Genomic DNA, 57671 nt, shown 5'->3' with positions numbered 1-57671 from the left:
GGTCCAGGATGTGGCGTTGCAGTTCGTCGGGGAAGCGCAGCACCTGGTCCCGCTCCGTGACGGGATCGCCACTGCGGTAGCTCGTCAGCGCCGGGTCCGGCAGACCGATGTACACCGTGTCGATCCGCACGTCCGCCAAGAGCTCGGCCAGCTCGAACGACCCGGCCTCCGACAGGGTGTTGATCGTCAGGTAGACGCTGTGTGCGCTGGACACTCCGAGTTCTCGGGCCTTGCGCCGCAGCGTGCGACTCCAGGACACGCCGGGCTCTTCGCCCTCAAAGGCAGAGCAGATCAGCCCGCTGTGCCCGGAGACGAGCGCTGCGCCGGCCCGCCTGCCTGGCTGCGGCATCGCTTCGGCGAGGTTGATGGCGTAGGTCATCCAGGAGGTGCTGTCTGGCCTCACGGTGTCTCCCCCTTGGTGATCTTCACGGGGCGTCATCGCTCCTCGGTTGCGTGGGCGGCCCGACTCGCGCCGGGGAATGGCCGTACGGGTGCCGTTTCGTTGAAGCGGGGCCGGCCGGCCGCCTCCAACTCGGTTCGCTCAGCCCGGACTTCAGGCACTGGTAGTTGACGGCCACCTGCTGTGGACCGGTGAATCCGGCAAAGACGATCGAGTCCGGGCAGCGCCGGAGGCAATCAGGAGGGCGACCCGGGCGAGGTCATCCGGGGCGGAACCGAACCGATCCCGCAGGGGCTGCAGGCCTCGCTCGACGACGTCCAGGACCGGCGCGGTGATGCGGGAGCGGACGTCGCCAGGGCCGAAGGCCGTGCCCGGAAGGTACTTGCCGGCGAGCAGACCCCGGCCCAGAGGTTCCGTGATCATGGTGACGACGTTGTGGCGACGGGCGAAGCTGAAGATGTCCTCGTCCTCTTCGCTGCCGGCGGCCCTATGTTCAAGTGGTGGCTGGCTGAGGGGATTGAAGGGGGTGGTGATGACCTTGGGGTCGAACTGTTGGACGAGGAACGCGAACCGAGCCGCGCTTACCTGGTGGCGGTCACCTGCGGTCTCTGCACCTGCCGCCAGCCGGTTCGGCGCCCTCATCCCGAGTGCCTTGACCCTGCCGAGGTGGCGCAGGGCTTCCAGCGTCTCGCGCGCCTCCTGGAGGTACTGATCGCGAGGGCCGAAGTCGGTGTGGTGCAGCGTCAGGACATCCAGCGATTCCACGCCGAGGTTCTCAAAGCTCTGCTCCGCCTGCCCGTGCAGGATCAGGGAGCCGTACGCATTGACGCTGGTGCCCCTGAAGGCCCCGACCGTGCTGGTGATGCTGACGCTTTCGCGGGGCACCTGAGCAAGCAGGCGGCCCAACAGCCACTGGGAGTGCTCGAGACCATAGACGTCCGCGGTATCGAAGACAGTTGCTCCCTCTTCGCGGGCGCGCAGGAGGGCGTCGACCGCGCAGTCGTCGTTCACGGATGCCCATCCTGTGGCGTAGCCCAGGTTGGTTGCCGGTCCCCCGATGGGCCGGCAACCGACGCCGAGAGGGTGCTCGTCCCATCCGGCGACCAGGCGTCGCCGGGGCAGGCGTGAAGCGGACACGGCGGGGCTCGCTCTCATCGCGAAGGACAGGACTTCAGCTCAGCTTGCCGTGGTGGAGCAGAGCGCTGAGGCAGTGGTCCCGGAACTCTGAAGAGAAGTGGGGCGGAGTGCGGCTCTCATCAGCCCCGCTCTCACCGTCGCACCCCTCTGAACGAGAACTCCAGCTGCCCACCGGCTCATATCGGGGGTCATTCCCACGAGGAGACGACCCATCTACCAGTATTTGGACCAGAAATGACCAGATTTGGGGCTGCTCACTACGGAAGGGAAGGCTGAACTGAATGACCCTCGATATGAGCCCCCGCGTACCTGGCCCCGCTGATGGTTGCAGGGCAGGCTTGTGACCGGCTCCCCAGCGGTCAAGACGTGCCGGCAGTGCTACGGGTCCATACCGGCAGGCAGTTCGTGCTTGCCCTCGACCACGAGGAAGACCTCTTGGACAGCCTCACCCAGTTCTGCGCAGACCAGGGCATCCGGGCCGGGTACATCCCGACGTTCGTCGGTGGTCTCCGCTCGGCCCGGCTGGTGGGTTCTTGCGAACCTCTGGCCGATGCCAAGGACCGGCGATGCTATTCACAGTTCTTCCGCATCGTCACCTACGGAAGGGTTGTCGTGATCGCTCTCGTTTCGTCGGTTCTCGGCACTCTGTCCGGAGGCGAAGCCTGGGCAGTCGGCTTGGCAGGCCGACGGCTTGTGCCTCAGCTGCTTCGCTGCCAGGACGAGGTCAACCAGGTGGTGGTTGTACTCCGTAAGCACCTCCCAGCTCTACCGCGGGCGGCGGATGGGCCGCGACGGCTTGCGGTCCTCGGCAGTTCCGTCCCGACCGACTGCATGGGCTCGCGGGCGCATCTGATCCTGCTGGCTGGGACCTCACACCACCTCTCAGTCGGTGCCCGGTGTGAAGCCCACGATCGACCACCCAATGAACGGGGCGGACGCCTCCGTACGGCAGTACACCCCCGTGAGCGCCGTGCGCCGGTGTCCGCCCTCGGGCTCCGAGTCCCGTTCCGGAGACAGCGGTGCCATCCCCCGTCACTGCTGTCTCCGGAATATCGGAGCGAGACGCAGGGCCCTAGCGCTGCTGTCTCCCGGCTGCCGTGGCGAGGGCGTCGCTGCGGCAGCCGGTCCCTCTCCACCGCTCTTCTGTCCATCCCTCCCCAGCGATGTTTCTCCCGAGGCCTTGTCATGTGTCAGCACAAACCCATCTGCCCTCTGCCGAAGCCACGGACCGGGAGGCCGCCATCGTGGTCGCGGCCCACCCGGATCAGGGATGGTCGCAGTTGTGCAACGGTGTCCTGCTCTTCGAGGTTATGTCGATCTCTGCGGTCGGCAGTGTCTCTGAGCTGCTGGGTTGCGACACGGACAGGTCTATGCCGGACGACGGGATCGTCGCCAACCAATCAGCGGATGCTGGCCGTAATCGTCTTCGCGACTTGGGTGGGCGAGAGATGAGTGGTGTCGATGACTTCGGCCTCTCGTCGCATCCAGGTAAGTGCACTCTGGTAGCGCGGGATGTGGTCCAGGCGCCATTGCTGGACGCCGGTTTCGACGGTGTCGCTCTCGATGCGCCGGGCCAGCGTCTCCGGATCCAGCGCGACGGCTTCGCCTTCGGTGTTGACCTTGAGCGACTTCTCCCAATGCTCGCGCAGGGTCTTCTGGTGCAGCCGGGCGTAAATGGCCGTCATCTGCGGCAACATGTGATCAAGCAGTTGCTGGACGATGTGCTGCGGGACGTTGGCGTTGATGAGTCGGGTGCCGAGCGTGTGGCAAAACTGGTGGAAGGTCACCCGCGCGGGGCCGCCGTGCTCGTCGATGAGGCGGATGCGCTCCAGCCAGGTCTCCATCTGTTCGCGGCACCAGCTGTCCGAGACGGCCTTGCTGTCGTTGAGGTTCGCCACCCAGCCGGGGAACAGGAAGCGGCTTCCGGCAGGGAAGCGGGCTTGGACGCGCTTCTGTTGTGCGGCGATCTCGTCGGCCAAGGCTTGGCTGATGGGGAAGAACGCGATGCGCCCGTGGATCTTGTGGTTGACCCAGGTCAGGTAGGGGGGGCGCCGGTGTCGTCGTGTGTGACGCAGTCGAACCGCAGGCGCCGGGCGTCCTTCATGCGCAGGCCGCAGGAGATCAGCAGCGGGACCATGAGGCGGAGATCGTCGGTGGCGATCAAGGCCAGGCTGGCGGGGTTCTCCATCTGCCGCATCAGGTGTTCAGAGATCCAGCGGGGTGACTCGGCCGACGGCCCCGCCCGTACCAGTGACGTGCTCGGCCAGCTTCTGCGGGCCGTACGCCCGGGCGCTCATCCCGTCTCGGCCGAGGAGCTCGGTGCGTGGTGGCGGTCAGCGACCGCCGGGCAGGTCCGCGCCCTGCTGCCCGGCGGCGGCCACCTCGTTGTCGTCACCTCCCGCGACCCGCTGGCGGATCTGGCCAGCGACGGCGCTGTGCTGCACCGTCTCGGCCCGCTCGATCCCGCCGCCGCACGGCAGTACTTCACCGTCTGCCTCGGCGCCCACCGGATCTCTCGCGAGCCCCAGGCCGCCGACCACATCGCCCAGATGTCCGCAGGGATGCCGCTCGCGATGGCCCTCGCCGTGCAAGAACTCGCAGCTCACCCCGCCCGGTCACTGCTCGACATGAGCGCCGCGCTCTCCACACACCTCGCCCCCATCCGGACCGGACGGTCCGCGCTCATCCACCAGGAGGCCGCCATCACCGCCGCCCTCGACCACGCGTACTGGGCACTCCGGCGCGACACCGCCGCGGTGTGCGACCTGGCCCGGCCGGCCGCTCACGACGCGCTGGCCGCGCTGCACGACGCGCATCTCATCGAGGCCGTCAGCGACCTCGATGACCCACTGCGGGGACGGGTCTACCGGTATCACGACGCTGCCCGAGCCCACGCCCGACAGCGTGCCGAGGCAGAGGCGACCGCTGGGGAGGAAACCGAGACCCGGCGCCGGGGGCTGGACTTCTTCCTCGCTGCGGCCACCGCCGCCGAGCGTCTGCTCACCCCGACGCACCTACGCCTCGCACGTGACTACTCCTACCCGCCCGGCGTGCCGATGGCTTTCACCGACCAGGCGGCTGCCCTCGCCTGGCTGGAGTCCCAGCGGCACAACCTGCTCGCCGCGATCCGTACCGCGGACGCCGCCGGCATCGACACTGTGGTGTGGCAGCTCGCCCACGCGATCTGGCCCCTGCTGCGCTCAACGCACGATTACGAGCTGTGGAACGAGAGCCACCAGCTCGGATTCGCCGCCGCGGTGCGCTGCGGCAACCGGGCCGCTGTGCGGGAGATGCTCGGAACGTGGGCGGTCGGCCTACGTGGCGCCGCACGCCACGACGACGCCGAGCGGGCCTTCACCCAGGTGCTGGAGATGGCCCGAGAAGACAACGACGAGCGCAGCGAGGCCCAGGCCCTGCACGAGATCGGGTCTGTTTACCTTGCCACCGAACGGCTGGTGGAGGCACAGGGGTTCCTGCTCCGGGCACGCGAGCGCCGGGTGGTACTCGGCGCCGCGGCACACGACGAACGCGAGCAGCTCGCCTACCGGCGTGGCGTCGCGCTGACCGACATCTGTCTGGGACAAGTCCTCATCGGGCTCGGCCGGCCGGAAGAAGCCGTCAGCGCACTGACCTCGGCCCGTGACGTCCTGCTCGCGATTGAGGACCGCTTCGACGCCGGCCGTGCGCTGGCCTGGCGCGGCCGGGCCCACGCGGAGAACGGCGACCTCGCCCGAGGCGAGGCGCAGGGCCGTCAAGCTGTTGACGAGTTCGCCACGATCAGCACGCCGCGCTGGAACGCACACAGCCTGGAGCTACTGGGGCAGACCCTTCTGAGCGGCGGCCACCTCGAGCGGGCCCGCACCCTCTTCCGGCGGGCCATCGACATCTACGCCCCTATCAGCCGCCGCGACGAACAGCGCGTGCGCCGACTCCTGGAAGCATCCCGGTGAATGCCCGCCACCGCGATGATGCCCGGCAGACAGCCCTCCGGCCGTACAGTCGGAATGGGAAGTTCCGCACCGAGGACACATTGTGCCAAGTTGCCTGCGCGAAGCGCTCGTTGACGTCTTCCGGGGAAGTGTGATGCGGGACTTCTGGGAGACCCACCACTGGCCGGCAGGCGAGCGGCGCGCGCACTGGCACCTCCTGTTCGAGGACCAGCCTGCCGTGCACGACTTCGCCCGCGCCCACACCGAAGTCCTTCACCGTTACCCGGAGCTGAACCCGGTCCCGGTCCAGTGGCTGCACGCCACGGTGCAGTCCATCGGACCGCTCACCCCGGCCGCAGCGGCCGCGGTCGCCGCGGCCGCCCGGCCCGCGCTGGCCGCCATCGAGCCGTTCGCCATCGAGATCGGCCCGGCGCAGGCCATCCACAACGGAGTTGTCCCGGCGATCTACCCCGAAAACCGGATCACAGACCTGTACTGGACACTGCGGCGCGTGACGGAACACGTCGTCGGAACCCAGACGATGCCCAAGGCCCCCGAGGTGTTCTGGCCTCACCTGAGCCTGGCGTACAGCGGCGCCCGGTGGGACCACGACGAACTGTCCCGGGCCCTGGTGAGGCTCCGCCCGCCGCGGCCCCGGATGACAGTGACACGGGCCGTCCTCGTCGACCAGAAGCAGACCTGGCGCGACAAGTACACCTGGACCGTGATCGCCGAAGTACCGCTCGGCAGGCCCACACCAGCACCGTGACCGCACAGGGCTGGCGAGTTCGTTCCGCGACTCCAAGGCAATACCTGGCATGACGGCGCGCGGGGCACGCACGCCTGTCCGCTTGTGCTCCCTGACCTTGCCCGGCCGGCCGCCGTATCCGATCGCTCTACCGGGGCGAGGAGGGACGGCCGCACGTTGGCCGATGCTCCGGGCCGGGCTGCCTGGTCCCTCGCTACCCCCTCTCCCCGGCCCATACACGCCGCGACAGCCGGGACTGCCGTTCCGCGGACGGCCCACCGGGACAGAAGTGCCGAGCGCGCCTGTCTCTACTCGTTGACATACACCCTTTACTGAGGAACAAATCGTTGATTACGTCTGGTTTGTGGCCCCATCAGATCGAAGCAGTAAACGACACCGTGTCGGCGCTGGCCAATGCCGAGCGCACCACCACCATCATGGCCTGCGGCACGGGCAAGAGCCGGGTCGGCGCTGCTGTCGCGGGACACCTGGCGGAGCATGCCGGCGCCAGGCGCGTCTTGCTCGTCGTTCCTTTCCTGGACCTGATCACGCAGATGATCGGCGAATGGCGGCACGTGCTCGGCGCCGAAGTGCTCGGCCGGGTCGTCGCAGTCTGCTCCGACCAGAATGTGCTGCGCAAGCACGAGCCCGACCTTCGCAGGAACGGCGCTCTCATCACATCCGACCCGGCTCAGCTGGCTGCCTTGACCGCAGACCAGAGCCGGATCACTGTCGCCTGCACCTACCAGAGCCTGCCGACGCTCGCCGCCGCCCACGACGAGCATCGCCTGCCGATGTGGGACCTGATCGTCATCGACGAGGCACATCGCAGCGTAGGACGCGCCAGCAAAGCGTGGGCGATCATCCACAGCAACACACGCATCCCCGCCTTCCGTCGGCTGTACATGACCGCGACACCGAAGATCGTCGCCAGCGGTAGCAATGCTGAAGACGCCGCCATCAGCATGGACGATGAAAGAATCTTCGGCACGGTAGCCCACCGGCTTCCCTTCTCGAAAGCCATCGAGCTGGGACTGCTGGCCGACTACCAGGTAATCGTGCCCGTTCTGACCGACAAGGACCTCCAGAGCGCTGCCCAGCAGCAGAACTACTACCAAAGCGGCCGTGCTGCCCTGTCGTCCCGGATGCTCGCCATTCAAGTAGCCGTCCTGCGCGCAGCCCACCAGTACGGCATCCGCAGGATGATCACCTTTCACACCCGCGTGGGCGACGCCCGCTGGGTCGCCAATACCCTGCCACACGCCGTCGAACTCCTGCAGCCGCACGAGCGCCCGGTGCGCTTGCTGGCCGACTACGTGAGCGGGACCCAGCCACTGGACCAGCGCAGAAAGACCGTGGACCGGCTGCGTAGTGACGGCGACGGGCTGGTCGTGATCGCCAACGCGAAAATCATCGGTGAAGGCTTCGACGCTCCGGGGGTCGACGCAGTGGCCTTCTTCGACCCCCGCAGCTCCGCCATCGACACGATCCAGGCCATCGGGCGGGCACTGCGTCGTGGCCGGAATGCCGGGCCCAAGACGGCATCCATCATCGTGCCTGTCTTCCTCAGTCCAGGTGAAGATCCCGAGTCCGCACTGGAGACTTCGGCTTATGCTCCGGTCTGGCAGGTAATCCGGGCCCTGTCCGCTCATGACGACGGCCTCGCCCTCCGTTTGTACGAACTGCAGAAGCAGTCCGCAAGCGCACCAAGCAGTCAGATGGAGAGAGTCCTACCCGACTGGCTGCGCGTCACAGGCGCACCTGTGCCCCACGGCTTCGCCAGCGCCATCACCGTTCAGACGGTGCGCGCCACACCCTTATCCTGGAAAGATTATTACGGCGCCGCTCAGGCATACCGCGAGAAACACGGTGATCTGAGAGTACACCAATCATGGCGCACACCTGACGGGATCAATCTGGGAATATGGATAAACGGCATGCGCCAAAAGCGCAAGGAAGGGAAACTCGCACCGGAACGAATCACCGCACTGAACGAGCTCGATATGATCTGGAGCAATTCAGAAACGGCTCGCCAGCAAATGCTGAAACACTTGCGTGCATTTCATGCCCAAAATGGCCATATGCGCGTCCCTCAAAGCTATACCACCGATGGAGAGCCGCCTTACCCATTGGGTACGGCAGTCAATAATCTGCGCTCGAAGCACCGGCTGGGAAAAGTGGAGCCGGAGGTCATTGCCGAGCTCGACGCCTTGGGATTCTCCTGGAGTCCCACAAAAGATGTCTGGGAACAGTTCCTTGCCGACCTCAAGACATACGCCAGCCGGCACTCCGACCTGCTGGTTCCCCACAACTACATGACGCCCGGCCCCGATGCCCGCCCACTGGGAAAACAAGTAGTAAAATATCGAATCCGCCACAAAAAGGAAAATCTTTCCGAGGAAAAGATCAAGATTCTCGAAAGTCTCGGTTTCGTGTGGAGTGTGGCCGAAAGGAAATGGGAGGACAATTTTCGACTCCTCTTAAAGTACAAGAAACAGCATGGGGATGTAAATCCGCCGGCCAGTGTAACGATTGGCGGCTGGCTGCAGGAACAGCGGCGCATGCATCAGGCCGGAAAGCTGCCCGAGGAGTGGCTTAGCGCTCTTCTCCATGCCGGTGTGACGATGCCGCCCGCTCCCGCACTAAAAGAAAGCTGAGCGCTAACCTCAATGCCGGTAACTTAGGGCGCTTTTGCCCGCTTCACGCGTTTGGGTTTGGTGGCTTGGGTGATGGTGATGGCCGGGACGTGTGGCCGATCGGTAACGCGGTGGGCGGCGCGTTTGAGCGGCCAGCTGGCGACTTTGCGTTTGATGACGCGGGGGTTGGCCCGGCGGCGTCGTGGTGGCAGGAGGCGTTCGAGGAGTTCAGCGTGGGTGGCTTTGACCGCGCGGGTGAGTCTGCCGGGGGGAAAACGCCGCCTGGTCGGTGACCTGGCGGCGCACGACGCGCAGTGAGCGGATGAAGGAGATCCGGTCGGGATCGTGGCCGGCTTGCCGTGCGGCCTGGTGCATGAGGTTTCGGATGGCGTGGTGGACGAGCAGGAAGCCGTAGAGTTCCTGCTCGGTCCCGTCAGGGTGCTGTGAACGCAGCACCAGGTGGGAACCGCCGAGGTGGGTCTTGATTTCGTCGAGGGTGGACTCGAACTCCCAGCGTTGTGCGTAGAGTTCGGCCAGTTCCGCGGCTGGCGCCTGATCTGGGTCGAGGATCGTGGTGAGGAGCCGGTAGACGCCCTCATGGCCGGCGATGGTGTACTCCACCGCGCGTGCCGGGGCCCCGCGACGGAGGTGGTGGATGTCGCTGCGGTCGAAGATCTCTGTGAGGTAGGAACCGTCCGGGTACTGCTCGACCACGGGCAGTACGAGGTCCTTGCGGACTCGCCACAGCAGATCGGCCCCGGTCGCCGCGGCTGCGGACCACAGGTCCACGCTGTAGAAGCCACGGTCGGCCAGCAGCATCATCCCCGGCCGAAGAGACGGCAGGACCGCCCGGGCCAGAGCCCGCTCGCCAGTGCGCAGAGGGCCGATCGCCATGTCGAAAACGGCGTGGGTGCCGCACTCCACCAGCCCGACCATCCGGATCTGCGGGTAGCCGACGTTTTGCTCACCCCGCCCGGAACGCGGCGGACGGCCGAATGCTTCCACGTTCGCCGTCGTGTCGGGCAGATCGAACGTGGTGCCGTCGGTCGCGGTCAGACACCAGTTGCGGTAGAAGGCGCCCTGAGTACCCGGTGCGGCAACCGGCTGGCACACCCGCGCGAACAACTCCCGCAGCGGCGCCACCCCCAGCCGGGACCTGGCCTTCCAGATCGCCGCCGAACTCGGCACCACCCACGACGCCCGCCACCGCCGTTCAACCCGCAGACCCATGGTCAGCAGCCGGGCGACCTCCTCGTAGCTCTGCCCCGAGAACAGGCACATCGCCAGCACGAAATAGACCACCAGCCGGGCAGGCAACAGCCGGTTCCGCTGCTGTACCCGGCCCGTCTCCGCCAACACCTCGTCCACAAGCTCCGCAGAAAACACCTGCGTCAGCACCCCGACCGCGACCCGGTCCGACAGACGCTCACCAGATGACTTCAGCTGACCCGCTCTCGGCATACCACCAACAACGACCAGAATGCACCTAAGTTACCGGCATTGAGGCTAGAAGGTCAGAGCCACATAGGGGCTCAGCACGTAGTGGATGGCGGTAAGGGCGTATCCGTGGCGCGCGAGGGAATCGTCCCAGAGCCAGCCGTCGCGGTCATACTCGCAGCGAAGGCGCTTCCAGCAGGCGGAGACAGGATCATTCTGGGTGTCGACGGTGTGCCCCAAATTTTCTATGTGAGCCTCCCACCGCCGGACGATACCGAGGTCGCTCTCACCAGGCCGTCGGTGAATCAGATCATCCACAGCGCTCCGGGGTACGGCCCCGGGCTCGATTCGCCGCTCTCTGGCTGTGATGTAGAGGGCGGTGGCGAGTGCGCAGATCCCGTCCTCCTGTGAACGGTCGCTGTCGTGCTCGCTGAAGTAGTCGGCGCGGGTGCCGATCAGGTCACGGGTGCGGTCCCATGCTCGTGACCACTCGGCGGGACCGCCCTCGCCCTGCCATGTCCGTGATCTTTCATGGATCGTCGTCATGCGGTCATCTTCCCTTGGAAGCGGTGAAGGTGAAAGGGAGCGGCGTGGATGTCGGACTCGCCGACCGCCGGTGTGGGTTCGAAGGCCGTCCGCCGATTCTTTACCCCTCGGGGGGACCCGAGGTGAGACCGGGCAGGCCCCCGGATGACGCGGGCCGCCGCTTCCTGCTTCAGGAGGATAGGTACCCGGCCCGGGTCCCGTGGGTGGTGACGGCGAACACGAACTCGGCGCTTTCGGGCACGCGCACGCGGGCCACTTGATGCCGATCCACTCGCCGTTACTCAGCTCCAGACCATTCCCGCAGGAACGAGGACACCCCTCCCGGCCTTGTCTGGCGACAGACTCTGATGTGTACCGCGCGCACCTTGGACGGGAGGCCGGCGTCCTTGATCGGACTCGGCGCCGATCGCGCTCAAACGTCGGCATGGCCGTGACTCAGATCAGCGTTCCGGCCAGCGAAAGGCCCGCCTGGTCCCGTCGCAGCGAGAGCAGACGGAACCCTGTGGCTTCGCGGCGCAGTACCCGCACACGCGTAGAGCGCCGGGAGTTTGCCGCATGGGCGTCCTGCTGCCCCATCGGTAGGGTTACGTATTCGCGGCGCCCCGAAGGGCTTCGCTCTCACCACGACGAGGAGCATGTGATGAGTCAGCAAGACACGTTCGATGCGGCAGTATTACGGACGGATGCTCCGCATTCCGCGCGGGTGTGGAACTACTGGATCGGCGGCAAGGACTACTACGAGGTCGACCGCCGTCTCGGCGACGACGTCATAGCCGTGTACCCGCAGGCACAGGAACTGGCGCGCGCTTCCCGAGGCTTCCAGACGCGCGCGGTGCGCCACCTGGCGGCGGAAGCCGGAATCGGTCAGTTCCTCGACATCGGTACGGGGCTGCCGGTCGCCGGCAGCACCCACGAAGTGGCACAGGCCAGTAATCCGGCCGCGCGCATCGCGTACGTGGACAACGATCCGTTGGTTCTGGCACACGCACGGGCGCTGCTGACGAGCACCCCGCAGGGACGAACGCAGTATATCGCCCAGAATTTCATGGATACGGAGCAGGTGCTCCGTGAGGCTCGCGAGACGCTCGATCTGTCGCAGCCGGTGGCGGTGATGGTGCTGTCCACGCTGGGACACGTCGAACCGGCAGCAGGCGTCGACCTGCTGCGCCGGTACATGGCGCCGCTGGTGTCCGGAAGCTATCTGGTGCTCTGCGACACGATCTCGACACCGGCCACGGTGGCGGCGCAGGAGGCGTACGCGGCAGGAGACACCCCGGCGTACTGGGTGCGGCACCGGGACGAGATCACGGCGAGCGCGGAGGGCATGGAGATGGTCGAGCCCGGGTTCGGGCCGGTCTCTCTGTGGCGGCCGGAAGCAAGCGGTGCGACGGCGGTGGACCAGTGGGGGTTCGTCGCCCGCAAACCGTAGACGGCAGACTCCCCCGCGGAGCGACGCGGCGAGCAGCCGTTGCGTGGCATCGCCGGTGCCGGTCGTCTCCGCGGGGCGCGTGCAGCGCCTGGATGGATGTGCTCTCGGCAATGCAGGCCCCGCCCGTAGGTGAGGAGCCTACGGGGGAAGGGGCTTTGGCGGGCCTTCACACAAGGCGGGAAACCGCCAGCTGCCGTAGCGTGTCTGAGTCGCGCACCCCACATCCATCGTTGTGAACCGGGGTGCGAGAGGATCGGAGTGTCTTGTTCGCTCACTGGTCTATGAGGTGGTCGTGATCGACGATGCACACATCTTGGAGCTCTTCCGATTCGCTGACGGCGTGCAGAGCGTGACCCTCCGGGTCGCGTGTGATGTACCGATCGTGACAGGGGAAGAGAGGTACTACGCGGCCGAGATCGTGTTGGAGAGCGGCTTCGTCAACGGCACTGTCGGACTGCACGTTTCAGACGGGGATCTGGATGCATGGGGCCGTTGTCTCGATGCTTTTGAGGCCGAGGAGGGAGCCGAGTGGCCACCCGGCGGCCGTAGTGCGTGGTTGTCTGTGCTTCCCGAGGATCCGGTGGAGGTGACTGTGCACGACTCGCCATCGACGCAGATTGCAGTGCAGGTACCCGTGGACGTGGCGTCCGGGTGGCTGGAGGAGAACCGGCTCCGGCTTGAGCACGTGCGTAAGGCGGTCGCGCAAAAGACGACCTGATGATCTGACGCGATGACCTGGTCTTGCGATGTCTGGCGTGATCACGGCGTCGAAGCCGTCCTGGACAGCCCCGTTCACGGGGCTGGGCCCGCGTCTCTTCGGCAAGCTGGTGCCTGCGCCGCGCCGCGAGGGCGCGGATGGGACGCCGGGAGCATCAGCAAGGTGGCGGCGGCCGTCGAGGTGCTGCCGCCCAGAGCCGACCGGGGTGCTTGATGGCGTAGGCGGAGCCCGCCTGCAGACGAATATGCCTCCTTCGGTGTCAGACCATGGCCATGGCGGGTGGGCCCTGCGCGCGAGCTGGGCGTTTCATCCATGCAGCTTCGCCCGCAAAGGGAAGGGTGACGGCACCCGGACGGGCTCCGCCTGCCATGGTGCGGGGCCGGACGCGACCAACGGGCGCGGCGTGGCCGTGGCTGGTCCGAGCGGGGACGGGGCAGCGTTCGGTGAAGCGGGCGGGTGCCGTTCTCGGTCAGGCTGGTGTGGCGGATCAGATGAGAGGATGCGCGCTCAGCGAATCGGGAAGAACGTTGTCGGGGGTGTCGAGCCAGATCCGCTGCCCTTGAGACGTGACAGACAGGCCTGCCCGGTCGCGGGCCGGGCGGCCGAGGTCGTCCCAGGTGCGGTAGGCGGCCAGGGCCTCGTCCCACAGCCTGCGGGGCCCGTACTGCGCAACGGGATACTCCTGCCGGTCGGGCATGTAGTCGGCCGAGGCCCAGGAATTCTGGTCGTCCGCGAGGATCCAGAAGGTGATCTCGCCACTGTCGTCGTCTGCGGTGATGGGCAGGTGCCAGGCGTCCGGCAGCGCGAGGCCGGCGAAGAACAGGGCATCGGCGTCCTGCGCGATCGCGAGGGGCGAGAGGCTGGTCGTGGTCTCGGTGGCGTCCTTGCGATGGTGCAGGAAGTCGTTCAGGTAGCCACGCGCGGGGCGGGAGTTGCGGGACCGCATGAACGCCGGGTAGCCGGTGAACGTGCCGTGCCCGCGGCCGTCTCGAATGTCGACGACGGCGAAGGAGTACGGGAAGAACGATCCTCCCCAGGGCGCGACGATCCGGCCGTGTCGGGCCTGTTCCACCCAGGCGTAGGGAATCTCCGTGACCGCGTAGGTGGCGATGACCCGCTGGTGGGGGGCGCCGGGTGGCCAGCCCCGGGTGCCGTCGCCGTGCACGATCAGTGGCGAGAGGCCTGCCGCTGCGGCGTTCTTGGCCGCCTGCTCGGCGAGCACCGTGTCGATCTCGACGGAGACGACGTGGGAAGAGCCGAGGCGGTGGGCGAGCCAGGAGGCGTTCAGGCCCGTGCCGGCGCCCAGTTCAAGAATCCGGTCGGTCTCGCGTGCGTCCAGCAGGGACAGCATCTCCAGCATGACGGACGGCTGCGAACTCGATGACGTCGGCAGACGGTACTCGTCGTGGGCTGTGGAGCGGCCGTCGTTGACCTGGGTGGTGATCGAAACGTCGCTGTAGACCGCCTCCAGCCATCTGGCCGGGGAAGTGGTGCGCGAGATGGCCTCGTCCCCGACCTCGATGTCCTCGGGAATGAAAAGGTCCCGTCGTACGTCGGCGACGGCGTCCCCCCAAGGCGCAATGGGCACGCCCTTCTTCCGCAGAGCATCCAGCAACGACGCGGGCGAGCTCACAGCCGGGTCACTTCTTCTTGGGCGGGCCCGCGGACTACCCCGATGGTGAAGGCGACCGTTAGCGCTGGATCAGCCCCCGCGCGCGCAGGGTTACGCCGCCGCACCGGTGACGCAGACGGATGACGCTGCACCCTTCTCTGCCACGGCGGCATTGACGTGCGCTTATACCGTCCGGGGGCCGGCCGGCTGACGCATATGACGCTCCAGCACGCCATGTCTCTACTTCCTTCCTCCTCTTCTACTCAGAGAGATGGGGCGCGAGAGCGTCATGTGCGTCATCGAGTTGCTGGTCGGAGGGAAACGTCCCAGGTCGTTGCCGGTGCGGGCCGGGTGCCGTGTGCGTCATGGGCAGCGCCAGCACGGCGTCATCTTGACCTCTGACAGGCAATCTTGTTCGTTTGCCAAGTGATCTTGACGACCAGTAGGTTTCTGCCACTTGATCTTGACCGGTGGGTCTCGTCTGGTGGGGGGAGACCGTGGCTGGTGCCGCGCTGGCGTACGGCGATGCCGTGCTGTCGGCCTTTGAGCTGGACTTCGTCGAGTCCGGGCAGCGTCATCGGCTGCCGTTGGGCCAGGGCTGGAACCGTCGGTTCGAGGCGGCCGATCCGGTCCGGGAGTTCCGCTGGGCCAAGGGCGGGGAGAGTTTCGCCGGTCTGTACTACTCGACCACGGCGGGCGCCCACGTGGGCTACGAGTCGTGGCTGGAGCGGGATCGGCTGATCCTGCTGGATCGCGATCCCGACGTGGTCGGGATCGCGTCGCAGCCGTTCTGGCTGCACTGGCACGACGGGAAGCGGCGACGTCGGCACGCGCCCGACTTCTTCGTGCGGCTGGGAGACGGCCGGGGCCGGGTCGTTGACGTGCGGGCCGGTGACCGGATCGACCGGGCGGCCGCCGAGTCGTTCGAGGAGACGGAGCGGGCCTGCCAGGCGGTGGGCTGGGAGTTCACCCGCGTCGGCGAGCCGGATCCGGTGCTGATGGCGAACATGCGGTGGCTGTCGCGCTACCGCCGGCGCCGCTGCGCGCGAGCGGACGTCGCCGAGCGGTTGCTGCGGGTGTTCGAGGAGCCGGCCCCGCTGCGTCCCGGGGCGGAGGGGGTCGGCGACCCGCTGCTGGTGCTGCCGGTGCTGTTCCACCTGCTGTGGTCTGGCGTGCTGAGTGCCGATCTTGAGGGCGGGCTGCTGTCGTCCGACAGCCTCGTCGTGACGACGAGGGGAGAACGATGAGCGGGCTGCAGCGGCCGGTTGGAATCCAGGTCGGCGCATGGGTGCGCTTCGCCGCGCAGGTCCGTGCCGTGGTGGGCGTGACGGCCAGGACGGTGACGCTGACGGACACGGAGGCCGGCCAGCGCGTCGTGGCGGTGGAGGACCTGACGGGCGAAGCGGACTTCGCCGTCATCGACATCCCGGTCCGGATGCCGCTTCCGGCCTCGTCACGGCTGGAGACGTTCCCGGCCAAAGCGGTCGAGAAGGCGCTGTGGTGGGAGGGGCACATCCTCGAAGTGCTGCACGGGCGGCCCCCGGAGGCCGGTCCGGACACCACACCGCGGCCGGAGTACGGTCTGGATCGATCGCTGACGGCCCGCCAGCGGGCCAAGGCCGCTGAGCTGACGGCGGCCGGGACCAAGGTGTCGGCCAGCGCGGTCGCCAACCTGCGGCGCCGCTACCAGGCCGAGGGCGTGCTGGGCCTGGTCGATCACCGCCAGGCCGCGAAGCGGCCTGAGTTCGGCTCGGTGGACGAGCGGGTGGTGACGGCGATGCGCACGGCCATCGGCGAAGCCGTCGACGCCTCCACCCGGACGGGGTCGTTCATCCTCTGGCGGACCGGGGAGATCCTGCGCGAGACCTCAGGGACCGAGGATCTCGAAGTGCCCTCCGAGCGCACCCTCTACCGGCTGCTGGCGAAGCTGACCGACGGCACCCATACCTTCAGCGCGGCGAGCACCCGCCGTTCCAAGGCCCACGGGGCGAAGGCCCCGTTCGGCGAGCTCCCGGCGTTCGCCCCGGGCGAGGTCATGCAGATCGACTCGACCCCGCTGGATGTGATGGTCCTGCTGGATGACGGTGTCCCGGGCCGGGTCGAGCTCACGGCCATGATCGACGTGGCCACGAGGACGCTCACCGCGGCGGTGCTGCGGCCGACCACGAAGTCGGTCGACGCGAGCGTGCTGCTGGCCCGGACGGTCACCCCGGAGTTGATGCGGCCCGGCTGGGCGGACGTGCTGAGGATGTCGCGCTCGGTGCTGCCGCACCGCCGGCTGCTGAGCCTGGACGAGCGCCTGGAGCACGCGGCGGCTCGCCCGGTGATCGTCCCGGAGATGATCGTCTGCGACCACGGCAAGGCGTTCATCTCCCGGAACTTCAAATCGTCCTGCCGGTTCCTGGAGATCGACTTCCAGCCCGCGCACAAGGGCTCCGGCTTCGAGAAGGGACACATCGAGTCGATGCTGGGCTCGGTGGCGACGCTGTTCGTCCAGTTCCTGCCCGGCTACACGGGCCGCAGCGCGGACCACCGCAGCCGTCACCCGGAGCCCGAGCGGATCTGGTCGCTGCTGGAACTGCAGGAACTCCTGGACGAGTGGATCGTCGCGCACTGGCAGAACCGGCCGCACGACGGCCTGCGCGACCCCGCCCACCCGGGCCGGCTGTTCACGCCGAACCAGAAGTACGCGGTGCTGGTCGAGGCATGCGGCTACGTCCCCGTCGCGCTCACCGGCGACGACTACGTCGAGTTGCTGCCCTCGGACTGGCGGGCGGTCAACGACTACGGGATCCGGGTCAAGAACCGCATCTACGACAGCCCCGACCTGACCCCGCTGCGGCGCCAGGACTCCGGGATCCGCGCCAAGCGCGGGCTCTGGGAGGTCCACCGCGACCCCTACGACGTCTCCCAGATCTGGGTACGCGACCACCGCACCGACGGGCGCCGGTGGATCCAGGCGACCTGGAAGCAGCTCCACCGGGCACCGGTGCCGTTCGGTGATCTGGCCTGGGACCACGTCAGCCACCAGATGCCCGGCTCCACGGAGGCGGAGATCGCTGACGCCGTCGCCTCCCTGCTGACCCGGGCCCACGCCGGACCGGCGGGCGAACCGAAGCCGAAGGCGACCAGACGCGACCGCCGGGTCGCCGCCCGGACCAAGGCGGCCGGGCCGTCGACCCCGCTGCCCGCTCAGGCCACTGACGAGCCCGCCCCCGCACCCGAGCCGGAGGCCGAGGAGAAGCTCGCCGACGTGATCCCGCTCGGCCTGTTCGACCCGCTCGAAGATCCCTGGAGACGCCGATGACGCTGCCGGACACCGACGACGCCGGGCAGCACCTGACCACGAAGGACGGCTGGCGCCGGTTCGTGGCCGGCGGTCCGAAGCCACCCCACATACCGGCGCCGTCGCCGAAGTCGTACGCCAAGCTGCCCAAGGCAACCCGCCTGAAGCTGGACGACCTGCGCATCGACCACCACGCCCGCCTGATGGTCGTAGCCACCTCCACGGTCCGCCACACCGTCACCACGGGCCGCCGCCTGGTCATGCTGAACCGGCACGCCATCAGCGCCCGTCGGGGCCTGATCGTCTCCGGCCCGGCCGGCACCGGGAAGACCATCGCGCTCACCCAGCTCGGCCTGGCGCACGAGCTCAACGACCGCCAGGTCCACCCCGACGCCCACGGCCGCATCCCGGTCCTCTACATCACCGTCCCGCCCGCGGCGACCGCCCGCATGATCGCCGCGGAGTTCGCGCGCTTCCTGGGCCTGCCGGTCCACCGCCGACTAAACACCACCGACATCATCGAGGCCGTCGTCGGCGTCTGCACCACCGCCCGCACCGGCCTCGTGATCGTTGACGAGGTCCACAACATCTCCCTGAGCACCCGCCAGGGCGCCGAGGTCTCCGACACCCTGAAGTACTTCTCCGAGCGCATCCCCGCCACGTTCATCTACGCCGGCATCGACATCGAGCACAGCTCGATCCTCTCGGGCACCCGCGGAGCCCAGATCGCCGGCCGCTTCACCCTCATCCCGACCCACCCCTTCCCCTACAACGAGGAGTGGAAGGGCCTGGTCAAGACGATGGAGGACACCCTGCTGCTGCACCACCACAAGCCGGGAACCCTCGCCGAACTGGACCGCTACCTCCACGACCGCACCGGCGGCATGATCGGCGCCCTCTCCCACCAGATCCGCGGAGCCGCGATCGACGCCATCCTCACCGGCACCGAGAAGATCACCCGAGCGGAACTCGAAGCCATTCCTCTCGACGTCACGGCTACCACGCAGGCCCCTCGGCCAAGGCAGGCCAGAACGTGAGCCGAGTCCCGCTGGCCCTGCGGATCGTGGAACTGCCGATCCAGGTCTTCCCCCGGCCCTGCGAAGGCGCCCAGTCCTTCATCGACCGTCTGGCCACGGCGAACTACCTCAAGCCGGGCTACCTGCACGCCTGCCTCTGCGACCCACCCCGTTACCGCGGCACCCTCAGCTGGTCCCGCCTCGCCGCCGCAACCGGACGCGACCCCCTTGAACTTCGAGAAGTCCTGGAACGCACGCCACCACCGCCACCGGACCTCCTGCTCTGCGAGTACTGCGGCCGCCTGCCCCGACCGAACGTCGAGGCCGGCCCGGCTCCCTGGTGGTGCTCGGCCCGATGCCGACGCAGAGACGACCTCCTGAAGAGCGCACCCTCCAGCAACGGCATCCTCCCGGACCAGAAACAAGTCCTGCCCTGCCCCGGCTGCGGAGCCCAGTTCATCCGGCCCGCGGTCAGCCCACGCAGTGCCTGTTCACCCCGATGCCATGGCAGAAACGTTCGCGCGCAACAAGCAGAGCTGGCCCTCTACGAGAACCCGGACGCAGTCGAGGACGAATCCGCTTGACCCGGGCGATCATGCCTTCTCCCGGGCGAGTCCGGGAGTCTCAGGACCTTCGCGTGGTCCAGCAAGGCTTTCAGTCCTCGCCGACCTGCAGGAGCACGACAACGAATCCGGCTCCCCGGCCGGCGACTACACCGTCGAAGGTGTGCCTGGTGACCGGATTCCATGCGCGTCCGCTCTCCCAGAGACCGTCGATGTTGGAGAACCACTCCGACCCCGGGCCCAGAATCGAGATCGCCTTCGTCACAGCCCGTCTTGCGTGGGCGAGGTCGCGCCGCGGATGCCCCGGGAACACCAGGCTGTCGGTGGAGAGGTTGACCATCAACCCGGCTGCGGTGTCGCGCGTGACCGGACGAAGGGCCGCCTCGATCTCCTTGAGAGTGGTCGGTCCAGTGGCGCCCACGACCGCCTCATGAGCCCAGTCAGCTTCGGCGGTCGTCGCGAGCTCGCGGACATGGTGCGCAAGATCAGCTCCCGAACTCCAGCACCAGCGCGAGTACACACTCTCCTCGCTAGCCAGGGAAAGGAGGAGCGCTTCGAGGAGATCTGCATCATCCATGGCTGCATCCTCGCAGGAGCCGCTTGGCATGAAGACGTCGGCCTACCTGCGCGGAGGTCTCCGAACTGTCCACGGATAGAGAGACAGGGCAAGTCAAACTCACCTGGCAAACGGTCAAGATCACTTGTCAGAGGTCAATCGCTGCGCGGGCGAGGCCGTCCTCCGGTAACCCGTCGGCCGTCGAAACGGGCCCGGTCCAGCGCGCAGCGGCCGGGAAGGCAGGCTGAAGTCCCAGAAGGTGCCTTCGGTTCGCGCGGGCCGGTCTCCCGACGGTGTCCGGGACGTGCTGAGGGCCCGCGCGTCTCGGGGTGGCGGCGGGTTCGGTGACGGTGTGGGGGCTGGCTCGCGGCCGTACGGAGGCGTGAGGTCAGGCGGGTGGTCTGGAGTCCGGACGAAGGGTGATGAGGAAGCCGCGGGTGGCGCTGGTGCGGGGCAGCTTGCGGATGTCGATGCCGCGTTGACGCAGGGCGGGTGCGAGGGAGGTCAGGCGGGCGGAGAGCAGGGCGGTGGTCTTGGGCCAGGCCTCGGGGATGGGCCCGGGTGGTCGCAGCACTTCGTCGATCTGGCCGGTGGTGGCCCGCCACTCGGTGGTGCCGGTGGTGGCGGACCAGCGGGTGAGGGCGGTGGCGACCGGGTCGGCGTCGATGACGTCGTCGGTGACCGCGTCCTGGGAGCCGGTGTAGGTGGACAGGGTGTCCCAGCCGGTGACCGCGTCGAGTGCCCACAGCAGTTCGGCCCAGTCGGCCATCCGCGGCTTCTGGTCGAGCTGGTCGGCCGCGTCGGGCAGGCGCGCCCACACCGCGGCCGCTAGGTCGAGCAGGCCGCCGAGGATGCGGCCGTGGGCGGCGCGGTAGCGGCGCCACAGCTCGTGCTCGCTGCGCCGGGCCTTGGGGTCGATGGCCTCCAGGGTGAAGGGGAGCAGGCGTTCGGCGAGGTCGGGCTGGAGGGCGCCAACGTCGATGCCGGTCAGCAGGACCGGGCGCTGGTAGGCCCAGGAGGTGACGTCGTCGTCGGTGTAGACCTCGCGCTTGGCGACGGAGGCCCCGGTGACCGCCCGGCACAGGAAGTCCGACAGCCACTGAGGGATGCCGGCGAGGTTGTCCAGGCCCATGGTCCACCCGGCGGACGCGGCCACCGCGCCGTCGTCCTCGCTGCGCGGGACGTTGCGGACCTCGGCGCGGATCCCGTCGAGTACGCGCAGCAGCTGCCGGGCGGAGGTGGTCTTGGCGGTGCCGCGCTCCCCGTTGAAGTACGCGATCGGGCGGGGCATGTCCGGGCGCAGTCCGGCCAGCAGCCAGGCGACCGCCATCCGCCAGGACGGCTCCGCCAGCGCGGACAGCTCGCGCAGCAGTCCGAGTCCGGCCTGCCAGCCGCCCGGATCGCGTTCGGGCATCGGGAGTTCACCGGTCAGCCGGGTGCGCCGCCACAGCGGGCCCTCGCCGATGGGCGGGGTGGTCACCGACCAGGTGCCCGGCTCGATCAGCACGCTGAGTCCGTCGGAGCGGCCCAGGTCGAGCCAGGTCGCCTGGTCGTCGGCCGGGTCGGGGGCGATCCGCAGGCAGACCGGCTGTTCCTCGGAGTCCAGGGCGAGGGCGTCCATGGAGGCGATCGCGTCGGTCAGGCAGCCCTGGGACGGGGAGCGGCCGGTGCGCAGGACGTAGGCGCGGTTGAGGAGTTGGCGCAGGGAGCCGGTTCCGCCGAAGCCGCCCTTGGCGCGCAGCGGGCGCGCGATCGGCGGGCCGTCGACGGGGACGGCGTACGCGGTCTGGTCGTGGCGCACCAGCTGGTACTGGTCCATGCCCAGGTGCAGCAGGATGTCGGCCTGCGACAGCTTCGGCTCCCGCTCCGCGGGCCGGGCTCCGTCCGGCCCTCCCGCGCCGCCCGCGCCGCCCGCGCCAGCCGCGCCGGCCGGGTCGGCGGGTTGGGGTTCTCGGGCCGGGGAGGGCAGCGCGGCGCGGGAGGTGAGGGGGTGGTTCATGACCGTGCTCCCGGGCTCGGGATGGTGCGCGGCGAGCGCATGCCCGCCTGAAGTGCGCGGCGGAGGGTGGACTGGGCTTTGGCCTCGCCGGGGTCGACCCCGGCCTGTGCGGCGGCGTCGGTGAGCGCCTGGTGAACCTGGTCGTGCTCCAGCAGCCCGGCGCCGACCAGCTGACCGAGCCGGAACCCGGCGCGGTTGATCGTGTCGTTGCGGCCGGCGCGGGCCGATGCCACGGCATCGAGTTCGCCGCGCAGCGCAGCGGCGGCGTACGCGGAGGCGTCCCGCATACCGCTCTCGCGGGCGGGATGGGGAAGCCGGACTCGGCGGGGCGGGCCGGTCGCCACATCGCGGTGGCGCAGCCCGACGCGGTCCAGCTCCAGCGCGACCCAGCGCGGCAGCCGTGCCGGCCGCTCCTGGTGCCCGACCATCCGGTAGCGGCCGGCCGCGGTGACGGTGCCGGGCGCGACCGCGGTGGACCAGCCGGCCCGTACGTCGACCTGCCAGCCGAGCCGGCCCGCGCCCTGCACGTACCGGCTCGTCTCCCCGGCCCGGTACCACAGGTGGATCCCGCCGGACGGGGTCTGCACGGTCAGCGTCGCCGGGGTGTCCAGCAAGCTGCCCGCGCGCCGTACCCGGCACAGCAACTCCAGCACGTCCACCCCGCTCCGCACCCGGCCCAAATCCGTGTCCTGGTGCTGGGTCAGGTCCACGCCCGGCAGCAACAGCGCCTGCTCCGGCGGCGGACGGTCGTGGTCGTCGAGGTCGAGCACCACCAGACCGGACGGCCCCGCGGCCACGCCGACGCCGAAGTCCCGGCCACGCCACCAGCGGTGGATCAGCTCCCGCTCCCGCGTCGCCGCCCGGACTCCGTGGCAGTACCGCCCGGCCTCACGGCACGCACACCCGGCCGCATCGGGGAAGCCGCACGGCGAGCGCGCCCCGGCCGACGGCGGCCGACACCGGCGGCAGTTGCCCGCCGGACGCTTCGACCCAGGCAGCAGCGGGTGCACCCACCACCCCCACTCAGCGCATCGCAGCGCCACCTCCAGTCCCCCGTTCACGCCGCGCCCACCGTCTCCCGGCACCCGCCCGCCGCCGGCTGCGGCACGCGGATCTCGTCGTGCAGCGGACGCGCCGCCAGAGCCGCCAGCCGCTGCCGCCATCCACCGACCTCCTCCGAAGCCGGGGACCGCTGCGCAACCCGGATCTGGCCGAGCCGCTGGGCGAGAAGGAGCTCCGCGCAGCGCTGCCGCGCCTCCTCGGCCGCCGCCCGGGCCTGCTCCTCACCGCCGCGTCGCGCCCGCTCGACGGCGAAGACCCGTTCGGTCTCCGTCAGGGCCTCTTCCGAGGCCAGCAGAGCGTCCATCGCGCGGGCCTGTTCCTGCCGCAGCAACTGCTCGGCGAGGGTGCGCGCCTCCCAGGCCACCGCGGCCTCCGGCATCCCCTCGCGCCGCAACCGCCCGGCCGCCCGGCCGACTTCGTCCTCCAGCCCGACCCGGCACGCGGCCAACCGCTCGGCCACCACGCCCAGGTCCTGTACCGGCCCGCTCACCGCGGCCGCGACCTGGGCCGCCTGCTCCACAGCCGCACGGGCCGTGCGGTTCTGCGAGCACACCAGGCACAGACCACTTGCCTCCGGCACCCCGCACTCCTCGCACGGCCGTGCCGCCAACTCGGCCTTCGCCGACTCGAGCTCTTCGCGCTGCTGCGCCCAGACCACCTCGCGTCGCGCCCGCTCCACCGCAGCCTGCTCGCGCCGGACAGCGTCCCGCGCGGCCCGCTGCGCTACCTCCCGGCTCAGCCGCCGCTCAACCTCCGCCCGGGCCTCGGCCGGCGTCAGGCGGGGCAGCTCGGCGGCGACGGCCCGACCGACCTGGTGCCGCAGCGCCCGGCGGTCCCCGATCAGCAGCTCGCAGCTCGGGCACACCAGCCCGGTGTCCATCCGCACCTGGTCGTCGCACGCCGTCGCGTAGCACTCCGCCCGCTGCGGCAGACCCCGCGCCAGCAGCCAGCCCACCGGCTCACGCACCCGCTCACCGTGCTGAGCAGCAAGCCGCCGCTCCAACCGCTCAGCCAGCACCACCGGCGCCTGCTCCGAACCCACGATCCCGGCCAACCGCCGCAACTCGGCCTGGAGCGCCACCCGCACCCGGGTGCGCCCCCCGGCATGCGCGATGCGGGCCCACTCCAGCCGGACCGGGTCCAGCACCCGCTCAAGGCCCCGCGGCAGCGACCACCGCAGCGGCACCGGCTTCGCAACCACCGGCTCAGGAGCCGTCTGGCACTCCCCCGCTGGATCCGGCTGCTGTTCCCCGCGAAGCGGGCCACCCCGGCCACCCGGCTCGTCGACCACGCCGATCCGGACCGACCCGGGCCCGGTCTCGCGCCCGTCCGCGCGTTCCGGCAACGGTGGGAACCCCGATGCGGCTTCGCCGGAAAAGCAAAACGAAGCAGCACCAGAACCACCATGAGTAACCACCGGAGCGTGGTGGGCGTGGAGCAGCGCACCCCCAGTCTCCGCCCCGGAGACCTCGATGCCTTGTTGATCCTCGCATTCCCCCAGGTCAGAAGCATTATCCGGTTCGGTCCGGAGAACCTCGGTAGCCTCCTGACCCCTGAGTGCACCATCACCTACGACGTCCCAGCCGCCGTCTACGACCGTGAAGAACCCCTCCTGGACCCACCCCTCCCCCGGCTCCTCCGGGCCCGCTTCGTCCAACCCCGAAGCGCAGTGCACGCAGACTCGGGCCTGTTCCGGGGCGACGTCCTCAGCCTGCTGGGCCCTGGCCGGATCGGGCACGACCCGCAGCTCCGCCGCAGCACTCCGGCCGTGGGCGGCCGCTACGGCCGGCACCACCATCCGGATCCGGGCACCAGGTACGCCCCGGCCCCGCACCTCCAACAGCCCCTGCTGGATCAGCCCGTCCACTACCCGGGCCGCCTCCGCCGTGGAACACCCCAACATCCGCGCGACCGTCGCATCCGCACGATCCCAGCCAGCCGCCACCGCCCCGCCAACGAGCCGTACCCGACCATCCGACCGGGCAGCCAGGACCAACCGCAGCAACGCCAGCCGCTCTGCCGCCGCCCCTCGACCCCGCCGAGCACCAAGCAGACCCGCAGGCGTCTCCCGCTTACCCACCGGCGCCCAGCCCGGCGCGAACAGCGCCTCACACAACGCCAACAGGACGGCCAGCTCATGCTTCTTCAGCACCAGAGCCTGCGGGTTGCCTCGGGCTTGAGCGGAAGTCAGTGGAAGTAGCTCCCAACGAAGACCATCAACCCGACGCACTCCGTCCACCGTCTTCGTCACGACCTCCGTCGCCACCGCGCCAGATCCACGCAGCCCAGGCAGCACCCGATGATCGACGTAGGACTTCGACACTCCCAGCCACCGGGCCAGCTCCCCCGCGCGCAGCTCCAACCGCGACTCTTCTGCCGGCGACTTCGCCAACAGGACCGTGGCACCCAATACCTCGGGCAGTGGGCGCTGGTAGACCGCTCGGTCTGATAGCAGGGCATCGAGAGCGCTAGAGAGCCGCTGCCTCATCTTCGGGCGCAGTACCAGCGGTTCGGGAAGCCCTTCCTTGTCGGAGGAGCGGGGTGTGCTTTGCCATCGTGGATGAGTCGAGGTCCATCGACCACCCTCGAATGTCCTTTTTGTTCCGATTTGGGCATCGTCCGGGGGAGACTCGTTCGAGGCTCTTTTTGGCAATACGGGACTAGCCCTATGGCTGGCGGCTATGATCTGCTCCAGAACTGCATAGGGATGAAGGCACAACACGACCGACCGCTCGACCGATCGACGGAGAAGTCCTGGTCAGCGGGGGTGAAGTTGAGATCCGCTTTAGGGCGGAAGGGTCAGGTCAGGTTGCCGTTGGCTTCTCCTCCCCTTGCGGCATGCGGGTGGCACCGCAGGCTGCAAGTGACGCCGACGAAGTCGGCTCGATGTGGCAGACACGGAAATGCTCAGGGTGGCGACCCCGAGCGGTGGTGATGGGTGACTTGGCGAAGTCACCCGGTGAGGCGACCCGATGGGTCGCCTTTTCGCTTTCGCCCCGAGCCTGAAGACCACTGCGGTGTGACCGTGGCGACGGTCCTCGCGTTGACCCTGCCGAGGCGTGGCGTGCCTCGTGCCGGTCCGAAGCGCGTGAGTCCAGAGTCTCGACAGGACGGCATCCGGCGAGAAGAGCGCGAGCCCCACTCTCCGGAACCACCCCATGCATCACACCAAACATCACGGGGCACACACTATCCTTAAATGGATCTGCTTGAGGCTGAACCTTTGGAGCGTGTCTAGTGGCAAGGTTTTCGGAACGGCCCTGGCCGTCACAGCCTGGCGTGATGCCTGGTGTGGAGGAGCAGGACCTCCGGACGTTCGCCGCGTACGAGCCGGATCTACTTCGGGGGCGCCAGCTCCGTCTGTCAGCCGAACTTGCTGCAGAGGTTGCCGAAGCGGACCGGCTGGTTCGTGCCTTCAACGACGCCGCGCCGACCAGTCCTCATCTGGAGTCTCTGGCCCGTTTCCTTCTCCGGTCGGAGGCTGTGGCGTCCTCGCGCATCGAAGGCGTGGTGGCTTCCGCCCGAGCAATCGCTCACCTTGAGTTGATGCTCGCGACCAAGGCCGGCGACGATCAGCGCACCCACCGCGGCATCAGCGACAGCGCACGCGAGGTTGTCAACAACGTTCTGGCCCTGCGTCGTGCCGTGACTGCGCTGTCCGAGACCGAGGCAGTGACGGTTGACGACATCAACGGCCTGCAAGCCGCCCTGATGGTGGAAACAGAGCAAGACGAGTCATCGGGGTTTCTTAGGACCGTTCAGAACTGGGTAGGAGGCAACGCTTACGGGCCGCACGGAGCGGAGTATGTGCCACCCACCCCTGACGCGGTAGGTCCTCTCATGGACGATCTCGCTGCCTTCATCTCTGAAGATCACCCGCTGCCTCTCGTCCAGGCCGCCCTCGTTCACGCGCAGTTCGAAACGATCCACCCCTACAACGATGGCAACGGTCGAACCGGTAGAGCGCTGATTCACACGGCACTCGCCAGGCAAGGCCTCGCGGTTGGACATGTCCTGCCGATCTCCATGTCTCTCTTGGCTCATGCTCGCGAGTACATCGCCGGCCTTAACGCGTTCCGTTACGTGGGTGAGCCCGACAGCTCCGCCGCGGCCGCTGGAGTTGATGCTTGGATCCGTGTGTTCCTGGCGGCTACCCGCGATGCCGTCGCAGAGGCTCGGCGCTTCACCGACGAGCTAAGCCAGATGCGGAGGGCCTGGTACGCGAAACTTGCCCACTACAGGGAGGGTCAGGGACTCCGTGGACAGCCTCGGAAGGGAGCCGCAGTTGTGCGGTTGATGGAGCAGCTCCCCGGCGTGCCGATTGTGACCGCTAGGGCTACGCAGTCCTTGCTCGGCATCTCCTTCGTCTCAGCCTCGAACGCCCTGGAGGAACTGGCTGGAGCCGGGGTCGTGCAGGTGAAGGAGGTTGAGCGAGGGACACGTGCCTACCTGGCCACCGACGTGCTGGACTTGATCAACGGTGCCGAGCGTCGGCTGACGTACACGAAGTGGGACCTTCCCGAGCTCGACGCGTGGGTGTGACGGTTTCCTTTAACCTGGTGCGGCCCCGGTTAAAGGGAAAAGTGACTGAGGGTAGCCAAGAGTTGGCGCAGTGGGACTCATGGTGCGCCTCGGCGCTACGCCAGTCGGCTCTCGGCCCCCGTCCCACGGGTAGGAACAGGGGCCGAGAGGGAGACAGGCGGGCTGGGTTCGCTGCCTACTGAATCGTCGTGACCAGGTGCTTCTGGAAAAACTCCGACAGGTGCGTACGCTCTGCCGGCAGGCTGGCAATGTACTCAGCAAGGCAGGCACTGACGATCTCGAACGGCTTCGCCTGGATCCCCTGGATTGAGTCCATGAGGTCCATCATGCGGGTGAGGCGAGCGTTGACGTCCTTGCGCAAGGAGCACACGGGCCGGTAGTTGTCCATGTTGGCGCTCTCGGGGTCGCTGAGGATGTACTTGCGGTACGCGAGACCCTTCTGGGCGAGTTGCCACACGTAGTCCCGCTCGTCCTCCATGGCTTCCATGTCGATGCCATCCGGGTCGAGCGGCTTCAGCACCGGTTCCAGCGCGGCATCGACGTAGTGCGCTGGAGTTAGCTTCGGTCGCTGGAACGTCAACATTTTCAGCAGAGCCATGTCGGCGGTGCGCTGGGTGCCGACCTGGTCTGCCGCGAGGCCGTAGAGGTTGATGTTGCGGTTCTCGAAGGGCACAGCGTTCAGCTGAGAGGCGCTGTATACGGTCAACAGCGAGGCGTAGCCCGGTGCTTGCTGTGACAACTCAAGCATCGCTTGCTCATTGCGCTGGCGCGGTTCGTCCGGGTTGAACGGTTCGGCGGGCCTGCGTCGACCAGGCCGCCGGGCCGGGAGTCCGGACAAGGAAGCCGAGGTACGCAAGGCCGGCGCCGCATGCCGGTCAACTCGGGCCAGTTCCGCCGTTCGCTCGGTGGGAGCTTCCTGCACCTCGACCGTGGGCTGCCCGGAGGCGCCTTCCGCAGAAGAGGTTTCACTTGCCGATCCGCTGCTCGGCTCTCCCGACCCGTGCGACGCCTCCTGCCCATTCTCAGCGGAGTCCCCCGCAGAATGGCCCAGTTCACCGCGGATAGCGGCGGGACCAGGTGTCTGGGTCGGCGACACGGTGACGCGGCTAGCAGTGGGCGAAGGTTCAGTCTCGTCCGCAACAGGGCTGCGCTCCGACTCTTCATCCTGCTGCGGAGGAACAACAGCCTTAGCAGCGGTCGACTTCGCCGTCGTCGGAGGCACGAAGGCACGGACCGGGCGGAAGTCGTCCTCGTCTTCGTCATCATCGTCGCCCCCGAGGTTCAGGTCGGGAACGATGAGGTGCTCCTTCTTGCCCGCCTGCTCACCCCGTTTGGCGTTGGCCTTGGGGCCGGTTCCAGTACCCGCCGTGCCGACGGTGGACTTGCTCATGACGCTCCCTGCATCTGCTTCTCACGGAGTTCGGCGTTGCGCTGGCGCACCCGGGTGATCACTCCTCGTGCCAGTTTCGAGTAATCGTCCGCGAGGTTTACGGACGACTGCGCATCCACGTAGCGACCGTTCTCGTCCCGAGGCCGGGGAACCAACTCGCCGTTTTCGTCCCGGAGTTGCCCGGTGGCGGCCAGTGCGAACTCGCGGGCGGGGCGGCCGTGGTTGCGGCACAAGGTAGCGATGGAGCGGGCATCGCGTACGTACTCGTCCAGAATCAGTCCAGGATCCATGCCAGCCTCTGTGAGCAACTTCTCGATCTTGATACGAACGTTGGTCAGCTCCGTGGTCGGCTCGCCCTTGACCTTTCGGAAACCCAGGAAGACGATCGCAGTGAGCTGCGCCTCCGGGTTGAGGCGCCGGTTGGCGCGAATGAGCCGTGTGACGGTGGACAGACCCCTCAGAGCAGCATTGTCCGTGTTGTGAATGGGCGAGACGAGATGGGTGGATGCTGCCAGACCGGCTCGCTGGATGGCTTTGTCGCCCGGGGCGAAGTCGAGCACGATCCACCGGTACAGGTGGGAGATCTGCGCCAGAAGCAGAGCCAGCAGGAGATAGGCAGCGATGGCGTGCGTGTCGGCGAGCTTGTTGATGCGACCGGCGATATCGGAGCAGTGCCTACCCGAGATCGTTGCATCCAGGAACGGCCGAACGTTCTTGACGACCTTCAAGGGGCCGTCGTTAGTGATCGCATCACGGAGGGCCTTCCCGTGATCATTGAAGGCCTTTGCATCCAGTCCCAGATCAGTCCTTCCGTCTCCGTTGGCATCAATCTCCATGTAGAGGACCGGAAGGGCGGACTTCCCTTGGCTGTCGCGGTTCGCTTGTTCCTCAGCCAACATGTAGGCCAAGTTGGTGGCCAAGGTGGTCTTTCCTTCGCCGCCCTTGCCGATGGTGGACCCGATGACGTTCCGCAGGTAGGGGCGTAGTTGCTCGACGAGCGCCGCAAGCATGGCGTCACCTGACATGTCGTCGAACTCGACGATCGCATCGAGTCGACTCTGCAGTTCGTTGTACTCGTAAAGTTCCAAGGCTTCTCCGCCGTCGCGAGATGGTCACGAGAACCACGCGCTGGCTAGCCCACAGTGGATTCTGTGATCCGCAATCGGCCCGCGTGTCCCTTCATGCTCGGGCGTGACCATACACGGGTCAGCGAGCGTGTGTCACGTCACGTCACATTGACGTGGCACGGCGTGTTGAGACCCTCAAGATCATTCTTTGCTTTCCTTGTTTCTAACCCCTAAAGACGCAGAAATTCAATCCATGCGCCGACCTAAAGCCTATTTGCATACGCTGACAATTAGGGGAAGCGACGTTTATGAAGATGATGAGCCTTGCGGGTGAGTGCCTGAGTGAGTAAGTGAGTGATGTATGTGATTTTGTGAAACTCGCAGGTCAGGGGTCATTTTGCCATCTCTTGACGATCGGGCAGGTGGTCGAACGCGGGCTTGGCCGAGACGTCACGTCTCGCTTCGCGGTCAGCTCTGGCAGGTGAGCCGTGAAATTCCGTGTGTGCGGAAACATCAACTGGCGACGATGCGCCTTACCGGCCGATGCTGTTGCGTGAGCTTCGCCGGTCACCTCGAATTTCCGCACCGTCCGTGGAGTCGTCCACCAAGAGACTGCGCCTGAAAACATGCGCCTCACAGGTGCCAGGGGCTGGCAACCACGTACGCGCCGGGCCCAGAGCTGTCAGCGTTGGCGCTCAGCGTGCTTGAGCGCTGAGGGACCGAGGGGGACGCATGGGTTAGCGGGTGCGCTGCCCCGCCCCGAGAAGGCTTTCGGTGGCGAGCTGCGGCTGGCTGGACATCGGTGGTCGAGCCAGGATCGATCACCGTCGTCTCGGCGTTGGGTCACGGCCGCGATCGCGGGGAGCATGGTGCAAGTGGCCGGGGCCTGGCGCGTGCAGGGCACGGTGTAGAAGTCGTGCGGCAGCTGCACGCGACTGCGCAGGCGTTCGACGGCGCTGACGAGAGAGTTGCTACGCGATCGGCTTCGACTTGTCGGCAGGCAGGAGAAGCTTTTCAGCACTGCCGGCTGGAACTACGCCGGAGCCGACCAGCGCTTCACCAACGTGGGGCTCACGGGGCGGAGTATGACGGCTTGCTGGTCAGGCCAGGGTGTTGTCCTAGGCGAGTGGCCAGGAGCAGGACCGAAGGGCGGCCGAGTACGTCGTCGGGGTCTTCCGTGTACCCGGTACAAGGTGGGCGCCACGGCGGTGGGCGTGAGAGCTCATGGGGAACGTCTCGTGTCAGCGCGAGAAAGTGCGCTGGGTGTGTCACACCGCGGCCGGGATCAGCACCTGTAGCAGGTGAAGGGGCGCTCGCTCCTTCACCTGCTGTTGTTCTCGACCCAGGAGCGTCTCGATGACTGTCGCTGTTCCGACCTCGCCCGTCCTGCCCGAGGGCGTCCTCGCTTTCGTCCGGCATCCGCCGGCCGCCCGTCTCGCACGCCTTGCTCAGGCACGCCAACTGCTGGGCGAGCCGGGAGTCCTGCCTCTGCTGGAGGAGGCCGTGCACGTTCCGCAGCTGCGTCCGGGCGTCCTCGCACTGGCTCAGGTGGATGTCGGCGATGCCCCGGACATGGTGTTCACGGTGCGGGCCGAGCACTGGATGCGTGTCGCCCGGACCACGTGGCAGGAGTCGGCGGCGTTCCTCGCCGACGTGACCTGGCAGGCGCGGCGCGACGGCCGCCGCGTGAGCGAGGAGATCCCCAGTGGTGCGGCCCTTGCCGGCGACCCCGTGACCGCCCGTACCCGCATCCATCTTCTGGGGCTCGCGCTGCGCTACGACTTTCGACGGGTCGCGTTGGAAGAGATGCTGCGCGCTCACCGCGGTCCCTGGGACGTCTTCAGCCGCGCGCTGTTCGCGTTCGCGTTGCTCGGCCAGTCGAAGCCGCAGGGGCTGCAGGTCATGGAGGGAGTCCTGGCCGACGCCAGCGACGATGTAAAGGTCCTTCACACTCTGCTGCACGGGTTGTGGCTCGGCGATGGGCTGCCCCAGCGCCATCAGCACATGCTGGGGATCCTGTCTCGTCCGCCGTTCAGGGGGCGCACCGACGCTGTGGCGCTGTTCCGGGAGGCCGGACTCCTGCGGGAGATGCGGTGCTTCGGTGAGGCCCTGGCCACCATCGACCGGGCGCTGGAACTGCTGCCGCCCGGTGACCCGGGAGTCCATGACGACCTGATCCGGGAACGCGCGCTCGTCCTCCTCGCCCGCGACGTGTGCGCCCGGACGCACGGCGCCTTCCGGATGCCGGCGAGCGGGTGACGGCATGCCGTTCGGTGGGGCGCGCCGGGCTGTGCCGTCCGGGCGGACGCCCGGCCGAGGCTAACCGGGGCCCTCGGGCTTTAGTCCGGCATGTCCGCGTATGCTAGGTGAGCCAGCCGCAGCACCGACGGACTGCCCAAGAGATCGTCGGGGTCCCCGTGTGCACGGTAGAGGGCCAGTGCCGTGTCGGCGAGGGTGAGCAACTCGGCCCGAGAGAAAGCGGCGTCGGGGTTCAGGGCGTGCGGACGGCCTTCGTCGAGGTCGTCAAGGACGAGGGCCAGGCGCTGAAGGAGCGGCTTGGCCTCCGGCGGCAGCGGCGTGCGGGCGTGGACGTCATAGTGCTGCTGGTCGAGGGTGTGGCAGGCGCGGGCCAGGAGCACCAGGTCCGTCGTGGTGAGGTCGTCTCGTGTGACGGGCAGGACGGCGGAGTCGGCCAGGCCGAGCACCTTCCACACCCCCGTGGGGGCGCGGCCGTCGGGACCGGGGCAGGCGGCGCACCGAGGGCAGTGGCCGGAGTCGGTGAGGAACTCCGCGCACTTGGCGGCGTGGCACAGGCCGGTCTCGGCGAGCGTGGTCACGGTGAAGCGTAGCCACAGCAGGCCGTCGCCGGTGCACACGTTCAGGGTGTCGGGGCGGGTGCTCCATACGCGGCCTGCGGGTTGGGCGCGCAGCACCCTGCGGGCGGCCAGCAGGACGTCCAGGCCCGGCAGTTCCTCTTGGTCGCGGTTGCCGGGGGGCTGCCAGCCGGTGCCGGCACGGACGTGCACGGTGTAGTCGGCGTCGGGGTCGATCAGTTGGCGGGCGGCGGCGTAGGTGCGGTCGAGGGTCATGCGCGGGTTCCGTGGGGGAGGGGGTGTTCGTTCTTTCCGCTGTCGTTCACCTCGACGAGCAGCAGGCCGGGCGTATCGGCCTGGTCTTCGATGTGCACGTAGGGGACATGCGCGTGGGCGCCCCACTGGGCGCGGCGGATGAGAACGCTGACGCCGTGGACCTGGATCTCGTAGTCGTCGCTGGGGGTGTCGTCCTCGGGGGATGGGGTGACCACGGTGATCAATGCCTCGCGGATGCGGTGGAGTTCGGGGTCGGCCATGGAGGTTCCAGGGGCGGTCGGTGCGGGGGCGGGGGAGTAGGTGGCGGGGTCGAGTGCGAGGAGGGCGTCAGCGACGGCCGAGGACAGGCCGCTGGGGACGAGGCTGGAGTTTTGCATCAGGGCGAGCTTGTCGAGCGGGGTAGGCGCGCGGTCGATCGCTTCGAGCACCTCCTGGTCCTCGGCGTCGTCGCACGCCCAGTGCTGGGCTTCGGCGAGGAGGGCTTCGAAGAGGGAGAGGGCTGCGTCGTGGGGGTTCATTGGGACCTTGGGTCGGGCGGTGCCGGGCCTTGCGGGACCGGGCCCCGAAACGGAAGGAGGGCGTGGTGGGGGCTTGTGTCAGGTGGTGGCCGGCTGCTTGTCGGCCGACTGCTGGGCGAGGGCGGCGCGGCCCGGTTCGGTGATCAGGCAGACGTTTTCCTGGTACTCGGCCAGGCCCGCCCGGACGAGCCGGGAGCAGGTTGCGCGGGTGTGCCCCCAGGTGCCGACGAACCACGCCGTGGCGGTGGAGTCGAGCGGGCAAGTGTCGAGCTTGGCGAGGGCGTCCCACATCGACGGCGTCATGCGGTGGACGGTGGATTCGGTGACGGCGACCGTGACGGTGGTGCGCGTGACGGCGCTCAGGACGCTGGTGGTGGTGAGGGTGTTGCCCATGGCGGGGGTCCTTCCGGGGGGCGGGCGGAGGCCGTGCGGCGGACGCGGCCTCCGACGGGCGGGCTGTGTCAGGCGATACGGAGGCCGGGCGGGGCGAAGGCCACCGTGAGGACGTCGTCGTCGCCCACTTCGTGCTCCAGGGCGTGGTGGACAAGGAAGTTCTGGCACTGGCCCGCCCAGCCGAGGTCGACGGTCCGCTTGGTGCCGTCGGCCAGAACGACCTGGGTCTCGTCGGCGAGCCAGACGTAACCGTTGTCCTGTTCAGTGGTGTCGAAGGCGGCCGAGACGGGCGCGCCGTGTTCGGCGAGGGTCTTCTCGTCCAGTGCCGCACGGACGGCGCCTTCCACGTGCCGGGGCAGCACCTGCTCGATGTGCGCGCTCATCAGTCGCTCCGCCCGGTGGTAGAGGGCCAGCAGCGTTTCGAACGGCAGCTGGTCGTCCAGCTTGATGGGGACGGACTTGAGCGAGTCGCGGATCACGTCCACAACGGCGTTGGCGGCGTGCTCGGTGTCCTGGGCGGTTTCGGTGGTCTGGAGGACGGTCAGCGGCTGGGAGTCGCCGGCCTGGACGGTCAGGTTGCCGTTCGCCTCTACGGCGACGACGAAGCCGATGTGCTTGCCGTCGCGGTGCCGGATCGAACCGGTGGTCCGCGAGGGCCTGGTCTGCACGAACTCCCAGTCGTGGCCGAGAAGGTCGGCGATCGCCGCGCCGAGTACGGGAAAGCCGGAGACGGTGCTGGTCATGTCGGTGGGTCCTTCCGAGAGGGGAGGTCCGGGCGGGCCCGTGTGGGCGGGGCGGGCGGCGTGCGTGTTCGTCCCGGTGCGTGGCAGCGCCGGGGGTCAGGCCAGGGCGGGGTCGCGGATGGTGTCGGCGACGCGCTGCGCGAGTGCGGGCAGCTCCTCACCGGCGGTGTCCCAGAGGATGTGCCGGTTGTCGTCGCTCTCGACGTACAGCTCCGGCCTCATGTCGCCGACGTCCCCGACAGTCAGGAGGTAGTCCTCACCGATGGAGTGCTGGATGAGACCGGTGGTGTTGTGAAGGCCGGGCTCCGCCCGCCAGCCGCTTCCGAGGAGGTGAGCGGCGGCGCGGGCGATCGCGAAGACGCTGAACTCATGCTCGGCGCTGGGGTTCGGGGTGTCGCTGCGGACCGCGTCGTCGAAGAGTGCGATGGCGGCGAGAACGGCGTACTTGACGGTGCGGACGTCCAGCGGTGCGGGGGCCGTGCTGGTGGCGAACGTGTGGTTGAGCTTCTGGATGTGCTCGTGAGCGTGGTCGCAGGCGAAGTAGCTCTCGGGCCACGGTCCGGGGACCTGATGGCTGCGGCCGGAGTTGGCGTAGGCGGTCATCTTGCTCATGGCGCGGCTCAGGTCGCACAGGGTGCCGGCGGTCGGATCGGTGACGAACGGCGTCAGTGCGGTGCGGACGGCCGTGGCCAGTTCGGATGCGGGGGCAGGGTTCATCGGTGCTCCGTACGCGGCAAGGGAGCGGCAGTGCGGCTCCGGGGGGCGTGTGGGGTGGAGGTGAACGGCACCCCCAACACGAATAACAATACACATTGGAAGCTGAATAAGCAACAGCGATGGGTGGAGGTCATACCTCCGCCCTCAGAAGCTGGTCCCCGTGCGGGCCTGCCCGCTCACGGGGCTTATGCAGCAACGCCGTTCGGTCCGTGAACGAGAAGGTGGAGCCGTCGGTGGCCTGGAGCTGCCTCCCGGAACTGCGCCCCGAGCACTGGGCACTAGGAGGTGGCCGGTGGCCGGCTGGGGGTGGTCAGGCAAGGCGGACGACGCCGAGGTGCACGCTCTGGCCGCATGGGAGGCTTCCTCGCCCGTCCAGTCCGCTGCCGGTGCGCCATGTCCGGACGCGTCCCAGTCCCGCCCCAGCGGCAGCGGCGACGCTCTCCAGGTCGTCACTGCACGCGGCTGTCGCCAGCAACCGGACCGTGAAGCCCTGACCGTCGTCCTCCACCCACAACTGGGCTCCCGACAGCAGCTTTTGGTCCAGTGTGGCCGTCCACGGGGCCAGCGTCCGTAGCAGGCCGGCTCCCGCCGCCGTCGATGTCGCGCGGAGCCCGGTCGCGGCGCCGCGCACCGGGGCGTCCACGGCGGCGACCAGGACCACGTCGTCTTCCAGATCCGCCGTGATCACACCGTCGTCACGATCGTCCGTCCGTCCGGCCGCCTCGCTGCTCGTCACCGCTGCCAGCCGCGCCATGCTCATTGAGGCGGCCGGCCCGCTCGCGCACACCTCCGCCTGCACGTCCCCCTCGCTCATGCACAGCCGGACCGGCTCCAGGGGGCCGCAGCCATCCAGCAGGCGGGCAACCGCTTCCACGCAGCGGGCCAAGGAGAGTGACATGGCCGCCATTCTCGCCTCCGCGAGGCCGAGGCGTTTCGTTGTCCGTCCAACCGGCGGCAGGACGCCGTCAGGTTTCGGACAACCCCGGAGCCGGGCTGATCCGTGCGGCTAGCATGACCGGGCCAGGAGAACCGGTCCTGGCGGGATCCTCCCCGCGAGCGCGGGGATGCGGCCCGCTCCGGTGCGGGCCGGTCGTCATGCCCGCCAAGGGCTCCCGCCGCCTCCTGGAGCAGCCGTACCGTGCGTACCCTCACCATCCCGCTGAACGCCGCCTCGCCCCGCGCCTGTCTGGTCCTCGCCGACACACCTGCCGGCGTCGCCCTCTGGCTGACCGAGCCGGACTTCCGCAACGTCCGCGACCAGCTCGTGCACACCGCAGCCCTCACCCGGCACCATCTGGCAGAGCTGGGCGAGTTCCTCCTCGGGTGCCCGGAGCCCGACTACGAGCCCGGACCCGGCCACGACCGGGCCACCTGGCTCGCTCACTTCGTCGCCGGCGGGCCCCGGCCGCCTTTCACCGTCCTGGACCTGCGGCTCAACCGCGGCCGCGTGGACGCGCGATCCGGCCCGCCACAGGGCCTGCTGCGCAGCCTCGGCCCGGCAGACAGCCCTCTGCTGCTCGCCGCCCTGAACGTTCCCGTCCTCCGGGCCGGCGAGGCTCCGGCAGCTCACGCCGCCGGGGCCAGGACGTACCTCGGGCACGTCCGCCACCTCGGCGACCGGCTGGTCCGCAACCGCCCCGCAGCCGCCTGAGCCCCTCCCACCGTTCCTCCCGCAGAAAGGGGAAAGCCCAATGACCGCCAACCATCCCGCCGTCCTGGCCGACACCATCCGCCCGGCCCTGCCGACCCCCCCTCCACGCCAGGCTGTGGAACCAACTGGCCCGAGGTGCCTTCCGCGGCTCCGTCCGCCGCGACGGGGCCCCCGGGCGGCGCCTGCTCGACCTCGCCCGCCAGTGGGAAGAGGAGGGCCTGGTCACCGTGCACGCCCTGGGCCGGGGCGGCTGGGTCGCCGACCTCGTACCGGCCCTGCGCCAGCCGGCCGAGCCGACCAGGGCGCCCGCGGTGCGGCTCGGTGTCCTGGGCGACCAGTACCTCGACCGGACACGGGAGTCCGACTTCGGCCGAGCAGCCCTGGACGCCGTGAAGCCCGCCGTCTGCGACGTCTTCGGAGACGAAGCCCGCCACTTCACCTACGAACCCGTGCGCACCGACGCCGGCGAGCTGGCGGGCTGGACGTGGAAGCACCTCCACCGCGCGCACTGGGTGACCGCAGACGCGGAAGTCTCCCCGAACGACATCACCGACGAGGAGATCGCCGACTGGAACGCCGCGAAGTGGCCCTTCCCCGTCTACGACCCCGCCGCCGCGCAGCAGGCGGTCCGCGCCGCGTACGAGGCCCACCGAGAAGTGAGTGCCGCAGCGAAGACGGCCGCGCGCCGCGTCTGGCCGGCCGCGGCCGGGTTCCGGCCCGTCAAGGAAGAGGGCGAGACGATCGGCTATCTCTTCCGGGCAGGTCCCTTCGATGCCCTCCACGCCTGGGTGACGGCCGACGGCAGCGCCGTCGATCACCTCGGCCACGACTACATGTCCAATCCGCACAAGGCCCTGCGCGGCGCCCGCCAGGCCGCCGCCCGCCACCGGGCCGCCGCAGCCGCCGGCCGGCAGCCGCTGCCCCACCTCGACGAGGAGCAGGCGCGCGCCGCCCTCGACGAGCCGGACCGCACGGCCGCCCTGTACCCGGTCGTCGACCACGGGCAGCTGCTGGGCTATCTCGCGCGGGCCGGCAAGGGCATGGCGCACGGCTACGGGTGGGTCACCGCCTGCCGCTCCCGCCACACCCGCTTGGAAGACACCCGGGCGGACGCCGAGACAGTCCTGCGCGCGGCCCTGGCCGAAGATGTAGACCAGGGCCGCACAGCAAGCTCAGAGCCCCGCGCCCTGCAGCCGCAGATGCTCCTGCTGACCGCCGCCGCGGCCCGGGAGAAGGCAGCCGGCGCCGCTCCTGCCAGGACGATCACCGTGAGCTGGGCGGAAGTGCGCACCGACCCCGACGACGAGCTGATCGGCTGGGAGTACGACCTGCTCCCCCTCACCGACGGCGCGCTGCCGAGCCCTCGGTGGATCACCTGTCACGGCACCCTCAGCACCGACGTCCGCTTCTCCCACCTGCATACCCAGCGGCTGCGTGAACTGACCGAGCAGGCCCCCGTGCAGCGCGAACTCATCGAGATGAGCTACGCCCATGCCGTCGCGAAGGCATCGACCATCCCCTTCTGAGCCCGGGCACGCGTCCGGTCGGTGGTCAGCTGCCCGCGGCGGCTGTGGAGCGGGAGTCGGTGACCGGCCTGAGCCACGGCACCGCGTCGTGGGCGTAGCTCTGGAACTCCGGGACGAGGTCCGAGGAGTCGTCCAGGGCGCCGAAGTTGAACGCGATGCTCACGGCGCCGTCGTCCAGGGCGCACAGATGGCTCCCGCAGTCGGGGCAGCGCCCGCGCCGGGTCTCCTGCGGGTAGGTGTAGAACCAGACCGGCTCCCGCCCGCTCCACACCAGACCGGCCAGAGGGAAGGAGACCCACGACATCACCGGCCCGCCGCCCAGTTTCTGGCAGTGACGGCAACTGCACAGGTGGGGCGCGTCAGGAACATCTGGCACCTCGAAGCGGACGGCCCCGCACAGGCAGCCGCCGCGGCGTACGGCGGACGGCGAAGAAGAAGCGGTGGTAGTCACGGGCTGCTCCCAGGATCGGAGACCAGCGGCACGAACGCACGTGCTGCTCACGTACACCTCTACCGACCGGGCAGCAGTTCGGTTGCTGTCTTGCAGACCGGTTCACCAGGACGTGTGTCTCTGCGCGGAAAGCCACGACGGGAGACGGGCCCCACGGGGCGCGTCAGCCTCATCGCAGCGCTCGTGGAACCCGTCGTCGTGGACACGGGAGCGGTGAAATCCGTCCGGACGAACCCCGGGTTCCAGTCGTTCAGGCAGTTGCAGACAAGCACGCCGACCCCGAGGTGCGGTAAGGCCTCGTCCGCAGAATCGGTGGACGGACTGCGGGGCCTCCCCTCATTTACCCGCACACGTCACCTTCGCGACCAGGTGCGTCACGTAGTCATACTTGAACTCCGGCTCGTCGAGATTCCGCTTACAGCAGTCGGTGATGCCGGTCGTGTTCGTGCGCCTCATGCGGTGAACGAGGGGAGGGCGCCCCACCTCGGCTTCCTTGGCGGAAAAGTCCGCGTCGCGATTGCGGTAGGCCGAGACGACCTTGTCCACGTCGTCAGGCGTGTACAGGCCAGAAGCGAGCATCTGCCGGCGCAAGTCCTCGTAGTACTCGTCGCTCTGCATTCGAGCACCTTCCTTCCGGGTGCGGCCGGGCGAGCGGCTGTCCGAAGCGGCGCCGCTCGGCTCGGGAGCAGTGGGTTTCGCAGGTTCGGTCAGTGGTGGGCCTTCGCCGCCTCGGCGGTGAGCTCGTGGTGCACGCGCAACGCCGCGGTCGCGTACTCCATGGGCGACGGGTTGGTGCCCTGCACGCCCGTCATCGCCGCCAGGAAGCGTGCGTAGAGGACCTGGTCGGCGTCGTCAACGGCATCCTCGATCAGCCTGAAGGCGCTCGTCGTAAAGCGCTTGAGGGCCAGCGGCCGTGCCGTGCGGCCGGCCATTCCCGGCCTGTTGTCGCGTTCGACCACGCACTCGGCGTGGGTCTCCGTCACGGCGACGACGCGCAGCATCCGCTCGCGGTCGACCATGTCGGGGGCCATGTCCTGCCACAGCTGCCCGACCCGGACGGGGCCGACGGAGGAAGAGACGGGGGAGGGGCTGGTGCTCACGAAGAACTCCCTAGTGGGGGCGGAGGGTTGGTGCCGGGCTGCGGGCGCGGTCGGTGACGAGCGTAGGGACGGGGGCGTCAGTCCGTGGTCCCGGGGGCGGGAGCTTTGAGAATGCGGAGGTTCTCCGCCTGGATCTCGGCGCAGAACCGGGCGATGAGCACCCACAGCGGCATGGAGAGCCCGTCGAACTGGTCGTGGAGCAGCCGGGCGGCTGCGTGCATGGCGTGCTGCGCGCGGACCACATCCATCTCGTCCGTGCGGCGCGGCGCGCGCTCCAGGGAGCGGCCGGCGCGAAGCAGGTGTTCGTGGGCCTCGCGGCTGACCGTTTCCAGCCGCAGCGGATGTGCCGGGGTGAGCCGGGACGGCGGTGGCGGGGCCGGGTCGAACACGGTCAGCCGGGCCGCGCTGAAACGCGTCGCCCACAGCTCCACCATGTAGACCGAGGCAGCCTGCCAGGCCGCCTCGTCGTACTCGCCGCTGCGCTCCTGGAACGTCGTGATCGCCCGGTCCATGAGAGCCTCGGCGCGCTCCAGCGCGGCGCCGTGGCCGAGGCGGAAGTCCTCCAGGGCCTTGGCTGCCTCGATCACGTGAACCTGAGCCGCAGGGGCGTGATCGGTGAGGCTGCGGCGCATCAGGATGTCGCCTGCCTCCACGAGGATCCTCGACCCCACAGCGGCGGAATCCCCTGGCTCGGGGGACAGAAGGGGCATGGCTGTCGTACTCCTCACGTGTCGTGTCGGACGCGGGAGAGACCCGGCGGGCGAGGAGAGGGCAACTTACGTTGCGCACGGCCTCCTTGGACGCGGCCGCCGTCTTCGGGGCGACCCTGACCAACAAGTCATGACAGTACATCACGAAAACACATTAGGCAACGGTCACAATACATAATGGAATATCAACAAGGCGCTTGCGCGTGCTGCGACAAGTGCGTTAGATTCGCGTTAGATTTGCATCTGAAGGAGGAGGTGGACATGGGGAGCAGCGACCCGGTAGCGGCTGTGCTCGACCGGATCCCGTTCGACGGCCCGGTTCCGCCACTGCCGGACCCGGCGGAGCGTGTCAGGCTCCGCGAGGCGTTCGGCTGGACGGTGACGCAGATGGGCCAGGCCAACGAGGTGCGCCGCGAGACGGTGTGGACCTGGGAATCGGACCCTCCCCGCACACCGCGCGGCGAGAAGGGGCAGCGGTACGCCCGGATCCTCGCCTACTTCGCCGCCGAGCTTGCTCGCAGTGGGGTGCAGGACGGTTCCGCAAACCTGGAACCCGAGCCCGAGCCCGAGGCAGCCGCCGCGGAGGCGACCCCTCTCGAGTTCGACTTCGAGATCGAGGATCCTCCCGAACTCTCCTGGCCGGACCCCGAACCCGCCCCCGCCCCCGCCCTCACGGAGACGTCGGAACTCGAGTTCGACGCGCCCGACTCCTGGACCGCCCTGCCCGAGGGGGTCACCCGGCGCTGCGTCCGCTGCGGGCAGCCGACGTCGAGCGTCGTGGACGGCCAGCCCCGCCATGTGCACCTCCAGGCCATGGCAGCCATGGGCATGCCCCGTTGCGGCACCCGGTCCACCGCCCCGGCCGCTCCCGCTTCCGCCCCGCGGAACGAGTCCGCGACACCCACGCCCACCGTGGCCGCCACAGCCCCCGTCGTACCGGAAGCCACCGGCACGGCCCCGACGGATCGTGCTGCCGCCGCGCACTCCGCCCCTGCGCCGGCCGCGCCGCGGCGCCCGGCCACCACCACGGCCCCCCGTCGCAGGACGGTCAAGAAGCCGGCCGCAAAGCCGGTGCCCCCGGAGTACGCCGACGGCCCGCTGGCCGTCCTCGACATCACCGACGGCGCCCTGACCGCGCACCTCGTCGACGGCCGCACCCTCCCGTGCCCGGCCAAAACCCTCCAGGCCCTAGCCGCATGGGCACTGGACAAGAAGAAGATCCGCCTGGGAGCGGCCAAGCTCCACGACAACGGCTTCGACCAGGACCCGCTGCTCATCCTCACCGAAGGAGCCGTGGCTCACTTCGGCCTGCCCACCGACCTCGCGGACCAAGAGGATCTGCGCCTGCCGGCCGACGACAGAAGCGTCAAGAACATCACCAAGGCCGGCTGGGAGCTCACCAAGTCCGGCTTCGGCCCATGGGCCAGGCTTTTCAAGCGCCTCGACGGGAAGCGCCACTGCGTTCAGCTCGCCCTCGTGCCCTGGGGCGCGCTGGAGACCCGTGCCTGGGGCAAGGCCGGTGCCCTGTCCGCCGGCGACCTCGCCGCCATGCTCGGCACCTACGCCCGCCTGGTCATCACCCCCCGCGGCACCCTCGCGGTCACCGGCGACGAACTCATGACCGCGCTGCGCCCGCCCACCAAGGCCGAGTGGAGTGCGGAGGAAGGCAAGTACGTTTCGGCGAAGGTGGCCCACACCCTCCACACCGTCGTCGAGCCCGCCCCGTGCGAGGCACCCGACGAACACCCCGTCGTCGCCGCCGACTACCCGGAGGAAGGCTCCCGGCCCGCCAGCGAGGCGCTCGACGAGGAAGCCTGCATCTGGGTCCGCCCCGCCGAACTGATCACCGACGACGAGCGGGCCCGTACCCACGTCGCCGCCCTGGACGTACAGGTGGCCTTCCTCGCCGCCTGCCGGCGCCTCCACGTCGGCACCGGCCCGGCCATCCACTACCCCCGCAACCCCACCTTCGACCCCGACCTGCCCGGCTCCTGGTACCTCGACCTCTCCCACATCGAGACCGACCCGCGCCTGCCCAGCCCCTTTACCTCCAGCGGCGTGCGCCCCGAAGGCCCCGCCTGGTACGCCACCCCCACCGTCGCCTACGCCGTCGAACTCGGCGCCGACGTCCGCCCCATGGAAGCCTGGGTCCGCGAGACCCACAGCCCCTACCTCCAGCCCTGGTACGACACCCTCCGCAACGCCTACTTGACCGTGATGGCAGAGCTCAAAGTCACCCAGGACCTCGACGACGAAGCCTTCCTCGCGGCCATGGCCGGATACAAGGACGGCGACCCGCTCCTGGTGACCCTGGCCAACGCCATCAAGGCCACCGCCAAGTCCGGGATCGGCAAGCTGCGCCAGCGCCCCAACCTCGGCCTCGACCACGTCTTCGGCACCCCGTGGCCGGCCCTGAAACGGCGCACGTGGCGGCCCGACATCCGCGCCATGATCCTGTCGAAGGCGCGAACCAACATGCACCGCAAGATGCACAACCTCGCCACCACCGCGGGCCGGTACCCCCTGGCCGTCAACAACGACTGCGTCGTCTACGCAGTCGACGGCGTGTCCCCGCTGCCCCTCCTGCTCGGCCCCGACGGCGAGCCGATCCGCGGCGGGTTCCGTCTCGGCGTCAACCCCGGCTCGGTCAAGCACCAGGGCTCCCAGACCATCGACTGGGCGCTGGACCTGCTCGTCGACGGAGTGAACATCGCCAACGAAATCAAGGACGTCTCGCTCGTCCGCGTGGCCTGAACAGGAAGCTGACTGACTGTGGGACTGATCGAAGACCGCCTGGGCGAGGCCACCGAGACCGCCTTCTCCCAGCCGATTCCCAAGACGCTCGGCGCCCGGATCCGCTTTCTGCTCAAGCAGGAGAAAGGCGTGAGCCGCGCCGAGGCCGCCCGCGCCGTCGCCGAGAAGATCGGCAAGTCCCAGCGCACCGTCGAGCGCTACCGCGACGACAAGATCAAGACGGCGAAGCCTGAAACCGCCGCCCTCATCGAGGCCACGGTCAAGCAGCTCTGGCAGCCGATCGTCAAGGCGAAGAAGCTCCAGGCCGCCGTCACCACCGGCGGCATCAGGGTCGACGTCCGCGGGAAGTTCGGCTTCAAGTCCCCCAAGGGCACCACCAACGACCCCCGCTACCGGCGCCTCACCCGCCGCCTGGACGCCGCCACCGCCGCAGCCCTCTTCGAAGCCAAAGAGGCCGGCGCCACCGAGGATGAACTCGCCCAGATCGTCGCCGACGGACTGCGCGACGACTACTTCACCGACGGCGGCTCGCGCGCCACATCCCTCCAGTCGGTCGCACTCACCGGCATCGACCACATCAAATTCGACATCACGTGACCCGCCGACCCCTCCCGGCTGAAAGGACCGGCCACCCCATGACCGCGACCATCACCACCCCACAGCCCCGGATCAGGCTGCGCCCGCACCAGTCCAAGGCCGTCCACGCCGCGCACACCGCGCTGCGCCTCACCGCCCGGACCTCCGTCGTGATGGCCTGCGGCACCGGCAAGACGTACGTCGCCGCGCGCACCGCCGCCCGTGTCGCCCCCCAGGGCACCCGGCTGGTGCTGCTGCCCACACTGGAACTCCTCGCCCAGACCATCGACGACTGGCGCACCGCCGGCATGACCGGCCCGGTCCTCGCCCTGTGCTCCAAACGCCCCAACACCATGGGCGAGTCCGTCGCGTTCACCACCGACCCGGCCGCCCTGACCGCCACCGTCCACCAGAACCCCGGCCTGACGGTCTTCGCCACCTACCACTCCCTGCACCGCGTCCAAGACGCCCACCACCGCTTCGGTCTGCCCACCTGGTCGCTGATCGCCGTCGACGAAGCCCACCGCACCAGCGGTGACCTGGGGAAACGCTGGGCCGCCGTCCACGACGACGAGCTGATCCCCGCCCACAAGCGCCTCTACCTCACCGCCACCCCGAGAATCTGGTCCGCCGGCGAGCCCGGCGACGACGAGGACGACTCGCTCGTCGCGTCCATGGACAACCCGGCCCTCTACGGCGACACCTGCTTTCGTCTACCGCTCGCCGAGGCCATCGACATAGACCTCCTTGCCGACTACCGGATCGTCGTCATGGAGGTCAACGAGGCCACCATCCGCACTCGCCTGGGGCTCTCCGACAAGGCCACCGAAGCCGAACTGCGCCAGGCTGCCCTCCAGATCGCCGTCCTGCGCGCCATGGCCAAGCTCGACCTGCGCCGCGTCGTTTCCTTCCACCACCGCGTCGACGATGCCCACGCCTTCGCCGCCACCCTCCCCGAGACCGCGGCGCGCCTTTACACCCTCGACGAGAGCGGAACCAGCTGTCCCGACCCCGGCGAGCTGTGGGCGGCCGGCCTCGACGGCACCCAGGACCCCGCCTACCGCCGCGAGCTCCTGGACCGCTTCGACGGCCGCCCCGGCGAGTTCCTCGAGCCCGCCCACCGCACCGTGATCGCCAACGCCCGCCTTCTCGGCGAAGGCGTCAACATCCCCAGCATCGACACCGTCGTCTTCGCCGACCCCAAGGAGTCGATCGTCGACACGGTCCAGGCCGTCGGACGCGCCCTTCGCCAAAAGCCCGGCCAGGGCAAGAAAGCCACCCTCATCGTCCCCGTCTACGTCGCCCCCGGCGAAGACGCCGACGACCTCATGGGCTCCAACCTGTACCGGCCCCTCTGGCGGGTCCTCCAGGCCCTGCGCGCACACGACGACCGCATCGCCGACCGCCTCGCCGTCCCCCAGCAGCCCGCCCACCCGGCCCCGGACGACGAGGACGAGGAGACCGGCGTGCCCGTGGACGTCGTCTTCGACCGGCCCTTCCCCGCCGACACCATCGCCCAGGCCTTCCGGCTGCGCGTCCTCCACCCCCGGGAGGCGTCCTTCCGCCGCGGCCTGGAAGCCGCCACCGCCTACCAGCAGACCCACGGGCACCTCGACGTCCCCCGGCTCCACGACGACGAGAACGGCTTCGCACTGGGCCGCTGGATCAACCGCATGCGCAAGGCGTACGCGGCCGGCACTCTCAAGCCCTCCCAGATCAAGTCCCTGGAACACCTCGGCATCATCTGGAACCTCCAGACCCAGGCGGCCGAGCGCGGACTCCTCCATGCCCGCAACTGGGCTGCCCGCCGCGGCCACCTCGCCGTCCCCAGCGACGAGACGATCGGCGACTACGCCTTCGGCCGCTGGCTCACCAACCGCCGAGCCGCCGCCCGCACCCGCGCGGAGAACGGACTCGAAGCCGACTCCACCGACACCGCGCTCGCCGAGATCGACCCGTACTGGAACCCCGTCTGGCCGATCACCTGGCAGCGCCTCTACTACACCGCCCGCGCCTACGCGGAGGCGAGCATCACCCTCGACGACCTCCCCGCGGACTTTCTCACCGACGACGACGAGCCCCTCGGCGAATGGGTCCGCCTCCAGAGCACCGACTACAGCACGCTCCATCCCGAGCAGCTCCAACTTGTGAGCGAACTCGGCATCACCCTGATCGAACCCGACGACGAACCACCCCAGCCCACCGGCCGCGCCGCCCGCCAGCAGAGGCAGCTCGACCAGGGCCTGGCGGCCGTCGCCGCCTTCCACGACCGCGAAGGCCACCTCCACATCCGCCAGCGCGACACCGTCACCGTCGACGGCGAAGAGGTCAAGGTCGGCCAGTGGCTCAAGAACCTCCGCAAACGCTGGGACAGCCTGACGCCCGAACACCTCCAGGCCGTCACCGCCGCCGGCATCACCCGCCACCCGACATCCGCCCCAGACGGACCCACCGCCGCGACATGAGCGGCACGGTGACCGCCCCATCCGCCTGAACAGCCCGCCCACTCAGGAACCCACCCATGCCCTCACCGCAGTACCGCGTGATCATTGAGCCGTCCGTACCCGCGAGCCAGGCGGCCCTCATAGCCGGCGTCCCGCCCGAGCTCCTGCCGCCCGCACACGGAGACGTCCCCGCCCGCCCCGCCTGGGCCGGCAAGCGGCCAGGTCTCTTCGATCGCGGCGAGTCCTACCGCTGGCTGTGCTATCGAGAGGGCTACGCAGCGGCCGTCACATGGCGCGGGCGGTATCGCGTGGAAGAAGTGCGCGAGCTGCCGGACGACCTCAAGGCCCTGCAGGCCAGAATCGATGCCGTCGTCGAGGCCGGCACATCCCTGCGCGACGACGAAACACGACTCACCCTCGCCGCCGAGGCGCAGGCGCTCACCCAACTCCTCGCCCGCCACGCAGACCTCTCCGGGCGCAGTCACACCCTCACCACCAACACTCCAGCCCCAGTTGATCCAGAGACCGACGGTCTCTTCCGCGACCGCCTCACAGCCGCGCTCACGGCGGTCGAAGGCCGCATCACCCACATCGAGGGCGCTCTGCGGACCGCTCAACTCTCCGACACGGCAGAGGCCGATGCGGCGCAGCGTGCGGCAGCCGTCCCCGAAGCGCAGCGGCTCAGCGAGGACGCCCTCGACCTCCTCGCACAGGCATCGGCTGGCTCCCTCGCGACACACCTGCCGCACCGGCGCACCTCGCACCCGCCCGTCACTTCCACGGCCCCGCCGCAACCGGACTGACCCTTGGCAGACCGCTTACGGTTCCTGCCGCACGGCAGATCCAGCGCCGCGCGACCCGCCGAAGGCCCAGGCACAAGGTGTGTCAGACCCGGATGGAAGGATGGCCGTCGATCGTCGCGTCCCCGCACCGGCCGCGGCAACCCGAACGTCACGGAGTACAGCTCATGAACCGCACCGAACTGATCGCAGCCCTCGCCGAGCGCGCCGAGGTGACCCGCAAGGACGCCGACGCCGTTCTGGCCGCCCTCGCCGAGACCGTCGGCGACGTCGTCGCCAAGGGCGACGAGAAGGTCACCATCCCCGGCTTCCTGACCTTCGAGCGCACCCACCGTGCCGCTCGCACCGCCCGTAACCCGCAGACCGGCGACCCGATCGACATCCCGGCCGGCTACAGCGTGAAGGTCTCCGCGGGCTCCAAGCTCAAGGACGCCGCCAAGGGCAAGTAGCCCCGCCGGGACGGAGCTCACGCCGAAGGGCCAAGGCCCCGATGAGCAGCGCAACGGCACGCTGTGCGCGCGGAGCCGGATAGAACTGCGGCCCACGGGGTAGAACGGACGGCGGATGCCCCCGGTGACGGGCGGCTCCGCCCCATAGAACGACCGGGGAGCACCCGGCGACACCGAAGGACAGCAGCATGGCCAGCGGCACCGTGAAGTGGTTCAACGCCGAGAAGGGCTTCGGCTTCATCTCCCAGGACGGCGGCGGACCGGACGTCTTCGCGCACTACTCCAACATCTCCGCCAACGGATTCCGCGAGCTCAACGAAGGCGAGCAGGTCACCTTCGACGTGACCCAGGGTCAGAAGGGCCCCCAGGCCGAGAACATCGTCCGCTGCGGCTGACACCACGAAATGCTCGCCACCCCGCCAGGACCACTGTGTAGAGTGGCCTCACCGACGCGGGGTGGAGCAGCTCGGTAGCTCGCTGGGCTCATAACCCAGAGGTCGCAGGTTCAAATCCTGTCCCCGCTACTCACCGACGGGCCCGGCGCATCACCGGGCCCGTCGTCGTATCCGAACACCGTGATCTGCCTGGGCCAGAGCGCCGAACGATCCCCGCGTCGTGAGGCGTACTCATCCCCGCATCGATCACGGCGCGGCGGCCGGGCACCTCCACCTCGAACTGGCCGGGGCCACACCCGAACACCTGGTAGAACTCCGTCCCGGTCTCGGATAGGCCGGCGAGGGCACGGAGCTGCTCCATCGGACTCGGCCCGGCCGGAGGATCCTCCGCCGTGCTCCTCGATCGCCCGGCGGGCTGGCTGTGCGACGGAGCATGCGCCGGTCGAGAGAAGCCGGCGGGCAGGGGTCGTTGTCGGAGGCGGGCAGTACTGTCCGCACAGCCGACGAGATGGGGGACAGGGTGGCTGGGGGTAACTTTCATGATCGTGTTGACGAACCGGCTCTGCTGTACGTGATACGGCACGAAGGGCTCGCTGCGCTCAAGGTCGGGGTGGTGGGTGCCGCTTCCCGTGAGGTGCGGCTGAGGGCTCACGCGCGGCAGGGCTGGGTGACAGAGATGGTGACTGAGTTCGATACCGGACGCCAGGCCCTGCAAGCCGAGCGTGCCGTGCTGGGATTCCTCCGGGAGTGCGGGGCCACCGATCGGCTGCCGCAACGGGAAATGCCTCAGGGCGGATACACGGAGACAGTCGCACATGCCGACCTGGTAGATCTCGACGGTGACCTTCTTGCAGCGATCGCTCAAGCGGCCGGCCGCATCATCCGCCGAGCCCACAGTCCTCTGCACCAGTGGACCCGCGACTACCTCGCTGCCGGGGAAGCCGCACTCGACCTGATCGACGAAGGGCACAAGGCACTCGCCAGGGAACGTCTCTTAACGCTGCTGGAACTGGGCGAGGAGATGGTCCGCCACCTGGGGCCCCGCGAGCCGCAGGAGGCGCCCGTGTCCGTGTGATCCGACCGCGCCCGACCTGACCGCAGCCCTCGGCGCTGGCATCGCCACTCAGCCCCGGCGAGGCGTTTTCGTATGCTCCGCCGAACCGGGGGCAAGCCCTTGCCCGCGGCGCGTCTGGAGCCAGCCGGCTCCAGAGCTGAGGCACGCAGGGCTGGAGGACTTGATGCGCGGCACGACGGTCGCCGGCCGGTACCGGCTGAAGGAGCTGATCGGCAGCGGCGGCATGGGCACCGTGTGGCGAGCCGAGGACCTCCACCAACACCACGACGTCGCCCTCAAGATCATCCCGGTGGGGGAGGGGGACCCGGTGCGGGAAGCGGCTTTTCGCCGCGAGGCACAGGTCGCCGCGCGACTGTCCCATCCGAACGTCGTCGCCGTCCGGGACCACGGGGGCGACGACCTCGACGGCCGCCGGATCCTCTTCCTGGCCATGGACCTCGTCGACGGAGAGCCGCTGAACACGCTCGCCGGCCGCCCGCTCTCCGTCGCCCAGGCCCTGACCTGGGGGATCCAGGTCAGCCGGGCGCTGGAGGCCGCCCACCAGCGCGGCATCGTCCACCGCGACCTCAAGCCGGCCAACATCCTCATCGACCAGGCCGCCGGCAACGCCGCGAAGCTGTGCGACTTCGGTATCGCGCGCCTGGCCGAGGCCACCCACCACACGCTGACCGTGACCGGCGTCGCCATCGGCACCCCCGCCTACATGTCACCCGAGCAGGCCCGTGGGGACACCACGCTGGGTGCACCCAGCGACCTCTACTCGCTCGGCTGCCTCCTCCACGAGCTGCTCACCGGCTCCGTCCCCTTCACGGGCACGGGCTGGCAGGTCCTCAACCAGCACGTCCACGACGAGCCGGCCCCGCTGTCCGCCCTGCGCTCCGGCGTACCCCGCGAGCTCGAGCAGCTGGTCCTGGAGCTCCTCGACAAGGACCCCGACCGCCGGCCGACTGCGGCCGACACCCGCACGCGGCTCACCCGGCTGCACACCGAGCTGGCCGCCTTCGCCGACGCACCCACCGCCACATCGCACCGGCACCCGCCCACGTTGGTCGCCACCACGACCTCCGCCGGCCGCCACCGGGAGCCGCTCGCCCGCGGAACCGCGGTGTGCGCGGCCAGCCTGACCGCGGCCGTCGTCACTGGTGCCCTCTCGCTCACCACCACCGTGCCGACGCCTTGGACGACTGGGATCGGCATGCTTGTCGGGCTGCTGCTTGCCGTCCTCTACCTCCTCGACCCGCCCCAGACCCCGCGCCCCGGGCAGCTGAGGATCACCACGGCCGCCCTCACAATCCTGCTGCTCCTCACCGGCGGCGTGGCGCTCTCCGTCCTCGCCACCGATTTCTCCCGGTGGGAGACCGCCCTGACCATCAGCGTCCTCGGCGGGCCCGCCATGGTCGCCTGCGCCAGCGGTGTGCGCCGCATGGTCGAGCACACGCTCCACCGTGCGGCCTGGCACGGCGACCTCGCGACGACCGCCGGTACCCTGCAGACCGCCACTGTGCTAATCGCCGCCCACCACGCGGGCCTTCCGCCCCTCACCCTCACAGCCGTCACCGCCGTGCTGTGGCCAGCCACAGCGCTTCTCACCGCAGTCCTCACATCTCGCCGAACCCACCGCGTCCCTCACCCGGCAGCCCGGACGGAAGCCGCCGAACTCCGGCGTGTCACCCGACCCCGAACCGCCGTTACCCCCACATGAACGACACCACCACCGTCTCCGGCGAGACCATTCCCGGCCCCGTGATCGACCAGCTCCTGGCCACCGTCGCCTGCGCCGACGGTGCACGCGCCATTGCCCACACCACCCTCACGGAGGAAGCGGCCTACACCTACGGCCTTGCCTACGGGCTGTCCGGCGGCCGCGACCTCGACCACGACGCCCACAGCGCCGGGATCGGCAACCTCCTCGGTCACGCGGTGCCGGCGGCCGTCGCCTTCGCCCTGCACCACCTCGGTGCCCTCCTGCCCGACCTGACCACCGAACAGTGGGAGCGCCTCGATGCCGCCGCCACCAGATTGCACCTGAAGATCTGCGAGGACCTGACCGGAGCGAACGGCACCACTGACGAACCCTGCGCCCCTGCCGATGCCGTGAACTGAGCCCGGTCGGCCCGGAGAAGCGACGGGCGTGCAGCACATCCCGCTGGCGGCAAGGCCGCGGTCGGCGCCGATGTCAGTGGCTGCCTCTATGCTGCGCCGCACAGCGAGGCACGACCCCGCTCACCCTTCACGAGCGGGGAGTTGGATCATGGCGCGCACCGGCCGGCCACGGAAGGACCCCCGCGAACCCGAAGAGATCATGCAGGCAGCGGGCCTGGAGCCGCTGGAGCCCTACCCCGGCAGCTCCGCGCCTTGGCGGTGCCGCCATACGACGTGCGGGCGGGAGGTGACCCCACGCCTGAGCAACGTCACCAAGGGACAGCGCGGCTGCGTGTACTGCTCCGGGCGGGCCCGGATCGAGCCCGAGGCCGCGGCCGGCGTGATGCGGGCGGCCGGCCTGGAGCCGCTGGAGGCCTATCCCGGCAGCGACCGGAAGTGGCGGTGCCGTCACCTCGCCTGCGGACGCGAGGTCACACCCACCTACGTCAGGATCAACTCCGGTGCCGGGCCCTGCCGGTGGTGCGCGCCGAACGCGCCGGTCGAACCGGACGTCGCCGCGGCCGACATGCGGGCCGCGGGCCTGGAACCCCTCGGCCCGTACCCGGGAGTGGACACGCCATGGCCCGTCCGATGCCGGGCGTGCGGAGCGCCCGGGAAGCCCACGCTGGGCTCCATCCGGCGGGGACAGGGCGGCTGCTACCCTTGCGGCCGGCGCAAGGCCAACGAGTCGATGCGCCACGACGCCGAGACCGCGGCCGCGGTGATGCGGGCGGCGGGCCTGGATCCGCTGGAGCCGTACCCCGGCACCGCGTTCCCGTGGAAGAGCCGCTGCACCAAGTGCGGGGCCATCGTCTCCCCGCGCCTAGGTTCCCTGACCGGCCGCAGCCGGCCCCCGGGCTGTAAATCATGCGCCGACCGGGCCCACGGCGAGGTACAGCGCCATGACGAGGACCTGGCCGTCGCCGAGATGCGCGAGCACGGATTCGAACCCCAAGAACCGTACCGGGGGGTCAAGTATCCCTGGCGGTGCCTGTGCCACGGCTGCGGCACCATCACCTCGCCGACCTTCGGATCCATCCTCGCCGGCCAGAGCGGATGCCGACGCTGCGCCGACCTCCGCGCCGGCGCCGCACGACGGGAAGACCCCGAGCGCGCCGCCGCCTCCATGCGTGAAGCCGGTCTCGAGCCCCTGGAGCCCTACACCACGTCCATGACGCCCTGGCGCTGCCGCTGCACCACCTGCGGCCGCACCTCGACTCCCACCTTGTCCAAGATCCGCAGCGGTCGCGGATGCAAGTACTGCGCCCGCTTCGGCTTCGACCGTGCCGCGCCCGCCCGCGTCTACGTCGTCACCCACGTACTGCACGGCGCCGTCAAGATCGGCGTCGCCGGTGCTCGTCAGCGAAACGACCGCATCGGCCAGCACCGCCGCCTTGGTTGGACCCTGTACTACGAGCACCACGTGCCCACCGGCGACGACGCCCTGTCCGTCGAACAGACGATCCTGCGGCGCCTGCGCGCCGCCGGGCACGGCGTCTTCCTCACCGCCGCCCAGTTGCCCAACGGCTGGACCGAGACGTTCGACGCCGCCCGCGTCACCGCCGCGGAGCTTCGGGACGCGATCCGAGAACACCAGAGCGCACCAACCCCTCCTCAGCCGTTGACCCTGTTCTAGCCGCCCACCCGGGCCGGGGGAGCGAACCGACCTCGGCGGCGACGGGGGAGTGGTGAGGGGACGGGTCACTCCGCGCCCTGGACGGCAAGAACTGCCACGGCGGCCTGCTCGGTGCCTCCAGCGCCTTGGTGAACGTCAAGGCGACGACGGCCGCGCCTCGTCGGTCAGCCGGCCGGGTGCCCCCACGCAGGCCGCGGCCACGGCGCGGGCAGCGCGCCGGCCTGTCCAGCGTGGCCGGCTTTCGTCGGCGAAGCTCCCGTCAGGCGGGCCACGGGGGCAAGCTGTTTCCCGTCGTGCTGGTCGTTCAGGCACCGGGCGCCCGTGTGGCGGGAGAAGGTCTGGCCGGACAGCCGTAGCGCCCGTCATGATCACGCCATGGGTGCAAGCGCGTGGGACACCGAGACCAAGCGGCCGATCTATGTCGATCTGGGCGTGGAGGGGCTGCCGATCGGCCTGGCGGGCGGACGGTACCTGTGCAGAGCCTGCGCGGATCCGCTGATCCTCAGGGGTGCCCGGCCCGAAGCGAAGGTCACGCCGCACTTCTCCCACCAGGAGGGAGGTTCGTGCCGACTGGCAGAACGGGAAGCGCAGATCGATGCGGACGACCAGGTCGTCATCCAGCTGAGCCACCAGATTCGCGCCCTGCCCGGCATCACCGGCTGCACCCTCGCCTCCCCCGGAGACGACCCTCGCGACCCGATCGGACTCCCGCCGGTCGTCATCGCACAGTGCGGCGACACAGCCGTGGTCATCGAACGCCCCGGCACGCTGCCCAGCCCTCAGGCCGTCCGCCGACGCACCCTCGCGGTACGCGAGCACCACGCCGGAGCCGCACACGTCTGGTTCCTGCGCCGCGACCCTGGCCAATTCGGCCAACTCCCCAGCCACAAGGTCCGCCTGAGCGGACGGGACGTCGAGCACCAGCGTGTCGCCCCCACCGAGCAGCAGCTGGCCATCCTCGACGCCGGCGGCCATGTGTACTGGCTCGACGGGAAGCTCGTGCTGGTGCCCTACGGCTACCACGCCTTCCGGCACCCCGCCCGCCCCGAGCAGGACTGGACGGCCTGGCCGAAGTGGCCGCGCCACAAGGACCCGCGGGACGACTGGCGGATCAGCAAGCCCCGTCCGGCCCCCACCGCGGACTGCTGGGGCCTGGTCCCGATCGCCCTGTCCTCGCTGACCCGCACCCGGGCGGTCTTCCACCCCGCCGACGCGCACAAGGTCATGGACGAGCTGTATGCCGCCCAGGAGGGCCGGCACCGCTGGCGCGACCGGCGAGCCCGCGAGGTGTACGCCGAGCGGCACGCTCCGCCCACTCCTCAGCCCGCCGCGCCGATCCCGACGGCCGAGGCCCCCGCCACCGAGGCTGAGACAGATCAGCACACCGCCCCACAACTTCCGCAGCCAGCCGACCAGCACGATGCCGAGGCACCCCCGCGCGGGAACGTGACCCCGTCCGTCGCCTCGTCCGCGAACCTCGCGCCGGCCTTCCCACCTCCACCTGTGGCCCTGCCCACGATTCCCCCGCCCCCACAGCTGCCCCCCGCGCCCCCCGCGCCCCCCGCGCCCCGCGCGCCCCGGCAACGCCGATGGGTAGACACCCTCCGCATGCTGCGCCGACGGCGTGAGCGTTGACGAACTCCGGAAAAGCAGCGGGCCCGGTCCGAAGTCGTACCGATACTGGCGACGGAGGAAGTGAGGCGCCCATGCCGCAAGTAGAACCGTGTGTGCTCGACGTGCTCACGGAAGCGGCGGCGAACGCCGCTTCCTGCGAGGACATCGCCGCCGTCCTCGCGGCTGCGGACACCGGCACGAACGCGGCCGCCGAGCAGCAGCGCGATGCGCTACTCGCCGCGCTGCGTCTCCGACCCGCCGGGACTGGCAGGGCGCAGACGTTCACCTGGATCGTCCTCGGCCGGCCGCCTGCGAGCCTGTCCGACGTCGCCGCCGACCAGATGGAGACCTGGAGCGCGTACGCCGAGGCCGTGACCAACTCCTTTGTCCGGGGACGCCTCCATCACCTTCTGCTCGTCGCAGGACACGGTCGCAAGGTCGACCGCATCCGGGGCGCGGCCGCCGGGTACCTGGACGCGGTGCCGCTTTTGCTCGCCGCCCGCAAGCGCTTCCCCGGCCTGGTGGGTGCGACCGAGTGTCTGCGCTGGGCCGGAGACCTCGCCCGGACCTATAACCAGACCGACCTGTGCAAGCGCGTCACCGACGACACGGTCGCCCTGGCCGAGCGAGTCCTTGCCGCTCCCGAGGACGAGACGGCGATCATGGCCGATCTCCTGGAGGGGCTGCGTGTCCAGCGCTACGACATCACCGACTTCGCAGAACGCGCCGCCCGTCGGTACGCCGGCGATGTGCACGCCCGCGTCGGATTCCTCAAGCTGATACGGGCAGAAGCGTCCGAGTTCCGCCGAGTCGGCATCGACACCGAGATCGTCAGCGCACTCCTCGACGCCGCCGATGCCGACACGGGGTTCCGTCGCCACAACCTGCTGACCCAGGCCGCGACCATCGCGCGGGATCGAGGTCTGCCCGAGCTGAGGGTGCGTGCCGAGATGGCCCTGCAACAGACCGATCCGGACTCCCTGGGATGGACTCGAATCCGTCGCCCGCTCATCCCCCCGCCGGAACTTTTCGCCGGGGCCCGGGCGCACGTCGACGCCGCCCCAAGCCTGCGAGACGCACTGTGGCGAACCGCGCAAGACGCCCATCCGGCGATGCGCGAGCACCCCGACGACGTGAGCCTCCTGGACGGTCTGCTCCGGATCCCGCGCACGCGCATCAACACCGCCGGACCCGTCCAGGTCGCTCCGCCCGTCGCCGCCGCCGACGACCACCTCGTCGGACTGCAGGTCCTCGCGATGGACTTCCTCGGGCACCTCGCCGCCCATCAGCTCGACCACATCCACGAGCGCTTCGATCCGGACGAGGCCGAGCTGATCGGCGCCCTCGCCCATGACGCCGTCTTGCCAAAGGCGCGCGCCCGAACTCTGGCCTACGCCTTCCGGTACTTCTGGCTGGGGGAGTTCGACGCAGCGGTGTGCATCGCCCTGCCTCAGGTGGAGCAGATCCTCAGACAGCTCCTGCGCTGGCAAGTCTCGATCTTGTCCGTGGCCAAGGGCCCGTCCCCCGGGACCGTCGACCAGCTGGGCGGACTCATCCGCAGCATGCCGGCCGCCGGGTATCCCGCGGACTGGAGCCGCGCCCTGGAGCTGCTCCTCGTCGACCCCGACCGCGGCATGAACCTGCGCAACGAGGTCTGCCACGGCCTGATCGACACCCCGCCCAAGCACCGCGTCGCGCTCATCCTCCAGGCGGCGCTGTACTTGCTCAGCTACGCCCACGGACATCGAACCCTCGCCCCGCCCGCTCCCTGAGCGTCCAGCAAGGCTGAACCCAACGGGGGACGTCACCGCCTTCGGGTCCTGTCGCGGTGAAGGCTGAGCATTCCCACTGAAGTCCGAGTGCCTTTCGGCGGACAGCCGGCTTTGTCGGGAGCTGCAGGGTGGCGGATAGCGTGCGGGCATGACGATGACGGGGAAGCGGCGGGTCCTGTACCGGCAGGGCACTGGGTTCTGGCGGATGACGGCGAAGTGGGTTGTGGTCTTCGGGGCCCTGTACCTGGCGGACGGGGGGCTGTTCCGATCGTGGGGCGACGCTCTGGTCTGGCCGATGATCGGGATCCTGCTGTGGGTGCCGTTCGGGATCGGCGTCGTCTGGTATCCGAAGAAGGACCAGCGGATCACGCTGACGACGCGCGAACTGCGTGTGCGGCGCAAGCGGCTGGCCATGGAGCAGGTGAACCTGCTGCACGTGGCGCGGCTGTGGCTGGGAGGGCGGTCGACTGCGGACGACCAGCCGGTGCTGGAGTGGATACGGTTCGACCGAGTGGTGTGGGTTCCGCTCCAAGACGGCCGGGCCTTCGGCGTGGAGTTTCGCGACCCTGCCGCCTTCGCCAAGGTTTTCGGCACCTTCGCCCTCGAGGCGTGTGGCGGGCCGGAGGTCGTCCGCGCTCGAGCTGCAGCGGCAACCTACCCGGAGCCACGCCCGATGCGGCCCCGCTCGGCCGACGACGGCTCCTGGCTGGACGTCCTCGACATCTTCAGCTGAGCGCCGGAAGTGCGCGGCATGGGCAGCGCTCCGTGAAGGGGCATAGAAATAGACAGGGTCGGCGTTCTGGCCGACCGGCCCGTATTCTTCCGCTGTCAGGAGCGAGAAGCGACCACTTCCTGGACGGTCAACGAAGGCAAGCCGTCAGGCTCCGGTGGGACACGCTCAACGTTCGTTGCGACGGGACACTGTCTCTGACCCTGAAATTGGACTCTTTGCCACTGATATCGGATCAAGACCGAAGCCGGTAGAAGGTTCGCGGGTTTTCTCAGTGTGGGTCTCTCCAAGCCTCTGGAAATTAAAAAGGGGC

The 57671-nt window shown here is 69.3% G+C and carries 50 protein-coding genes, 1 tRNA gene and 1 pseudogene (2 of these 52 cut by a window edge); 29 read left to right on the top strand and 23 right to left on the bottom strand.

Annotation, left to right across the window (positions count from 1 at the left end; all coding sequences use genetic code 11):
* Together PZB75_RS31110 and PZB75_RS31105 are read right to left on the bottom strand one after the other, a co-directional pair.
* Nucleotides 1-379, bottom strand: the 5' end (the start) of a protein-coding gene (locus PZB75_RS31110; protein ID WP_275539032.1) for a methyltransferase domain-containing protein. The gene continues 911 nt to the left of window position 1, outside the view; the window shows 379 of its 1290 coding nt (coding positions 1-379); the start codon lies at nucleotides 377-379; its stop codon lies off the left edge, out of view.
* 174 nt (nucleotides 380-553) lie between these two features.
* Nucleotides 554-1555, bottom strand: a complete 1002-nt coding sequence (locus PZB75_RS31105; protein WP_275539031.1) for an aldo/keto reductase — start codon at nucleotides 1553-1555, stop codon at nucleotides 554-556.
* A gap of 303 nt (nucleotides 1556-1858) precedes the next feature.
* Here PZB75_RS31105 and PZB75_RS31100 point away from each other — a divergent pair, with 303 nt between their 5' ends.
* The gene (locus PZB75_RS31100; RefSeq protein ID WP_275539030.1) at nucleotides 1859-2989 is read left to right on the top strand and encodes a DUF296 domain-containing protein; all 1131 of its coding nucleotides are present in this window, start codon (nucleotides 1859-1861) and stop codon (nucleotides 2987-2989) included.
* Here the strand turns inward: PZB75_RS31100 and PZB75_RS31095 are convergent.
* Nucleotides 2938-3516, bottom strand: coding sequence for a tyrosine-type recombinase/integrase (locus tag PZB75_RS31095; protein WP_275539029.1), 579 nt, complete (start codon nucleotides 3514-3516; stop codon nucleotides 2938-2940). The two genes, PZB75_RS31100 and PZB75_RS31095, sit on opposite strands and share 52 nt — an antisense overlap.
* Nucleotides 3517-3603: 87 nt before the next feature.
* Here PZB75_RS31095 and PZB75_RS31090 point away from each other — a divergent pair, with 87 nt between their 5' ends.
* The 3 genes from PZB75_RS31090 (at nucleotide 3604) to PZB75_RS31080 (ending at nucleotide 8871) form a co-directional block, all read left to right on the top strand.
* On the top strand, nucleotides 3604-5487 hold the full coding sequence (locus PZB75_RS31090) for a tetratricopeptide repeat protein (protein ID WP_275539028.1): 1884 nt from the start codon (nucleotides 3604-3606) through the stop codon (nucleotides 5485-5487).
* 133 nt (nucleotides 5488-5620) lie between these two features.
* Nucleotides 5621-6235 (top strand): 2'-5' RNA ligase family protein, encoded by a 615-nt coding sequence (locus PZB75_RS31085; protein ID WP_275539027.1) that lies wholly within the window; start codon nucleotides 5621-5623, stop codon nucleotides 6233-6235.
* Nucleotides 6236-6561: 326 nt separating this feature from the next.
* Entirely contained in the window at nucleotides 6562-8871 is a 2310-nt protein-coding gene (locus tag PZB75_RS31080; RefSeq protein ID WP_275539026.1) for a DEAD/DEAH box helicase, read from the top strand.
* 207 nt (nucleotides 8872-9078) lie between these two features.
* Here the strand turns inward: PZB75_RS31080 and PZB75_RS31075 are convergent, their stop codons facing one another.
* Nucleotides 9079-10311, bottom strand: a complete 1233-nt coding sequence (locus PZB75_RS31075) for an IS4 family transposase (RefSeq protein ID WP_275539025.1) — start codon at nucleotides 10309-10311, stop codon at nucleotides 9079-9081.
* A 45-nt stretch (nucleotides 10312-10356) separates the two neighbouring features.
* On the bottom strand, nucleotides 10357-10833 hold the full coding sequence (locus tag PZB75_RS31070; protein ID WP_275539024.1) for a hypothetical protein: 477 nt from the start codon (nucleotides 10831-10833) through the stop codon (nucleotides 10357-10359).
* Nucleotides 10834-11473: 640 nt separating this feature from the next.
* Here PZB75_RS31070 and PZB75_RS31065 point away from each other — a divergent pair.
* The 3 genes and pseudogenes from PZB75_RS31065 to PZB75_RS31055 form a co-directional block, all read left to right on the top strand.
* Nucleotides 11474-12262, top strand: coding sequence for an SAM-dependent methyltransferase (locus PZB75_RS31065; RefSeq protein ID WP_275533268.1), 789 nt, complete (start codon nucleotides 11474-11476; stop codon nucleotides 12260-12262).
* 292 nt (nucleotides 12263-12554) lie between these two features.
* Nucleotides 12555-12980 (top strand): DUF5959 family protein, encoded by a 426-nt coding sequence (locus tag PZB75_RS31060; protein ID WP_275539023.1) that lies wholly within the window; start codon nucleotides 12555-12557, stop codon nucleotides 12978-12980.
* A gap of 28 nt (nucleotides 12981-13008) precedes the next feature.
* Nucleotides 13009-13119: pseudogene (locus PZB75_RS31055) on the top strand (IS5/IS1182 family transposase); the annotation flags it as partial.
* 348 nt (nucleotides 13120-13467) lie between these two features.
* Here PZB75_RS31055 and PZB75_RS31050 read toward each other — a convergent pair.
* Nucleotides 13468-14568 (bottom strand): methyltransferase domain-containing protein, encoded by a 1101-nt coding sequence (locus PZB75_RS31050; RefSeq protein ID WP_275539022.1) that lies wholly within the window; start codon nucleotides 14566-14568, stop codon nucleotides 13468-13470.
* 521 nt (nucleotides 14569-15089) lie between these two features.
* Between PZB75_RS31050 and PZB75_RS31045 the strand changes: the two genes are divergently transcribed.
* Genes PZB75_RS31045 through PZB75_RS31030 form a run of 4 tightly spaced genes read left to right on the top strand, consistent with a single transcriptional unit; the run spans nucleotide 15090 to nucleotide 19478 of the window.
* Complete coding sequence (locus tag PZB75_RS31045) at nucleotides 15090-15839, top strand: TnsA-like heteromeric transposase endonuclease subunit (RefSeq protein ID WP_275539021.1); 750 nt, start codon at nucleotides 15090-15092, stop codon at nucleotides 15837-15839.
* Nucleotides 15836-17899 carry a Mu transposase C-terminal domain-containing protein gene (locus tag PZB75_RS31040; RefSeq protein WP_275539020.1) on the top strand — a complete coding sequence of 688 codons (2064 nt, stop codon included), beginning with the start codon at nucleotides 15836-15838 and terminating at the stop codon, nucleotides 17897-17899. The genes PZB75_RS31045 and PZB75_RS31040 overlap by 4 nt, the downstream gene beginning before the upstream one ends.
* Nucleotides 17896-18915 (top strand): ATP-binding protein, encoded by a 1020-nt coding sequence (locus PZB75_RS31035; protein WP_275539019.1) that lies wholly within the window; start codon nucleotides 17896-17898, stop codon nucleotides 18913-18915. The genes PZB75_RS31040 and PZB75_RS31035 overlap by 4 nt, the downstream gene beginning before the upstream one ends.
* Nucleotides 18912-19478 carry a hypothetical protein gene (locus PZB75_RS31030; protein WP_275539018.1) on the top strand — a complete coding sequence of 189 codons (567 nt, stop codon included), beginning with the start codon at nucleotides 18912-18914 and terminating at the stop codon, nucleotides 19476-19478. The genes PZB75_RS31035 and PZB75_RS31030 overlap by 4 nt, the downstream gene beginning before the upstream one ends.
* A 70-nt stretch (nucleotides 19479-19548) precedes the next feature.
* Here the strand turns inward: PZB75_RS31030 and PZB75_RS31025 are convergent, their stop codons facing one another.
* The 4 genes from PZB75_RS31025 to PZB75_RS31010 form a co-directional block, all read right to left on the bottom strand.
* Entirely contained in the window at nucleotides 19549-20034 is a 486-nt protein-coding gene (locus tag PZB75_RS31025; RefSeq protein WP_271323214.1) for a hypothetical protein, read from the bottom strand.
* A 367-nt stretch (nucleotides 20035-20401) separates the two neighbouring features.
* On the bottom strand, nucleotides 20402-22012 hold the full coding sequence (locus tag PZB75_RS31020) for a hypothetical protein (protein WP_275539017.1): 1611 nt from the start codon (nucleotides 22010-22012) through the stop codon (nucleotides 20402-20404).
* On the bottom strand, nucleotides 22009-23073 hold the full coding sequence (locus tag PZB75_RS31015) for a bifunctional DNA primase/polymerase (protein WP_275539016.1): 1065 nt from the start codon (nucleotides 23071-23073) through the stop codon (nucleotides 22009-22011). Before PZB75_RS31015 ends, PZB75_RS31020 begins: the two co-directional genes overlap by 4 nt.
* Nucleotides 23070-24275, bottom strand: coding sequence for a hypothetical protein (locus PZB75_RS31010; RefSeq protein WP_275539015.1), 1206 nt, complete (start codon nucleotides 24273-24275; stop codon nucleotides 23070-23072). The genes PZB75_RS31015 and PZB75_RS31010 overlap by 4 nt, the downstream gene beginning before the upstream one ends.
* Nucleotides 24276-26356: 2081 nt before the next feature.
* Here PZB75_RS31010 and PZB75_RS31005 point away from each other — a divergent pair.
* Nucleotides 26357-27616, top strand: a complete 1260-nt coding sequence (locus PZB75_RS31005; RefSeq protein WP_275539014.1) for a Fic family protein — start codon at nucleotides 26357-26359, stop codon at nucleotides 27614-27616.
* A 175-nt stretch (nucleotides 27617-27791) separates the two neighbouring features.
* Here PZB75_RS31005 and PZB75_RS31000 read toward each other — a convergent pair whose 3' ends face one another.
* Both PZB75_RS31000 and PZB75_RS30995 read right to left on the bottom strand, forming a co-directional pair.
* The gene (locus PZB75_RS31000) at nucleotides 27792-29006 is read right to left on the bottom strand and encodes a hypothetical protein (protein WP_275539013.1); all 1215 of its coding nucleotides are present in this window, start codon (nucleotides 29004-29006) and stop codon (nucleotides 27792-27794) included.
* A complete protein-coding gene (locus PZB75_RS30995; RefSeq protein ID WP_275539012.1) occupies nucleotides 29003-30094 on the bottom strand; it encodes a ParA family protein in 1092 nt (363 codons plus the stop codon). The genes PZB75_RS31000 and PZB75_RS30995 overlap by 4 nt, the downstream gene beginning before the upstream one ends.
* 1335 nt (nucleotides 30095-31429) lie before the next feature.
* Between PZB75_RS30995 and PZB75_RS30990 the strand changes: the two genes are divergently transcribed.
* Entirely contained in the window at nucleotides 31430-32332 is a 903-nt protein-coding gene (locus tag PZB75_RS30990; protein ID WP_275539011.1) for a hypothetical protein, read from the top strand.
* Nucleotides 32333-32412: 80 nt separating this feature from the next.
* Here the strand turns inward: PZB75_RS30990 and PZB75_RS30985 are convergent, their stop codons facing one another.
* From PZB75_RS30985 to PZB75_RS30960, 6 genes are all read right to left on the bottom strand, one after another.
* The gene (locus PZB75_RS30985; RefSeq protein ID WP_275539010.1) at nucleotides 32413-33162 is read right to left on the bottom strand and encodes a hypothetical protein; all 750 of its coding nucleotides are present in this window, start codon (nucleotides 33160-33162) and stop codon (nucleotides 32413-32415) included.
* Nucleotides 33159-33680, bottom strand: coding sequence for a hypothetical protein (locus PZB75_RS30980; RefSeq protein ID WP_275539009.1), 522 nt, complete (start codon nucleotides 33678-33680; stop codon nucleotides 33159-33161). The genes PZB75_RS30985 and PZB75_RS30980 overlap by 4 nt, the downstream gene beginning before the upstream one ends.
* Before the next feature lie 78 nt (nucleotides 33681-33758).
* Entirely contained in the window at nucleotides 33759-34073 is a 315-nt protein-coding gene (locus tag PZB75_RS30975) for a hypothetical protein (protein WP_275539008.1), read from the bottom strand.
* 68 nt (nucleotides 34074-34141) lie between these two features.
* Nucleotides 34142-34816, bottom strand: a complete 675-nt coding sequence (locus PZB75_RS30970) for a hypothetical protein (protein WP_275539007.1) — start codon at nucleotides 34814-34816, stop codon at nucleotides 34142-34144.
* Between the two features lie 96 nt (nucleotides 34817-34912).
* A complete protein-coding gene (locus PZB75_RS30965; protein ID WP_275539006.1) occupies nucleotides 34913-35533 on the bottom strand; it encodes a hypothetical protein in 621 nt (206 codons plus the stop codon).
* 310 nt (nucleotides 35534-35843) lie between these two features.
* Nucleotides 35844-36431: a hypothetical protein gene (locus tag PZB75_RS30960; RefSeq protein ID WP_275539005.1), complete on the bottom strand. Its 588-nt coding sequence runs from the start codon at nucleotides 36429-36431 to the stop codon at nucleotides 35844-35846.
* Between the two features lie 240 nt (nucleotides 36432-36671).
* On the opposite strand from PZB75_RS30960, the gene PZB75_RS30955 reads away from it, so the two are divergent.
* A complete protein-coding gene (locus PZB75_RS30955; protein ID WP_275539004.1) occupies nucleotides 36672-37184 on the top strand; it encodes a hypothetical protein in 513 nt (170 codons plus the stop codon).
* Between the two features lie 227 nt (nucleotides 37185-37411).
* Nucleotides 37412-38710 carry a hypothetical protein gene (locus PZB75_RS30950; RefSeq protein WP_275539003.1) on the top strand — a complete coding sequence of 433 codons (1299 nt, stop codon included), beginning with the start codon at nucleotides 37412-37414 and terminating at the stop codon, nucleotides 38708-38710.
* Between the two features lie 25 nt (nucleotides 38711-38735).
* Here the strand turns inward: PZB75_RS30950 and PZB75_RS30945 are convergent, their stop codons facing one another.
* The 4 genes from PZB75_RS30945 to PZB75_RS30930 all read right to left on the bottom strand — a co-directional run bounded on the left by PZB75_RS30945 (nucleotide 38736) and on the right by PZB75_RS30930 (nucleotide 40914).
* The gene (locus PZB75_RS30945; RefSeq protein WP_275539002.1) at nucleotides 38736-39161 is read right to left on the bottom strand and encodes a GFA family protein; all 426 of its coding nucleotides are present in this window, start codon (nucleotides 39159-39161) and stop codon (nucleotides 38736-38738) included.
* Between the two features lie 336 nt (nucleotides 39162-39497).
* Complete coding sequence (locus tag PZB75_RS30940) at nucleotides 39498-39779, bottom strand: hypothetical protein (protein WP_275539001.1); 282 nt, start codon at nucleotides 39777-39779, stop codon at nucleotides 39498-39500.
* Nucleotides 39780-39868: 89 nt separating this feature from the next.
* Nucleotides 39869-40261 (bottom strand): DUF6354 family protein, encoded by a 393-nt coding sequence (locus PZB75_RS30935; RefSeq protein WP_275539000.1) that lies wholly within the window; start codon nucleotides 40259-40261, stop codon nucleotides 39869-39871.
* 77 nt (nucleotides 40262-40338) lie between these two features.
* Nucleotides 40339-40914 (bottom strand): hypothetical protein, encoded by a 576-nt coding sequence (locus PZB75_RS30930; RefSeq protein WP_275538999.1) that lies wholly within the window; start codon nucleotides 40912-40914, stop codon nucleotides 40339-40341.
* Between the two features lie 318 nt (nucleotides 40915-41232).
* Between PZB75_RS30930 and PZB75_RS30925 the strand changes: the two genes are divergently transcribed.
* The 14 genes from PZB75_RS30925 to PZB75_RS30860 all read left to right on the top strand — a co-directional run bounded on the left by PZB75_RS30925 (nucleotide 41233) and on the right by PZB75_RS30860 (nucleotide 57361).
* A complete protein-coding gene (locus PZB75_RS30925) occupies nucleotides 41233-43725 on the top strand; it encodes a transcriptional regulator (protein ID WP_275538998.1) in 2493 nt (830 codons plus the stop codon).
* An 18-nt stretch (nucleotides 43726-43743) separates the two neighbouring features.
* Nucleotides 43744-44322: a terminal protein TpgA1 gene (locus PZB75_RS30920; protein WP_275538997.1), complete on the top strand. Its 579-nt coding sequence runs from the start codon at nucleotides 43744-43746 to the stop codon at nucleotides 44320-44322.
* A gap of 38 nt (nucleotides 44323-44360) precedes the next feature.
* Nucleotides 44361-46766 carry a DEAD/DEAH box helicase gene (locus tag PZB75_RS30915; protein WP_275538996.1) on the top strand — a complete coding sequence of 802 codons (2406 nt, stop codon included), beginning with the start codon at nucleotides 44361-44363 and terminating at the stop codon, nucleotides 46764-46766.
* Between the two features lie 56 nt (nucleotides 46767-46822).
* Nucleotides 46823-47548, top strand: a complete 726-nt coding sequence (locus tag PZB75_RS30910) for a hypothetical protein (protein ID WP_275538995.1) — start codon at nucleotides 46823-46825, stop codon at nucleotides 47546-47548.
* 164 nt (nucleotides 47549-47712) lie between these two features.
* On the top strand, nucleotides 47713-47994 hold the full coding sequence (locus PZB75_RS30905) for an HU family DNA-binding protein (protein WP_275538994.1): 282 nt from the start codon (nucleotides 47713-47715) through the stop codon (nucleotides 47992-47994).
* Nucleotides 47995-48182: 188 nt separating this feature from the next.
* On the top strand, nucleotides 48183-48389 hold the full coding sequence (locus tag PZB75_RS30900; protein ID WP_275538993.1) for a cold-shock protein: 207 nt from the start codon (nucleotides 48183-48185) through the stop codon (nucleotides 48387-48389).
* Between the two features lie 55 nt (nucleotides 48390-48444).
* Nucleotides 48445-48518: transfer RNA gene (locus PZB75_RS30895), tRNA-Met, on the top strand.
* Between the two features lie 550 nt (nucleotides 48519-49068).
* Nucleotides 49069-49464, top strand: a complete 396-nt coding sequence (locus PZB75_RS30890; RefSeq protein ID WP_275538992.1) for a hypothetical protein — start codon at nucleotides 49069-49071, stop codon at nucleotides 49462-49464.
* Between the two features lie 163 nt (nucleotides 49465-49627).
* Nucleotides 49628-51166 carry a serine/threonine-protein kinase gene (locus tag PZB75_RS30885; protein WP_275538991.1) on the top strand — a complete coding sequence of 513 codons (1539 nt, stop codon included), beginning with the start codon at nucleotides 49628-49630 and terminating at the stop codon, nucleotides 51164-51166.
* Entirely contained in the window at nucleotides 51163-51567 is a 405-nt protein-coding gene (locus PZB75_RS30880; RefSeq protein ID WP_275538990.1) for a hypothetical protein, read from the top strand. The genes PZB75_RS30885 and PZB75_RS30880 overlap by 4 nt, the downstream gene beginning before the upstream one ends.
* A 148-nt stretch (nucleotides 51568-51715) precedes the next feature.
* Nucleotides 51716-53242, top strand: coding sequence for a GIY-YIG nuclease family protein (locus PZB75_RS30875; RefSeq protein WP_275538989.1), 1527 nt, complete (start codon nucleotides 51716-51718; stop codon nucleotides 53240-53242).
* 375 nt (nucleotides 53243-53617) lie between these two features.
* Nucleotides 53618-54877, top strand: a complete 1260-nt coding sequence (locus PZB75_RS30870) for a hypothetical protein (protein ID WP_275538988.1) — start codon at nucleotides 53618-53620, stop codon at nucleotides 54875-54877.
* 71 nt (nucleotides 54878-54948) lie between these two features.
* Complete coding sequence (locus PZB75_RS30865) at nucleotides 54949-56628, top strand: DUF4209 domain-containing protein (RefSeq protein ID WP_275538987.1); 1680 nt, start codon at nucleotides 54949-54951, stop codon at nucleotides 56626-56628.
* A gap of 148 nt (nucleotides 56629-56776) precedes the next feature.
* Nucleotides 56777-57361: a hypothetical protein gene (locus PZB75_RS30860; protein ID WP_275538986.1), complete on the top strand. Its 585-nt coding sequence runs from the start codon at nucleotides 56777-56779 to the stop codon at nucleotides 57359-57361.
* A 298-nt stretch (nucleotides 57362-57659) separates the two neighbouring features.
* On the opposite strand, the gene PZB75_RS30855 is transcribed toward PZB75_RS30860, so the two are convergent.
* A protein-coding gene (locus PZB75_RS30855) for a hypothetical protein (protein WP_275538985.1) crosses the window boundary here: on the bottom strand, nucleotides 57660-57671 show its final stretch. Its footprint extends 891 nt past the window's final position; only the last 12 of its 903 coding nucleotides appear in the window; its start codon lies off the right edge, out of view — the gene reads right to left on this strand; the stop codon is at nucleotides 57660-57662.

This window comes from Streptomyces sp. AM 4-1-1, from assembly GCF_029167625.1.
Classification (GTDB): domain Bacteria; phylum Actinomycetota; class Actinomycetes; order Streptomycetales; family Streptomycetaceae; genus Streptomyces.
This window is presented reverse-complemented; position numbering and strand designations above follow the sequence as displayed.

Coding starts and splice junctions, on each gene's coding strand:
- PZB75_RS31105 (WP_275539031.1), bottom strand. CDS start 1,555: ATGAGAGCGAGCCCCGCCGTGTCCGCTTCACGCCTGCCCCGGCGACGC.
- PZB75_RS31100 (WP_275539030.1), top strand. CDS start 1,859: ATGGTTGCAGGGCAGGCTTGTGACCGGCTCCCCAGCGGTCAAGACGTG.
- PZB75_RS31085 (WP_275539027.1), top strand. CDS start 5,621: ATGCGGGACTTCTGGGAGACCCACCACTGGCCGGCAGGCGAGCGGCGC.
- PZB75_RS31075 (WP_275539025.1), bottom strand. CDS start 10,311: ATGCCGAGAGCGGGTCAGCTGAAGTCATCTGGTGAGCGTCTGTCGGAC.
- PZB75_RS31070 (WP_275539024.1), bottom strand. CDS start 10,833: ATGACGACGATCCATGAAAGATCACGGACATGGCAGGGCGAGGGCGGT.
- PZB75_RS31065 (WP_275533268.1), top strand. CDS start 11,474: ATGAGTCAGCAAGACACGTTCGATGCGGCAGTATTACGGACGGATGCT.
- PZB75_RS31040 (WP_275539020.1), top strand. CDS start 15,836: ATGAGCGGGCTGCAGCGGCCGGTTGGAATCCAGGTCGGCGCATGGGTG.
- PZB75_RS31035 (WP_275539019.1), top strand. CDS start 17,896: ATGACGCTGCCGGACACCGACGACGCCGGGCAGCACCTGACCACGAAG.
- PZB75_RS31025 (WP_271323214.1), bottom strand. CDS start 20,034: ATGGATGATGCAGATCTCCTCGAAGCGCTCCTCCTTTCCCTGGCTAGC.
- PZB75_RS31020 (WP_275539017.1), bottom strand. CDS start 22,012: ATGAACCACCCCCTCACCTCCCGCGCCGCGCTGCCCTCCCCGGCCCGA.
- PZB75_RS31005 (WP_275539014.1), top strand. CDS start 26,357: ATGCCTGGTGTGGAGGAGCAGGACCTCCGGACGTTCGCCGCGTACGAG.
- PZB75_RS31000 (WP_275539013.1), bottom strand. CDS start 29,006: ATGAGCAAGTCCACCGTCGGCACGGCGGGTACTGGAACCGGCCCCAAG.
- PZB75_RS30990 (WP_275539011.1), top strand. CDS start 31,430: ATGACTGTCGCTGTTCCGACCTCGCCCGTCCTGCCCGAGGGCGTCCTC.
- PZB75_RS30985 (WP_275539010.1), bottom strand. CDS start 33,162: ATGACCCTCGACCGCACCTACGCCGCCGCCCGCCAACTGATCGACCCC.
- PZB75_RS30980 (WP_275539009.1), bottom strand. CDS start 33,680: ATGAACCCCCACGACGCAGCCCTCTCCCTCTTCGAAGCCCTCCTCGCC.
- PZB75_RS30975 (WP_275539008.1), bottom strand. CDS start 34,073: ATGGGCAACACCCTCACCACCACCAGCGTCCTGAGCGCCGTCACGCGC.
- PZB75_RS30970 (WP_275539007.1), bottom strand. CDS start 34,816: ATGACCAGCACCGTCTCCGGCTTTCCCGTACTCGGCGCGGCGATCGCC.
- PZB75_RS30965 (WP_275539006.1), bottom strand. CDS start 35,533: ATGAACCCTGCCCCCGCATCCGAACTGGCCACGGCCGTCCGCACCGCA.
- PZB75_RS30960 (WP_275539005.1), bottom strand. CDS start 36,431: ATGTCACTCTCCTTGGCCCGCTGCGTGGAAGCGGTTGCCCGCCTGCTG.
- PZB75_RS30940 (WP_275539001.1), bottom strand. CDS start 39,779: ATGCAGAGCGACGAGTACTACGAGGACTTGCGCCGGCAGATGCTCGCT.
- PZB75_RS30925 (WP_275538998.1), top strand. CDS start 41,233: ATGGGGAGCAGCGACCCGGTAGCGGCTGTGCTCGACCGGATCCCGTTC.
- PZB75_RS30915 (WP_275538996.1), top strand. CDS start 44,361: ATGACCGCGACCATCACCACCCCACAGCCCCGGATCAGGCTGCGCCCG.
- PZB75_RS30910 (WP_275538995.1), top strand. CDS start 46,823: ATGCCCTCACCGCAGTACCGCGTGATCATTGAGCCGTCCGTACCCGCG.
- PZB75_RS30905 (WP_275538994.1), top strand. CDS start 47,713: ATGAACCGCACCGAACTGATCGCAGCCCTCGCCGAGCGCGCCGAGGTG.
- PZB75_RS30900 (WP_275538993.1), top strand. CDS start 48,183: ATGGCCAGCGGCACCGTGAAGTGGTTCAACGCCGAGAAGGGCTTCGGC.
- PZB75_RS30885 (WP_275538991.1), top strand. CDS start 49,628: ATGCGCGGCACGACGGTCGCCGGCCGGTACCGGCTGAAGGAGCTGATC.
- PZB75_RS30880 (WP_275538990.1), top strand. CDS start 51,163: ATGAACGACACCACCACCGTCTCCGGCGAGACCATTCCCGGCCCCGTG.
- PZB75_RS30875 (WP_275538989.1), top strand. CDS start 51,716: ATGGCGCGCACCGGCCGGCCACGGAAGGACCCCCGCGAACCCGAAGAG.
- PZB75_RS30870 (WP_275538988.1), top strand. CDS start 53,618: ATGGGTGCAAGCGCGTGGGACACCGAGACCAAGCGGCCGATCTATGTC.
- PZB75_RS30865 (WP_275538987.1), top strand. CDS start 54,949: ATGCCGCAAGTAGAACCGTGTGTGCTCGACGTGCTCACGGAAGCGGCG.
- PZB75_RS30860 (WP_275538986.1), top strand. CDS start 56,777: ATGACGATGACGGGGAAGCGGCGGGTCCTGTACCGGCAGGGCACTGGG.